Annotated in this window: 44 protein-coding genes (2 of these 44 cut by a window edge); 25 read left to right on the forward strand and 19 right to left on the reverse strand. The window is 71.6% G+C overall.

The annotated features are described in order from the left end of the window. On the reverse strand, positions 1-1,239 hold the 5' portion of the coding sequence (locus tag ABH941_RS16825) for an ABC transporter substrate-binding protein (protein WP_370130049.1). The gene continues 72 nt to the left of window position 1, outside the view; 1,239 of the gene's 1,311 nt are visible here — the first part of the coding sequence; its start codon is at positions 1,237-1,239; the stop codon falls past the left edge of the window. Positions 1,240-1,494: 255 nt separating this feature from the next. Between ABH941_RS16825 and ABH941_RS16830 the strand changes: the two genes are divergently transcribed. From ABH941_RS16830 to ABH941_RS16845, 4 genes are all read left to right on the forward strand, one after another. Beyond that, positions 1,495-2,322 carry a GntR family transcriptional regulator gene (locus ABH941_RS16830; protein ID WP_370130050.1) on the forward strand — a complete coding sequence of 276 codons (828 nt, stop codon included), beginning with the start codon at positions 1,495-1,497 and terminating at the stop codon, positions 2,320-2,322. Positions 2,323-2,403: 81 nt separating this feature from the next. Continuing rightward, the gene (locus ABH941_RS16835) at positions 2,404-3,510 is read left to right on the forward strand and encodes a glycosyl hydrolase family 18 protein (RefSeq protein WP_370130051.1); all 1,107 of its coding nucleotides are present in this window, start codon (positions 2,404-2,406) and stop codon (positions 3,508-3,510) included. A 40-nt stretch (positions 3,511-3,550) separates the two neighbouring features. Beyond that, positions 3,551-4,564 carry a glycosyl hydrolase family 18 protein gene (locus tag ABH941_RS16840; RefSeq protein WP_370130053.1) on the forward strand — a complete coding sequence of 338 codons (1,014 nt, stop codon included), beginning with the start codon at positions 3,551-3,553 and terminating at the stop codon, positions 4,562-4,564. Positions 4,565-4,702: 138 nt separating this feature from the next. Continuing rightward, positions 4,703-5,569 (forward strand): chitosanase, encoded by an 867-nt coding sequence (locus ABH941_RS16845; RefSeq protein ID WP_370130054.1) that lies wholly within the window; start codon positions 4,703-4,705, stop codon positions 5,567-5,569. On the opposite strand, the gene ABH941_RS16850 is transcribed toward ABH941_RS16845, so the two are convergent. Next, positions 5,559-6,266 carry a YidC/Oxa1 family membrane protein insertase gene (locus ABH941_RS16850; RefSeq protein ID WP_370130056.1) on the reverse strand — a complete coding sequence of 236 codons (708 nt, stop codon included), beginning with the start codon at positions 6,264-6,266 and terminating at the stop codon, positions 5,559-5,561. The genes ABH941_RS16845 and ABH941_RS16850 overlap by 11 nt on opposite strands. Positions 6,267-6,371: 105 nt before the next feature. Next, complete coding sequence (locus ABH941_RS16855) at positions 6,372-6,707, reverse strand: DUF6412 domain-containing protein (protein ID WP_370130057.1); 336 nt, start codon at positions 6,705-6,707, stop codon at positions 6,372-6,374. A 284-nt stretch (positions 6,708-6,991) separates the two neighbouring features. Between ABH941_RS16855 and ABH941_RS16860 the strand changes: the two genes are divergently transcribed. The 7 genes from ABH941_RS16860 to ABH941_RS16890 all read left to right on the forward strand — a co-directional run bounded on the left by ABH941_RS16860 (position 6,992) and on the right by ABH941_RS16890 (position 23,607). After that, positions 6,992-13,879 (forward strand): SDR family NAD(P)-dependent oxidoreductase, encoded by a 6,888-nt coding sequence (locus ABH941_RS16860; RefSeq protein ID WP_370130059.1) that lies wholly within the window; start codon positions 6,992-6,994, stop codon positions 13,877-13,879. Beyond that, complete coding sequence (locus ABH941_RS16865; RefSeq protein WP_370130060.1) at positions 13,876-18,501, forward strand: beta-ketoacyl synthase N-terminal-like domain-containing protein; 4,626 nt, start codon at positions 13,876-13,878, stop codon at positions 18,499-18,501. Before ABH941_RS16860 ends, ABH941_RS16865 begins: the two co-directional genes overlap by 4 nt. Positions 18,502-18,569: 68 nt before the next feature. After that, positions 18,570-18,824, forward strand: coding sequence for a phosphopantetheine-binding protein (locus ABH941_RS16870; protein WP_134005281.1), 255 nt, complete (start codon positions 18,570-18,572; stop codon positions 18,822-18,824). Positions 18,825-18,826: 2 nt separating this feature from the next. Further along, positions 18,827-19,657, forward strand: coding sequence for an alpha/beta fold hydrolase (locus ABH941_RS16875; RefSeq protein WP_370130061.1), 831 nt, complete (start codon positions 18,827-18,829; stop codon positions 19,655-19,657). Further along, entirely contained in the window at positions 19,654-20,859 is a 1,206-nt protein-coding gene (locus ABH941_RS16880) for a glycosyltransferase (protein ID WP_370130062.1), read from the forward strand. The genes ABH941_RS16875 and ABH941_RS16880 overlap by 4 nt, the downstream gene beginning before the upstream one ends. Beyond that, positions 20,856-21,962, forward strand: coding sequence for a class I SAM-dependent methyltransferase (locus ABH941_RS16885; RefSeq protein ID WP_370130064.1), 1,107 nt, complete (start codon positions 20,856-20,858; stop codon positions 21,960-21,962). Before ABH941_RS16880 ends, ABH941_RS16885 begins: the two co-directional genes overlap by 4 nt. 187 nt (positions 21,963-22,149) lie before the next feature. Next, positions 22,150-23,607, forward strand: coding sequence for a hypothetical protein (locus ABH941_RS16890; RefSeq protein WP_370130065.1), 1,458 nt, complete (start codon positions 22,150-22,152; stop codon positions 23,605-23,607). Positions 23,608-24,072: 465 nt separating this feature from the next. Here ABH941_RS16890 and ABH941_RS16895 read toward each other — a convergent pair whose 3' ends face one another. From ABH941_RS16895 to ABH941_RS16905, 3 genes are all read right to left on the reverse strand, one after another. Then, positions 24,073-25,938, reverse strand: a complete 1,866-nt coding sequence (locus ABH941_RS16895; RefSeq protein ID WP_370130066.1) for a hypothetical protein — start codon at positions 25,936-25,938, stop codon at positions 24,073-24,075. 371 nt (positions 25,939-26,309) lie between these two features. Continuing rightward, positions 26,310-28,517 carry a SpoIIE family protein phosphatase gene (locus ABH941_RS16900; RefSeq protein ID WP_370130068.1) on the reverse strand — a complete coding sequence of 736 codons (2,208 nt, stop codon included), beginning with the start codon at positions 28,515-28,517 and terminating at the stop codon, positions 26,310-26,312. 36 nt (positions 28,518-28,553) lie between these two features. Then, positions 28,554-29,861: an APC family permease gene (locus ABH941_RS16905; protein ID WP_370130070.1), complete on the reverse strand. Its 1,308-nt coding sequence runs from the start codon at positions 29,859-29,861 to the stop codon at positions 28,554-28,556. 105 nt (positions 29,862-29,966) lie between these two features. Between ABH941_RS16905 and ABH941_RS16910 the strand changes: the two genes are divergently transcribed. Beyond that, positions 29,967-30,461 carry an Lrp/AsnC family transcriptional regulator gene (locus ABH941_RS16910; protein ID WP_370130071.1) on the forward strand — a complete coding sequence of 165 codons (495 nt, stop codon included), beginning with the start codon at positions 29,967-29,969 and terminating at the stop codon, positions 30,459-30,461. Here the strand turns inward: ABH941_RS16910 and ABH941_RS16915 are convergent, their stop codons facing one another. Further along, positions 30,462-30,938 (reverse strand): hypothetical protein, encoded by a 477-nt coding sequence (locus ABH941_RS16915; protein ID WP_370130072.1) that lies wholly within the window; start codon positions 30,936-30,938, stop codon positions 30,462-30,464. A 144-nt stretch (positions 30,939-31,082) separates the two neighbouring features. Beyond that, positions 31,083-32,969, reverse strand: coding sequence for a putative Ig domain-containing protein (locus ABH941_RS16920; protein WP_370130073.1), 1,887 nt, complete (start codon positions 32,967-32,969; stop codon positions 31,083-31,085). 662 nt (positions 32,970-33,631) lie between these two features. Here ABH941_RS16920 and ABH941_RS16925 point away from each other — a divergent pair. Together ABH941_RS16925 and ABH941_RS16930 are read left to right on the forward strand one after the other, a co-directional pair. Next, a complete protein-coding gene (locus ABH941_RS16925) occupies positions 33,632-35,050 on the forward strand; it encodes a glycoside hydrolase family 76 protein (RefSeq protein WP_370130074.1) in 1,419 nt (472 codons plus the stop codon). Positions 35,051-35,203: 153 nt separating this feature from the next. After that, positions 35,204-37,324, forward strand: coding sequence for a ricin-type beta-trefoil lectin domain protein (locus ABH941_RS16930; RefSeq protein WP_370130075.1), 2,121 nt, complete (start codon positions 35,204-35,206; stop codon positions 37,322-37,324). Positions 37,325-37,346: 22 nt separating this feature from the next. Here ABH941_RS16930 and ABH941_RS16935 read toward each other — a convergent pair whose 3' ends face one another. From ABH941_RS16935 to ABH941_RS16965, 7 genes are all read right to left on the reverse strand, one after another. Next, positions 37,347-38,279, reverse strand: a complete 933-nt coding sequence (locus ABH941_RS16935; RefSeq protein WP_370130077.1) for an intradiol ring-cleavage dioxygenase — start codon at positions 38,277-38,279, stop codon at positions 37,347-37,349. Continuing rightward, positions 38,276-39,331 (reverse strand): maleylacetate reductase, encoded by a 1,056-nt coding sequence (locus ABH941_RS16940; RefSeq protein WP_370130078.1) that lies wholly within the window; start codon positions 39,329-39,331, stop codon positions 38,276-38,278. The genes ABH941_RS16935 and ABH941_RS16940 overlap by 4 nt, the downstream gene beginning before the upstream one ends. 3 nt (positions 39,332-39,334) lie before the next feature. Next, positions 39,335-41,140, reverse strand: a complete 1,806-nt coding sequence (locus ABH941_RS16945; RefSeq protein ID WP_370130079.1) for an FAD-dependent oxidoreductase — start codon at positions 41,138-41,140, stop codon at positions 39,335-39,337. Between the two features lie 124 nt (positions 41,141-41,264). Further along, the gene (locus ABH941_RS16950) at positions 41,265-42,245 is read right to left on the reverse strand and encodes an AraC family transcriptional regulator (RefSeq protein WP_370130080.1); all 981 of its coding nucleotides are present in this window, start codon (positions 42,243-42,245) and stop codon (positions 41,265-41,267) included. 48 nt (positions 42,246-42,293) lie between these two features. Next, complete coding sequence (locus tag ABH941_RS16955; protein ID WP_370130081.1) at positions 42,294-43,325, reverse strand: aldo/keto reductase; 1,032 nt, start codon at positions 43,323-43,325, stop codon at positions 42,294-42,296. Positions 43,326-43,447: 122 nt separating this feature from the next. Next, positions 43,448-44,314: an NAD-dependent epimerase/dehydratase family protein gene (locus ABH941_RS16960; protein WP_370130082.1), complete on the reverse strand. Its 867-nt coding sequence runs from the start codon at positions 44,312-44,314 to the stop codon at positions 43,448-43,450. Between the two features lie 65 nt (positions 44,315-44,379). Further along, positions 44,380-44,967, reverse strand: a complete 588-nt coding sequence (locus ABH941_RS16965) for a plasmid pRiA4b ORF-3 family protein (RefSeq protein ID WP_370130083.1) — start codon at positions 44,965-44,967, stop codon at positions 44,380-44,382. Positions 44,968-45,038: 71 nt separating this feature from the next. On the opposite strand from ABH941_RS16965, the gene ABH941_RS16970 reads away from it, so the two are divergent. Continuing rightward, a complete protein-coding gene (locus ABH941_RS16970; protein WP_370130084.1) occupies positions 45,039-45,479 on the forward strand; it encodes a DUF6299 family protein in 441 nt (146 codons plus the stop codon). Between the two features lie 110 nt (positions 45,480-45,589). Further along, positions 45,590-46,204: a glyoxalase gene (locus tag ABH941_RS16975; RefSeq protein WP_370130085.1), complete on the forward strand. Its 615-nt coding sequence runs from the start codon at positions 45,590-45,592 to the stop codon at positions 46,202-46,204. Between the two features lie 51 nt (positions 46,205-46,255). Here the strand turns inward: ABH941_RS16975 and ABH941_RS16980 are convergent, their stop codons facing one another. Further along, complete coding sequence (locus ABH941_RS16980; protein WP_370130087.1) at positions 46,256-46,897, reverse strand: TetR/AcrR family transcriptional regulator; 642 nt, start codon at positions 46,895-46,897, stop codon at positions 46,256-46,258. A gap of 53 nt (positions 46,898-46,950) precedes the next feature. Between ABH941_RS16980 and ABH941_RS16985 the strand changes: the two genes are divergently transcribed. Genes ABH941_RS16985 through ABH941_RS17000 form a run of 4 tightly spaced genes read left to right on the forward strand, consistent with a single transcriptional unit; the run spans position 46,951 to position 50,464 of the window. Beyond that, positions 46,951-47,628: a class II aldolase/adducin family protein gene (locus ABH941_RS16985; protein ID WP_370130088.1), complete on the forward strand. Its 678-nt coding sequence runs from the start codon at positions 46,951-46,953 to the stop codon at positions 47,626-47,628. Beyond that, a complete protein-coding gene (locus ABH941_RS16990) occupies positions 47,625-48,584 on the forward strand; it encodes a carbohydrate kinase family protein (protein ID WP_370130089.1) in 960 nt (319 codons plus the stop codon). The genes ABH941_RS16985 and ABH941_RS16990 overlap by 4 nt, the downstream gene beginning before the upstream one ends. Then, on the forward strand, positions 48,584-49,948 hold the full coding sequence (locus ABH941_RS16995; RefSeq protein WP_370130090.1) for a flavin monoamine oxidase family protein: 1,365 nt from the start codon (positions 48,584-48,586) through the stop codon (positions 49,946-49,948). Before ABH941_RS16990 ends, ABH941_RS16995 begins: the two co-directional genes overlap by 1 nt. A gap of 33 nt (positions 49,949-49,981) precedes the next feature. Further along, entirely contained in the window at positions 49,982-50,464 is a 483-nt protein-coding gene (locus ABH941_RS17000; protein WP_370130092.1) for an SRPBCC family protein, read from the forward strand. 34 nt (positions 50,465-50,498) lie between these two features. Here ABH941_RS17000 and ABH941_RS17005 read toward each other — a convergent pair whose 3' ends face one another. Beyond that, a complete protein-coding gene (locus ABH941_RS17005) occupies positions 50,499-51,518 on the reverse strand; it encodes an aldo/keto reductase (RefSeq protein ID WP_370130093.1) in 1,020 nt (339 codons plus the stop codon). 109 nt (positions 51,519-51,627) lie between these two features. Here ABH941_RS17005 and ABH941_RS17010 point away from each other — a divergent pair, with 109 nt between their 5' ends. Both ABH941_RS17010 and ABH941_RS17015 read left to right on the forward strand, forming a co-directional pair. Continuing rightward, complete coding sequence (locus ABH941_RS17010; RefSeq protein WP_370130094.1) at positions 51,628-52,218, forward strand: TetR/AcrR family transcriptional regulator; 591 nt, start codon at positions 51,628-51,630, stop codon at positions 52,216-52,218. A 203-nt stretch (positions 52,219-52,421) separates the two neighbouring features. After that, on the forward strand, positions 52,422-54,737 hold the full coding sequence (locus tag ABH941_RS17015; RefSeq protein ID WP_370130096.1) for an ATP-binding domain-containing protein: 2,316 nt from the start codon (positions 52,422-52,424) through the stop codon (positions 54,735-54,737). A gap of 13 nt (positions 54,738-54,750) precedes the next feature. Here ABH941_RS17015 and ABH941_RS17020 read toward each other — a convergent pair whose 3' ends face one another. Both ABH941_RS17020 and ABH941_RS17025 read right to left on the reverse strand, forming a co-directional pair. Next, entirely contained in the window at positions 54,751-55,062 is a 312-nt protein-coding gene (locus tag ABH941_RS17020) for a DUF3040 domain-containing protein (RefSeq protein WP_370130098.1), read from the reverse strand. Positions 55,063-55,186: 124 nt separating this feature from the next. Further along, complete coding sequence (locus tag ABH941_RS17025; protein ID WP_133995809.1) at positions 55,187-55,564, reverse strand: DUF427 domain-containing protein; 378 nt, start codon at positions 55,562-55,564, stop codon at positions 55,187-55,189. A gap of 90 nt (positions 55,565-55,654) precedes the next feature. Here ABH941_RS17025 and ABH941_RS17030 point away from each other — a divergent pair, with 90 nt between their 5' ends. The 3 genes from ABH941_RS17030 to ABH941_RS17040 all read left to right on the forward strand — a co-directional run. After that, positions 55,655-56,101, forward strand: a complete 447-nt coding sequence (locus ABH941_RS17030; RefSeq protein ID WP_370130100.1) for a PPOX class F420-dependent oxidoreductase — start codon at positions 55,655-55,657, stop codon at positions 56,099-56,101. A 211-nt stretch (positions 56,102-56,312) separates the two neighbouring features. Further along, positions 56,313-57,617, forward strand: a complete 1,305-nt coding sequence (locus tag ABH941_RS17035; RefSeq protein ID WP_370130101.1) for a lytic murein transglycosylase — start codon at positions 56,313-56,315, stop codon at positions 57,615-57,617. A gap of 48 nt (positions 57,618-57,665) precedes the next feature. Further along, a protein-coding gene (locus ABH941_RS17040) for a hypothetical protein (RefSeq protein WP_370130102.1) crosses the window boundary here: on the forward strand, positions 57,666-57,671 show its 5' end (the start). The gene runs 132 nt beyond the window's last position; only the first 6 of its 138 coding nucleotides appear in the window; the start codon lies at positions 57,666-57,668; its stop codon lies off the right edge, out of view.

Consider the following 57,671-nt stretch of genomic DNA (forward strand, 5'->3'; position numbering starts at 1 on the left):
CTGGCCGGTCTGCCACTTGTTGGCGAACAGGCCGTAGTTGGTCAGGTAGGCGCCGCCATCGGCGCTGGCCGGGGTGGTGGAGGTGAGCGGGTTCTTGAACACCTCCAGGAAGGTGGCGAACTCGGGGTCCTTGGACAGCGTCAGCGACGGGGAGTCGAGTGCCGCGAGCGTGGTGGGGACGTTGCCGATGGCATCGGCGAGCGTGGTCACCGCATCGGTGTCGGTGGTGAGGAACTTGACCAGCTTCCAGGCGGCGTCGGGGTGCTTGGCGCCGCGGGGGATGCCGATCACATTGCCGCCGACGTAGCCGGAGCCGTAGAGCTGTGGCTTGGTGTCGGCCGCGGGCATGGGGGCGGTCGCGTAGTCGACGGTCGACTTGTCGTTCTTGATGAAGGCGGTGCGCCACTCGCCGTCCACCATCATGGCGAGGTTGCCGGTCTCGAAGGAGTTCTGCGCCGAGAACTCGTCCGGCATGCCTGCCTTGAACTTGGCCAGTTTGGCCTGGCCGAACCAGTCGACCAGGTTCTTCTGCCAGGTCATCGCGGCCGCGAAGGCGGGGTCGGCGCCGACGTTGGAGGTGCCGTCCGCCTTGAGCCAGCTGCCGCCCCAGCTGGTGACCAGGTGCTCGGTGAGCATCTGGTAGGCCCCCAGGTAGGGCATGAACCCGGCGGTCCTGATGGACCCGTCGGCGTTGAAGGTGGTGAGCTTCCTGGCGTCCGCGGCCAGTTCGGTCATGGTCTTCGGCGGGGAGGTGATCCCGGCTGCCGCGAAGAGCTTCTTGTTGTAGTACAGCCCGAAGGTGTCGGCGAGCCACGGCATGGTGCAGCGCTTGCCGCCGAAGGCGGTGTACGACTGGACGGCTTTCGGGATCTGGCTCATGTCGACGTGGTCGGCCGCGATGTCCGCGGTGAGGTCCTCGAAGGCGCCGGTGGAGCACCAGCCGCCGACGTTGTTCGCGTTGAAGGAGGCGTCCACGTCCGGGGCGGTGCCGCCGCGGATGGCCTGGTTGACCTTGTCGTCGGTCTGCCCGGGGACGCTCTTGACGGTGATGTACGGGTACTTCTGATGGAACTTCGCCAGCACCGCGTCGACCGAGGCGATCTCGTGGGGGGACGAGAAGCCGTGCCAGAAGGTGATGGTGACCGGGGTGGTGTCGTTGGCGCCGGTGTCCGCCTTGGTCGGGCCGCCACCGGCACTGCAGGCCGTCGCGACCAGCACGCCTGCCGCGACAAGGGCCATGGCACAGGTGCCTCTAGTGCGTCGGGCGCTGCGGGCAGTCGGTCTGCCCTGGGTTCCGGACACATGGACCTCCGAAATGAATGCTGACCACTTATTGACCAGTTGGCACATCCTGAGCCATGCTCTGGGCAACGTCAAGAGCCTCCGGGGCGCTCGACCGGGACACAGCCCGGGGACACAGCCCGGGACACAGAGCGGGAGATCAGCGGTAATCTCCCCTGGTGTGGTCCAGATACGAGGGAGACTGGTAAGCGAATGGTCAGCAGCGAAAGCCACTGGCGGAAACGCGAGCGGATCCGGGAGCACCTGCTCGACCTGGTCGAGGTGACCCGGGTCGGCGCGCCGATCCCCGGGGAGCGGCAGTTGTGCGAGGAGCTGGAGGTGTCCCGTCCCACGCTGCGCTCGGTCGTCGACGACCTGGTACGGGACGGCCTGCTGGTCCGCGAGCACGGCCGCGGCGTGTTCGTGGCCAAGGCCAAGGTCGCCCAGCACCTCTCCCAGACCGCCGGGCACACCCTCGGCGTCGGCGGCGTGGACGGCGTCTGGACCAGCCGCACGGTGGACTTCCGCAGCGTCACCGCCGGGCCCAGGATCGGCCGGCGGCTCCAGGTCTCACCCGGCGAGCAGGTGCTGCGGATCACCCGCCTCCGGCTGGTGGACGGCGTCCCGATGTCGGTGGAGAAGCTGAACGTCCCGCAGTCGCTGGTGCCCGGGCTGACCGCGCACGACCTGGAGGTCGAATCCTTCTACCGGCTGCTGGGAAGCAGGTTCGGCATCCTGCTCACCGACGCCTCGCAGATCATCGAACCCACCGTGGTCGACGAGGCCGAGGCGGAACTGCTCGGCGTCCCGCTGCACGCCCCGGCGCTGCTCTTCGAGCGCGAGACCCGGGACGCGGACGGCAGGGTGGTGGAGTTCACCCACTCCGTCTACCGGGGTGACCGCTACCGCATCTTCACCCAGCTCTCCCTCGCCGCCCGGCCCGACAACGGCAAGGTCCTCGGCGGCTCCTGGTCCGCCGCCTCGACCGTGCCCGGAGCGGACACCCTCGTGGTGGACCCGTACTGGACCGACAAGGCATAAGCGGTCCCACCTCAGCAAGGCCCCGCGCGTCGGCCACCCTGGCCGACGCGGCGATCACGCACGCCTCCGAAGGGATGGATCATGCTCCGTCGCACCATCGTCATGGCCACCGCAGCCACCTGCGCGGTCGCCGCCGCCAGCGCCGCGGTCACCGTCGCCAACGCCGGAACCACCTCCGCGCACCGGACCGCAGCAACGTACCGGGGCTCCTCCACCACCTCCGGCGTCGCGCTGGAGACCTGGCTCTACGGCGGCTCCACCGGCGACAGCGAGTGCACCGCGGCGTCCGAGTACGCCGACAACCGGGTCCTGACCGGAGCCCTCAAGCCCGAGTACTGGAGCGTCACCAGCAAGGGCACGGTCACCCTGGAGACCGCCACCAGCGGCACCTGCAACGGCTACAGCGCCGCCAATGTCGCCGACCTCAAGGCCCACTCCGCGTACCAGTACCCGACCGTCTCCGGCATGACCACCGCCGACGTCCACGCCCTGGTGAGCAGCAGCAGCAAGCGCGGCGCCGCCGTCTCCCAGCTCACCTCGCTCGTCACCGGCGCCAACCTCAGCGGAGTGGACGTCGACCTGGAGGACTACTGGTCCTGGAGCACCGCCGACTTCACCAACTACAGGACCTTCCTCGGCCAGCTCGCCAACTCCCTGCACGCCAAGGGCAAGAAGCTGCTGGTCGACGCCCCCGCGATGACCGCGGACGCGTCCTTCTACGACTACGCGGCGGTCAGCGCGGTGGGCGTGGACGAGCTGGAGATCATGGCCTACGACGAGGAGTTCGACACCGCGTCCGGCGCCCGCTGCCTGCCGATCACCCCGTACGCCTGGCTCAAGCAGGTGACCACCTACGCCCAGAGTAAGGTGCCCGACCCCAACAAGCTGGTCATCGGGCTGCCCTCCTACGGCATCAGCGCGCCCGACCCCTGCGACCTCAACAACGTCACCGGCAACATCCAATACAGCGACATGAAGAAGAGCCCCGGCTTCTCGACCGACCCGGCCACCGTCGCCGCCCGCCGTGACGCCTCCTCCGGCGAGATCCGCTGGGTCTCCGGCGGCACCCTGTACGACTACGTCGACAGCACCGCGCTCAACGCCAAGCTCGCGGTCCTGAAGTCCCTGGGCGTCACCAAGGTCTCGGTCTGGTCCCTCGGCGGCGGCAACCCCTGGTTCACCGGCTGACCGCACTCGCTCTGTCCCCTTGTACGGAAAGGCAGATTCCATGAGAACCGACCCCAGGACCGCCGGCTGGGTCGCCGCCGCGATCTTCTCGGCCCTGCTCATCGGCGCCCAGATCGGCCAGACCGGAGCCGCCTCGGCGGCCACCGGACTGCCGGTGACCGGGTACCAGACCGAGGGCGACTCGACCGCACTCATCGACGCCAGTGCGAGCGCCCTCGGCCAGGTCGGCGTCGACGGTGTGAACGTCACCGCCGACGGCGCGAGCGTCACCGCGCCGAGCGCCGCCGCGACGGCCCAGCTGGCGCGGGCCCATGCCCTGGGCCTGCCTGCCGAGTTCCTCTTCGGCAATTTCAGCCAGAGTCTGGGCGACTTCGACGAGAACGCCGCCAACCTCCTCCTCACGAACCAGGCCAACATCGACAACGTGGTCGCCTCGCTGACCGCCGCGGTCACCGCGCAGGGCTGGGACGGAGTCACCGTCGACATCGAGTCCCTGCAGGCGCGGGACACGGCCGGCCTGACGAACTTCGTCACCGCGCTCAAGCAGGCCCTGCCGGCGGGCAAGACCCTCAGCATCGACGTCACCAACGGCACGAGCGCGGCCGACTTCGCCGCCAACGGCAACGACCTCGCCGCGCTCGGCCAGGCGGTGGACCGGCTCGTGGTCATGTCCTACGACGAGCACGGCACGGGATCCGGCCCCGGGCCGGTGGGCGAACTGTCCTGGCAGCAGCAGGGTTTGGACGTCATCCTCGGGCAGGTCCCGGCGGCCAAGGTGGACCTCGGCGTGGCCGGCTACGGCTACTCCTGGGCTCCCGGCGGAACCGGCGTCCAGGTCAGCGACCAGGGCGCCCGGGATCTCGTCACCGCAGCCGGCGTGACAGCCCAGTTCGACACCGCCGCCGGCGAATGGACCGCCACCCTGCCGGACGGCACCGTCCTGTGGTGGTCCGACGCCCAATCCCTGGGCCTGCGCCGCACATTGGCCGCGAATGCGGGGATCCACGGCCTGGCGGTCTGGGACCTGGCCCTGTCCGACACCGTTCAGCCGTAGGGCGGCACGGGATCGCGTCTGCGGCCGTCCGCAGACGCGATCCCTTCTTGTCCTGAACGCCTCATCATCCCCTCATGATCCGGTCGGCATCCTGGGGCCGCCGCAATCGTGCGGCAGGGACACCGGAGGACAACCCACATGACGCATCGACAGAGCGCAGTCAGGTCGCAGACCCGCAGGACCGCCATTCTGGTTCTGGCGGCGTTGCTCGCAGCGCTCCCCGCTTCAACCGCCCTCGCCTCCACGGCCGGTGCCGTACGAACACCGACCGCGCTGACCCGAGCAGCGATCCTGCTGGATGCGTCGACCGGCCTGGACGACCCGCAGAAGAAGGAGACAGCGATGGAGCTCGTCTCCAGCGCGGAGAACTCCTCGCTCGACTGGAAGGCGCAGTATCAGTACATCGAGGACATCGGTGACGGCCGCGGCTACACCGCGGGCATCATCGGGTTCTGCTCGGGCACCGGCGACATGCTCGAACTCGTCCAGGCCTACACCAACGCGGAGCCCGACAACGTCCTCGCCCCGTACCTTCCCGCGTTGCGCCAGGTCAACGGCAGCGCCTCGCACGACGGCCTGGACCCCGGCTTCACCACGGCCTGGGCCACTGCCGCCGCCGACCCGGTGTTCCAGCAGGCCCAGGACGCCGAGCGGGACCGCGTCTACTTCAACCCCGCGGTGCAGCAGGCCAAGCAGGACGGTCTGAGCACGCTGGGCCAGTTCATCTACTACGACGCGGCCGTGATGCACGGCCCGGACGGGCTCGCCTCGATCCGCAGTACGGCCATCGGCCAGGCGCAGCCGCCTGCGCAGGGCGGCAGTGAGACCGACTACCTCAATGCCTTCCTCGCCGCCCGGCGCGTCGAGATGAAGAAGGAGGCGGCCCACAGCGACACCAGCCGTATCGACACCGAACAGCAGGTCTTCCTCGACAACGGCAACTTCGACCTCAACACCCCCCTCAACTGGCAGGTCTACGGCCAGAGCTTCTCCATCAGCGGCTGACAGGCTCCTTGCCGCGCCGTTCCAGGTGGGCGTTCTCGGCCATGGTCCAGGCTGTGGTGGTCAGCAGGTAGAGGCCGGCCGCGAGGGGGACGATCACCGCGAAGACCACGGTGCCGAAGGAGAGGTACGGCAGGATCGCCGCACCCGGGGTCGCCGGGTCCATGGTGCGGCGGGCACGGCGCCAACCGAGGTAGCCGAGGGCGGCGAGCAGCGCGTAGAGCGTGAGGAAGACCGGGAGGTGACCGGGCCCGGCGCTCTGGAGGTGTGCTCCCAGCGGCACGCCGGCAAGGGTCCTGGTCAGCAGGGCGTTGGCGTGCCCGCCGAGGCTTCGCAGGGTGAACAGCCGGTACATCACGCTGAAGACCGGCCACTGCAGCAGCATCGGCAGGCAGCCGGCGAGCGGTGAGACGCCCTCCGTGCGGTAGAGCTCGGCCTGCGCCGCACGCAGGGCCTCCGGCTTGCCCTTGTGACGCCGGTTCAACTCCGCGAGCTGCGGGGCGAGTCGGGTGCGGGTCCGCTCGCCGCGCACCCGGGCGCGGGACAGGGGGTGCAGCGCCAGCCGCACCAGCAGGGTGAACACGACGATCGCGGCGGCGGTCGCGGACACCCCGAGGAGCGGGTGGACTGCGCTCGCGAGGCCGGTGACGAGGTGCTGGGCGATGCCCGTGGGGGCATCGAGGAACGCGAAGACGGACATGCTGGCTGAGCCCTCCGAAGGCCGGGAACGATGGGGTGCGGAGGGCAGCCGCGTACGGCGGGGCGCTGCGGTGAAAAGGGGGTAGCTGGGGTGCGGGCCCGACGGCTATGCGGCTGCCGGGGCCGTGCCCGGGGCCCGGGGGCGGCGTCGGCCGCGTGCGTCGGGGTCGCGTTGGGGCAGGTACGCCGTGCGCCAGGCGCGTCGGCGTACCGCGGTGCTGCGCACGGTGTGCGGGGTGGGGCCGACCGATCGGGCGTGACCGAGAACGGTGATCGCCAGGGCCGATGCGAGCAGCAGCCCGACGCCGGTGGCGAACGCCCCGGTCGCGAGCAGGTGCAGTCCGCCGCCGCTGTTGAGCGGAAGCAGCACTCCGGCAAAGGTGCCGGCGGCGAGGCCGAGCAGCCCGAGAAGCCGCAACGGGGAGGCTGTGGCGCGGTCCATGACTGTCTCCTCCCCCTCGCTCTCGATCGGACCCTCGAATCGGAGGGTAGCAGGTCGCGATCTTTGTGATAAACGCCACATAACCATGACCTTTTAGGCGGCATTGCGCCAGCGGTGGCACTGTCGTGCCCGTCGAAGGCGCAAGATTGCGAATGTATTGACATGGACACGCAATCCAGACTTAACCTACCGCCCGCTACCGATCGGTAGCGTCAGTGACGTTTCGTACACAGGAATCGCACGGTCACTCCCCCCACGTACCAGTGACGCACACCGGAGAGCGCATGCGGCCGACCTCACCGCTGGCGGACATCGTCATCGGAATCACCCCTTTCCATGAACCGGACGCCGGGCTCGCCGCCGCCGTCTGCCGTGCGGGCGCCTTGGGCGTGCTGGATCTCGGGACCGGTGACCGCCGGTCCCGTGAAGAACTCGCCAGACTGCGGGAGCAGGCTCCCGGCCCGTTCGGCGTCCGGGTGCGCTCCGGCTGCCGAATCACCCCCGGTGACCTCCGCGGCCTCGAAGGCGGCGCCCGGCTCACCGTGTTACTGGACGCGGACACCGCCGACTGGGATCTGGCGTCCCTGGTGACCGCGCACCGGGTGCTGGTCGAGGTGACCGATCTGGAGCAGGCGCGTGCGGCGGTCCGCGGCGGGGCCCAGGGGTTGATCGCTCGCGGGAGTGAGAGCGGTGGCCGGGTCGGCGAGTTGAGCACGTTCGTGCTGCTGCAGCAGTTGCTGGCGGAGCCGGAGATCCAGGTCCCGGTGTGGGCCTGCGGCGGGATCGGACTGCGCACCGCGGTCGCAGCTGTGGTCGGCGGGGCGGCCGGGGTGGTGCTGGACAGCCAGCTCGCGCTGCTGGCCGAGTCCGCGGCACCGGAGGAGGCCGCGGCTGCCGTACGCGGGATGGACGGCTCCGAAACCACGGTGATCGACGGCTACCGGGCACTGCGGCGAAGCGGCCCCGGATCGTCGTCCAGCAGCACCGCCCTGACCGTGGGTCAGGACGGCTTCCTGGCGGCCGGGTTCGCCACGCGCTTCGGGACAGCCGGCCGGGCGGTCCGCGCCGTGCGCGACGCCGTGCTGGACGGCTTGCGGGGTGCTGCGGCCCCCGGGAGCACGGCGGCTCTGCTCGGGCCCGGTGCACCGCTCAGCGAGGCGCTGGGCACCCGGCTGCCGGTGGCGCAGGGGCCGATGACCAGGGTCAGCGACCAGCCGGAATTCGCGGCCGCCGTGGCGGCCTCGGGCGCGCTGCCCTTTGTGGCACTGGCGCTGGCCGGGCCGGAGCAGACCCGCGAACTGCTCGCCCGGACCGGCACGGTCCTGGGCGAACGGTCTTGGGGTGTGGGCGTGTTGGGCTTCGCGGCGGAGGAGGTTCGGAGCGCCCAGCTGGCGGAGGTGCTGGCGGCGCGGCCCAGCCACGCGATCATCGCGGGCGGACGTCCGGCCCAGGCGCGAGTGCTGGAGGAGGCGGGGATCCGTACCTTCCTGCACGTGCCCTCCCCCGGTCTGCTGCAGCAGTTCCTGGAGGACGGCGCGCGCAGGTTTGTCTTCGAGGGCTCCGAGTGCGGCGGCCATGTCGGGCCCCGGCACAGCTTCCCCCTGTGGGAGGCCCAACTCGCCGTGCTGGAGGACTACCTGGACGCGGCGCCAGAGCCGCAGACGGTCGAGGTCCTGTTCGCGGGCGGCGTGCACGACGAGCGCTCGGCGGCGATGGTCGCAGCGCTGGCGGCGCCGCTCGCCGACCGCGGGGTGGCGGCAGGCGTGCTGATGGGCACGGCCTACCTGTTCACCGAGGAGGCGGTGGCCTGCGGGGCGGTACAGCCGGCGTTCCAGCGGCAGGTGCTGGCGGCGCGCGGGACGGAACTGCTGCAGACCGCGCCCGGCCATGCCACCCGGTGCGTGCCGAGCCCGTTCACCACGGAGTTCGCGCAGGTGCAGGAGCAACTGCGGGCCGACGGGACTCCGGACCGGGAGGCCTGGGAGCAGCTGGAGCGGCTGAACGTCGGCAGGCTCCGGATCGCCAGCAAGGGCGTCGACCGGCTGGCGGGTGCGCTCGCCCCGGTGGACGAGGCCGGGCAGCTGGAGCGGGGCATGTTCATGGCCGGGCAGGTCGCCGTGCTGCGCTCGGCGCCGACGACGCTCGCCGAGCTGCACACCGCCGTCGGCACTGGCGCCGCCGCGTTCCTGGCCGCCCGCGCCCGGGAACTGACGGAGCGTCTGGGCCTGTCCCCCACCGTAGCGGCGGAACCGGAGCCGGCGCCGCTGGACATCGCGGTGGTGGGGATGGCGTGCATGTTCCCGCAGGCGCCGGACCTGGCTGGCTTCTGGGCCAACGTGGTGGCCGGGGTGGACTCGGTGACCGAGGTCCCGGCCGAGCGGTGGGACCCGGAGCTGTATTACGCGCAGGACGGTGCTGCCGGCACCACCCCGTCCAAGTGGGGCGGATTCCTACCGCAGATCCCCTTCGACCCGCTGAGCTACGGCATCCCGCCGTCCGCGCTGGGAAGCATCGAGCCGGTGCAGTTGCTCGCCCTGGAGGCGGCGCGCCGGGCCCTGGTGGACGCCGGGTATGACGGCGGCGGCCCGGAGGGCGGCCGTGCCTTCGACCGTTCCCGGGCCGGCGTGGTGTTCGGCGCGGAGGCGGGCAGCGACCTCTCCAACGCCGGGGTGCTGGGCGCGGTGCTCCCGGCCTACCTGGGCAAGGTGCCGGAGGCGATAGCGGAGCAGCTGCCCAAGCTCACCGAGGACTCCTTCCCCGGCATGCTGGCCAATGTCATCTCGGGACGGATCGCCAACCGGCTGGACCTCGGCGGGTCCAACTTCACCGTGGACGCGGCCTGCGCCTCCTCGCTGGCGGCCCTGGACGTGGCCTGCAAGGACCTGGTCGCGGGCGGCAGCGACCTGGTGCTGTGCGGCGGAGCGGACCTGCACAACGGAATCAACGACTTCCTGCTCTTCGCCTCGGTGCACGCGCTGTCGCCGACCGGCCGCTCCCGCCCGTTCGACGCCTCGGCGGACGGCATCGCCCTGGGCGAGGGCGTGGGCTGCCTGGTCCTGAAGCGGCTCGCGGACGCGGAGCGCGACGGAGACCGGGTGTACGCGGTCGTCAAGGGCGTCGGCAGCGCCAGCGACGGCCGCTCGCTGGGCCTGACGGCGCCGAGGCCCGAGGGGCAGCGGTCGGCGCTGGAGCGCGCCTACCGCGGTGCCGGGATCGGCCCGGCCGAGGTCGGCCTGGTGGAGGCGCACGGCACCGGGACCGTGGTCGGCGACCGCACCGAACTGGCCACGCTGAGCGAGGTCTTCGCGGAGGCCGGTGCCGCGCCGGGGAGTTGCGCGCTGGGTTCGGTGAAGTCGCAGATCGGGCACACCAAGTGCGCGGCGGGAGTGGCCGGCCTGATCAAGGCGTCGCTGGCGCTGCACACCGGCGTCAAGCCGCCCACCCTGCACCTGGACCGGCCGAACCAGGCGTGGCAGCCGGACCGCAGCCCGTTCGTGTTCCACGGTGAGGCCCGGCCCTGGGTCGAACCTCCCGCCGAACGAGTGGCCGGTGTCAGCGCGTTCGGCTTCGGCGGCACCAACTTCCATGCGGTCCTGCGCGGTTACGACGGCCCGCCGCCAGTGCACGGCCTGCAGGAGTGGCCGGCCGAGCTGTTCACCTTCCGGGGGTCCGACCGGGAGCGGGCGCTGCGCGGCGCGGCCGAACTGCTGCGGCTGGCAGAGGCGGAGGGCGCACCGTGGCGCCTGCGCGACCTGGCACTGGCCGCCTCCCGGCGGGCCGAGTCGGCGCACGGACCCGTGCAGGTCGCGCTGGTGGCCTCGGACCCGGTGGAGCTGGCCGGGCTGCTGCGCCGGGCGCTGGCCGGGGAGCACGACCCCGCGGCCGGGCTCCACCTCGCCGAGGAGGCGGGTTCCGGGACCGGGGAGGTGGCCTTCCTCTTCCCCGGGCAGGGCAGCCAGCGCCCGGGGATGTTCGCGGAGCTGTTCGCCGCGTTCCCGCAGGCACAGCGCCATCTGATGCTGGGCCGGGAGCACACGGACGTGCTGTACCCACCACTGGCCTTCTCGCCGGAGGCGCGGGGTGAGCAGCGCGCGGCGGTGACCGACACCAGGGTGGCCCAGCCGGTGCTCGGCATGACCGGACTGGCGGCGTACGAACTGCTGGGCCTGGCGGGAGTGCGTCCCCAGCTGGCGGCGGGACACAGCTACGGCGAGCTGGTCGCGCTGTGCGCCGCCGGGGCGCTCGCGGCCGAGGACCTGCCCGCGCTCAGCGCCGAGCGGGCCAGGTCGATCCTGGACGCGGTCGGCGAAGGCGCCGATCCCGGGTCGATGGCGGCCGTCACGACCGGGGCCGAGGAGGTCGAACGGGTACTGCTGGCCGCCGGACTGGCGGGACGCGTCGTGGTGGCCAACCGCAACGCGCCGCGGCAGACGGTCGTCTCCGGCGCGACGGACGAGGTGGTCGCGGCCGTACAACTGCTCCGCGAGGCCGGACACGATGTGAAGCGGCTGCCCGTCGCCTGCGCCTTCCACAGCCCGCTGGTCGCCGGCGCGGGCGAGCGCTTCGCCGAGGCTCTGGCCGCCCGTACGGTGCGGGCGCCGGAGTTCCCGGTGTGGTCGAACCGGACGGCGGCCGCCTACCCGGCGGACCCCGCCGGGGTGCGGGCCGAGCTGGCGGCGCAGATCGGCGCACCGGTGCGCTTCGTGGAGCAGGTCGAGGCGATGTACCTGGCCGGCGCACGGGTGTTCGTCGAGGCCGGCCCGGGATCGGTGCTGACCCGGCTGGTGTCTGCGGTGCTCGGGGACCTCCCGCATCACGCGGTGTCGGTCGAGGGGAGACGCGGCGGACTGCCGGGCTTCCTGGACGCGCTGGCGGCGCTGGCCGTCGCGGGCGTGCCGGTGCACACCGGCCGGCTGTTCCGCGGCCGCGACGCGGTGGACGCGGGCCGGGCGCGGGCACCGCGCCGACCCGGCTGGACGGTGGACGGGCACCTGGTGCGCACCGCCGCCGGAGAACTGCTGCCCGGTGCGCTGGCACCGGCCCGACCTGTACCGGAGGCCCTGATGACGAACCAGGCACCGTATTCCGACGGCCGACAGTCCGGCACGGACGCGCTGGTCTCGGAGTTCCTGCGCAGCAGCCGCGAGATGGTCGCGGCCCAGCGGGACGTACTGATGACCTACCTCGGCGCCGCAGGCGTCACGGTCGCCGCCCCGGCGGCGCCTTTGGCGGTCGCGGCCCCGGCGCTGACGGCGGCGGTACCCGCGCCGCTGGTCGCAGAGCCGGTCACAGCACCGGCACCGCAATCCGCCATCGCGGCACCGGCTCCTGCCTCTGGCCCGGTCGACGTGCTGCGGGCCGTGGTGGAGGTGATCAGCGAACGCACCGGCTACCCCGCCGACATGATCGAACCCGACCTCGACCTCGAGGCCGACCTGAGCATCGACTCCATCAAGCGCACCGAGATCATCGGCCTGCTCGCCCGCCGGCTGGCGACCGAGGGCGCCGGCGCCGACCTCGCCGCCCTGGGCGACGACCAACTCGAGGAACTCTCCGGCGCCCGCACCGCCGCCGCCATCACCGGCTGGCTCACCGACCACCTCGGCGGCGCCCCTGCCGTGCAACAACCGGAAGCGGCAGCGCCCCAGGCCCCCGAACGGGTCTCCGTACAGGTGTCCGAGCAGCCGACCGTCGCCGGACACGAACCGCTGCGCTTGCTCTTCGCGACCGTACCGCTGGCACCGCCCACCGGGGCGCCGGAGTCGCTGGCCGGCAAGCGCTTCGCCCTGCTCGGCTCGGACGGCGACGGCGTCGCCGAGGCTCTGGCGGCGCGGCTCGCCGCACACGGCGCGCAGGCGCTCCCGCTCGACGCGGCGCACGAACTGTCCGCGGACGACGGCCCGGTGGACGGGGTGCTGCTGCTGGACCCGCTGTCCTCGCACGGGACGCCGGTACTGCCGGGCCGCGTGCCCGCACTCCAGGCTGCCCTGGCGCGCTCGCCCCGGTGGCTGCTCGCCGCGCGTAAGGCGTCCCCCTCGGGCGACGGTCGGGCGGACGGACTGCGCGGGCTGTTCCGCACCCTGGCCCGGGAGTACCCGGAGACCACGGCCCGCCTCGTCGAGTTCCCGGCGACCGACGAAGCCGACCCGGCGCGAGCCGCGGACGCGCTGCTGGGCGAGCTTCTGACGGACGATCACGAGCCGGTGGTGCTGCACGGCCCGTCCGGCCGCCAGGGCCTGCAGCTGGCGGAGTCGGGCCTCGGCGTGCTGGGCAGCACCGGCGCCGGCCCCGCCGGTGACGGCGTGGCGGAGGCCGCGGCGCTGGGCCTGGACCGGGACGCCGTGGTACTGCTGGTCGGCGGGGCGCGCGGGATCACCGCGCGGCTCGCGGCGACGCTCGCCTCGGCGACCCGGTGCCGTCTCGAACTGCTGGGCCGCACCGCGCTGCCGGACGGCCCCGAGGACCCGGCGACGGCCACCGCCCGCGACCGGTCCGCCCTGCGGGCCGTGCTCGCCCGCCAGGGCGTGCCGCTGGCGGAGGTCGACCGCACCGCCTCCCGGCTGCTGGCCGGGCGCGAGGTCGCGGCCACGCTCGACCAACTGTCCGGCCTGGGATCGCAGGCCCGCTACCAGGCCGTGGACGCCTCCGATCCGGCGGCGCTGCGGCAGGCGGTCAAGGAGGTGTACGCCGAGTACGGCCGGCTCGACGGCGTGGTCTACGCCGCGGGCGTGATCGAGGACAAGGTGCTCGCGGAGAAGGACCCGGAGTCCTTCCGACGCGTCTTCGCCACCAAGGCCGACGGCGCCAGGACGCTGCTCGACGCTCTGGCCGAACTGCCGGCCGGGCCGCGCTTCACGGTCCTCTTCGGCAGTATCGCCGCCGCTCTGGGCAACCGCGGACAGGCCGACTACGCGGCGGCCAACGACGCCCTGGAGGATCTGGGCGCCCGCTGGTCGGACGCCACCGGGCGGCGCGCGCTGACCGTGCACTGGGGTCCGTGGGCACCGGACGGCGCCCACGGCGGCATGGTCTCCGAGGAACTGGCCCGGGACTACGACCGACGGGGCGTCAGGCTGATCGACCCGGGCGCGGGCACGCTGGCGCTGCTGCGCGAGCTGGCCTGGGGCGAGGAGTCGACCCGGTCCGTGGTCTACACGGCCTCGGGCTGGTGACCGCAGCAGTGACAGCACCCGCAACACAGCAGAGCTCGGGCACCGGGCTGCCGCCGGTGGCCATCGTGGGCATGGCGGTGCTGCTGCCCGGCGCCCCGGATCTGGCGGCCTACTGGCGGAACCTGGTCGGCGGCGTCGACGCGATCACCGACGTCCCCGAGGGGCGCTGGGACGCGTCCTACTACGACCCCGGGTCCGCGGTCGGCCCGGCCGCGCCGGACCGGCTCTACTGCCGACGCGGCGGCTTCGTGGACGGGCTGGCCGAGGTGCAGCCGACCCGCTTCGGCATCATGCCGAGTTCGGTGTCCGGCACCGAACCCGACCAGCTGATCGCGCTCCAGGTCGCCTCCGCCGCCATCGCGGACGCGGGCGGCCCGGACCGACTGCCCGACCGGGACCGGATCGGGGTGGTGCTGGGCCGGGGCGGGTATCTGACGCCGGGTCTGGTCCGGCTCGACCAGCGGGTCCGCAGCGCGCACCAGTTGGTGCGGACCCTCGGTGAGCTGCTACCGGATCTGACGTCGGATCAACTCGGCCGAGTGCGGGAGGCGTTCACCGACCAGCTGGGACCGGACCGCCCGGAGTCGGCGATCGGCCTGGTGCCCAACCTCGCCGCGTCCCGCGTGGCGAACCGGCTCGACCTGCGCGGCCCGGCCTACACCGTGGACGCCGCCTGCGCGTCCTCGCTGGTCGCCGTGGACCAGGCGGTCGGCGAACTGGCGACCGGCCGTTGCGACGTGGTGCTGGCGGGCGGGGTGCACCACTGCCACGACGTCACCCTGTGGAGCGTGTTCGCGCAGTTGCGGGCGCTGTCCCCGAGCCAGCGGATCCGCCCGTTCCACCGCGGCGCCGACGGCATCCTGATCGGTGAGGGCACCGGCGTGGTCGTGCTCAAACGGCTCGCCGACGCCGAGCGCGACGGCGACCGGGTCTACGCGGTGATCCGCGGCACCGGCGTGGCCAGCGACGGCCGTACGGCGGGCTTGGCCAACCCCGACCCCGGCGGCCAGAGCCGCGCGGTGCGGGCGGCCTGGCGCGCGGCCGGGCTCGATCCGGCGGCACCGGGCGCGCTCGGCCTGCTGGAGGCCCACGGCACCGCGACCCCGGCCGGCGACGCCGCCGAACTGGCTACGCTGGCCGAGGTGTTCGGACCGGCGACGGCCGGGGCGGAGCGGGCGGTGCTCGGCTCGGTGAAGTCGATGATCGGCCACACCATGCCGGCCGCAGGCGTCGCCGGACTGGTCAAGGCAGCGCTGGCGGTGCACCACGGGGTGCTGCTGCCCACGCTGCACTGCGACGACCCGCATCCGGCCCTCGCGGCCACCCGTTTCCGCACCGTCGGCACCGCGCAGCCCTGGGAGACCGGCGTCGGCGCGGCGCCCCGCCGCGCCGCGGTGAACGCGTTCGGTTTTGGCGGCATCAACGCCCATGTGGTGCTGGAGCAGGCGCCGGGCAGCGGGCTCGCCACGGCCCTGCCGACCCAGCCCGCGCCCGCTGCCGCTGCCGCTGCCGTGACCGAACCCGAGCTGGTACTGCGGCTCGCGGCCGACACACCCGAGCAACTGGCGGCGCTGCTGGCGGCCGACGACTCGGCCGTCCTCGCCGCCGGCCTGCCGGAGCAGGGCGGTCCCGCGCCGCGCTGCCGGCTGGCGATCGTCGACCCGACGGCGAAGCGTCTGGAGCTGGCGCGGCGCGCGGTGTCCAGGGGGCGGGCCTGGCGCGGACGCAATGACGTGTGGTTCGCCCCGGAGCCGCTGCTCGGTGCGGGTACCTCCGGCGGTGGCCGGGTGGCGTTCCTCTTCCCGGGCCTGGAGGGCGAGTTCGTCCCGAGGGTGGACGATGTCGCCGACCACTTCGGCCTGGCCCGTCCGACCTCCGCCGACGGTGCGACCGCCGGCCGGGTGGGCGACATCGGCCGGCACGGCGTCGACGTGGTGGCCGTCGGCCGACTGCTGGACACCGCCCTGCGCCGGATGGGCGTGCGGCCGGACGCGGTGGCCGGACACAGCGTCGGCGAGTGGACCGCGATGATCGCGGGCGGGCTGTACTCCGGAGCCTCGGTGGACTCCTTCCTGGAGTCCTTCGATCCCGACTCGCTGCTGGTCCCCGGGCTCGCCTTCGCCGCGCTCGGCGTCTCCGCCGAGCGGGTGGTCGATGCGCTCGCCACGGTCAAGGGGATGTCGGACGTGGTGCTGTCGCACGACAACGCGCCGCAGCAGTCGATCGTCTGCGGACCCGAGGAACCCGTAGCGGAGCTGGTGCGCTGGTTCCGCACACGCGGCGTCCTGGGCCAGGTGCTGCCGTTCCGGTCCGGCTTCCACACTCCTATGCTCGGCCCGTACCTGGAGCCTATCCGGGAGGCCGCCGAGCGCTTCGAGCTGCACCGCCCCACCGTCCCCGTCTGGTCCGGCACCACCGCCTCGCCGTTCCCGCAGGCGGCCCCCGACGTGCGTGCGCTGTTCATCCGCCACCTGCTGGAACCGGTGCGGTTTCGTCCGCTGATCGAGGCCCTGTACGACGCAGGCTTCCGGGCGTTCGTCCAGGTCGGCACCGGGCAGCTGGGTTCGCTCGTCGGCGACACGCTGGCCGGTCGGGAACACCTGGTGGTCGCGGCCAACTCACCGCACCACGACGGCCTTTCCCAGCTCCGCCGGGTCGCCGCCGCGCTCTGGACGGACGGCGCCGAGCCGGACCGGGCCGCCCTGCTCCCGGCGAGCACGACCGTGCGGGAGCGCGCGCACCCGGCGGTAACGCTGGAACTCGGCGGGGCGCTCGTCTCGCTGGACCCGGCCGCCCTCACCGCACTCCGCGCCGACCTGACGCCCGTCCGCCGCAGCACCGGCGTCCAGGAGCCGGCCTCCCTGGCCGCACTTGCGGACCGCTTCCCCCTGGCAGCCGAACTCGACGCGCTGCTGCGCGACACCAGCCAGGTCGCGGCCGAACTCATCGGTGCGGCCCGGCAGTCCGCGGGCCGAAGCACACCGCTGCCACCGGCTCCGCCGCTCCCGCACCGGCCCACGCCCGACCGCACCGTCCCGCTGCAGGTGTCCACCGACGCCATGCCGTACCTGCTCGACCACTGCTTCTTCCGTCAGCGCCCGGGCTGGCCGGACACGGCCGACCGCTGGCCCGTCGTCCCGGCCACCACGATCGTGCAGCATCTGATGGACGCAGCCGAGCAGATCTCACCTGGCCAACTTGCCACTGGTGCAAGCGATCTGAAGTTCGGTCAGTGGGTTCCTGCCGCAGCCCCGACGGTGGTGGACATCACGCTGAAGGATGCGGGATCCGGCCGTCTCGCCGCGGACTTCGGCGGATTCGCGCGCGGAACCGTCGAGTTGGCGGACCGTCATGCCGCACCGCCCGCCGCGTGGCAGCCGGACCCCACCGGAGAACGCAGGCCCGAGCTCAGCGCCGCCGGTCTCTACGACGAGCGGTGGATGTTCCACGGACCCGCGTTCCAGGGCCTGACCGAGCTGACCGCGCTCGGGGAGGCCCATGTGCGCGGCGTGATCACCGCGCCGTCCGCACCCGGGGCGCTGCTGGACAACGTCGGCCAGCTGCTCGGCTACTGGATCATGGCCACCCGTACCGAGCGGACCGTCGTCTTCCCGGTCGGCATGCGGCAGTTGCGCTTCTACGGACCGGCACCCCGGCCGGGCACCGAGGTCCACTGCCACATCCGGATCACCCGGATCACCGACACCGTCCTCGAAGCCGACGTGCAACTGCTCGCCGGAGGCGCCGTCTGGGCGGAGGTGGTCGGCTGGCAGGACCGCCGGTTCGACAGCCATCCCGAGACCCGGCCCGTCGAGCGCTTCGTCGAGCGCAACACCCTCTCCGCCCCGCAGCCCGGCGGCTGGGTGCTGCTGCACGAGCGCTGGCCCGACCTCGCCTCCCGGGACCTGATCATGCGCAACCACCTGGGCTCGGACGAGCGGGCCCGCTACGAGCAGCAGCCGCCGCGCGGCCGCCGGGCCTGGCTGCTGGGCCGGATCGCGGTGAAGGACGCGGTGCGGCGTCTGCTCTGGGAGCAGGGCGAGGGCGATGTCTTCCCCGCCGAGATCGAGGTGCTCAACGAGCCGAGCGGCCGTCCCTGGGCCTCCGGGCTGCACGGCCGCTCGCTTCCGGACTTCGACGTGTCCCTCGCCCATAGCGCCGAGGCGGCGGTGGCCCTGGTCCGCCCCTACCGGCCCGGCGGGAGCCGGGTCGGCGGCCCGGGTGTGGGCATCGACATCGAGGAGGTCACCGAGCGCCCCACCGAGACCCTTCGGATCGCGCTCGGCCCCGCAGAGCTGGAACTGCTGGCGGCCTGCCGCAGCACCGACCAGGGATCCGAGGCCCTCTGGTTCACCCGGTTCTGGGCCGCGAAGGAGGCCGTCGCCAAGGCCGAGGGCGCCGGACTCCGGGGCCGGCCCCGCGACTTCACCGTGACCGCCGCCGACCCGTCCGAACTGCTGGTCGTGGTCGGCGGCCCGGCCGGGCCGCGCACCCACCGCGTGCACTGCACGCAGCTCGCCGCCCCGCCAGGTCTGCCGGTCCGCAACTACGTCGTCGCCTGGACCGCGGACGGCGACCCCGATGACCGTTCCGACCCCGACGAGAGGACAGCGCCGAAGTGACCATCAACGGACAGACCCTGGACCAGCACGGGCCCACCGAGCAGGAGGTCCTCTCCGAGATCACCGCCATGCTGGCCGCACTGCTCGACGAGTACGGCCTCGACGACGCCGAGGTCACCATGGAGTCCCGGTTCACCGGCGACCTCGAACTGGAGAGCATCGACCTGGTGACCCTGGCCGGACAGCTCCAGGAGCGCTGGGGCGACCGGATCAACTTCGCCGAGTTCATCGCAGGCATGGAACTCGACGAGATCATCGATCTGACCGTGGGCCGGCTGGTCGGCTATGTGGTGGACCGGCTGCGGACCGCCGGACGGAGCTGACCGTGGCCTTCCTCGACCTCGACGGTCTCACCGTCCATGTGCAGCGGCTCGGCCCGCAGGACGGCGGGCCGCCCGCAGCGACCGCCGTCCTGCTGCACGGACTGCTCACCGACAGCCTCGCCAGCTTCTACTTCACCCTGGCCCCCGCGCTCTCCGCCGCCGGCGTGGAGGTGCTGATGTACGACCAGCGCGGCCACGGCCGCAGCGGGCGCCCAGCAACCGGTTACCGCCTGGAACAGTTCGTCGACGACCTCGAAGCGCTGCTGGACCGGCTGGAGCTGACCGGTCCCGTCCACCTGCTGGGCAACTCCTTCGGCGGCACGGTGGCGTTCGGCCTCGCCGCCCGGCGCCCCGAGCAGGTCGTGAGCATCCTGGCCGTCGAGTCCGAACCGGCGTCACCGGCCTGGGCCGCCAAGCTGGACGTACTCCTGCGGCGGGCCGAGAGGGAGCTGCCGCAGGACGCGACGCTGGCCTGGGTCACCGAACAGCACGGCGCCCACACCGCCAGACTGGCCCGCTCGGCCAGCAGGCTGCTGTCCGGCACCACACTGGCTCGCGACATCCCCGCGAGCCTGCTGCCCGCCGAGGCGGAGCTGCGCGCGATCCGCTGCCCGGTGCTCGCGGTCTACGGCACCGAGTCGGATCTCGCCGAACAGTCGGACTGGCTGGACGAGTTGCTGCCCGGCTGCCGCAGCACCTTCGTCGCCGGCCAGGAGCACTCGGTCCTCATCGAAGCCCCGGACGTGGTCCGCGAGCTCGCCCTGTTCTGGCTGCAGGAGCACGGCGCGGAGCTGCGCGACCCCACCGCGCGGCTCGAAGGGAGGGTCGGATGACCCGGTTCCTCTTCGTGGTCCCGCCGCTCGTCGGGCATGTGAACCCGGCAGTGGGGGTCGCGGCCGAGCTCGCCGCCCGCGGCCACGTCACGGCCTGGGCAGGGCTGCCGGAACTGATCGGCGCTCTCGCCGGTCCGGACGCCGAGGTCTTCCCCTGCGCCGTCGTCCCCGGAACCGCACCGGGCGAGGCGCTGCAGCGACCGCCGGACCTGCGCGGGCCCGCCGCGCTGAAGTTCCTGTGGGAGGACTTCCTGGTCCCGCTCGCAGAGGCGATGGCCCCCGGCGTGGCGGCGGCAGTGGACCGTTTCCGCCCCGACGTCCTGGTGGTGGACCAGCAGGCGGTGGCCGGCGCGCTGATCGCCGAGCGCCGCGGCCTGCCCTGGGCCACCTCCGCGACGACCTCTGCCGAATTCACCGGTGCCCTGAACGGAATGCCGCTGGTGGACGCCTGGATCTCCGGCCTCCTCGCTGACCTGCGCAAACGCATCGGCGACCCCGAGGGGACGGGCGACCCGCGTTTCTCGCCGCAGCTGACCCTCGCCTTCACCACCCCGGAACTCACCGGCCCGGTCACCTCACCGAGCGGCCCGATCCGCTTCGTCGGTCCGTCGATCACGGCTCGTCCCGCAGCCGCCTCCTTCCCCTGGGAATGGCTGGACCCGGACCGCGCGACGGTGCTGGTCAGCCTCGGCACGGCCAACACCGACGCGGGCGCCGCGTTCCTGACGGCCTGCCAGGAAGCGCTGCGGGCCCGCGCCGACCGACTGCAGGCAGTGATCGTCGATCCGGGTGGTGTGCTGGGGAAGCCTGCGCCCGACCCCGACATCCTGGTCCTGCCCTCCGTCCCGCAGCTGCGACTGCTGCCCCGCACCACCGCCGTGATCTGCCATGCCGGGCACAACACCGTCTGCGAATCCCTGTGGCACGGCGTGCCGCTGGTCGTCGCCCCGATCCGCGACGACCAGCCCGTGGTGGCCGCACAGGTCGCGGCGGCCGGAGCCGGCGTCCGGGTGCGCTTCGGCCGCACCGGCGCGGCCCGGCTCGGCCAGGCGGTGGACGCGGTGCTCGACGATCCCGCCCACCGCAGCGCGGCGCAGCGCATCGGCGCCTCCTTCCGGTGGGCCGGCGGCGCGGCCTCGGCAGCCGCCCACCTCGAACAGCTCGACCCCGCTGCCCAGCGAACGGACGGCAGAACCCCATGACAACCGCCTCCACCGACCCGTCCACTGCCAGGGCGGCAGACCTGAAGCAGCAGGTCGCCGCGCTCCGGCCCGCCTATCAGGCGGATCTGGCGAAGGGCACCGAACGGTTCTTCGAACCGCGCCGCGACGACTGCCCATGGTGCGGCTCCGGCCGGTTGCGGGTACGGCTGCGCACCACCGACCTTCTGCAGCACAAGCCGGGAAGCTTCGTCCTGGACAGCTGCCAGGACTGCGGGCACATCTTCCAGAATCCCCGTCTCAGCGGTCCCGGCCTGGAGTTCTACTACCGGGACTTCTACGACGGCCTGGGCGAGCAGCGGCTCGGCGGAGTCTTCGGCAACCGCGTCCGCGCCTACCGCAGCCGCGCCCGGTCCGTGGCCCCGTACACCGCCGCTCCGGGCAGCTGGCTGGACGTCGGCACGGGGCACGGCCACTTCTGCGAGACCGCCCGCGAGGTCTTCCCGGACACCGTCTTCGACGGTCTGGACCTCAGCGAGGGCGTGGAGCTGGCACAGCGGCACGGCCGGCTGAACCGCGGCTTCCGTGGCCCTTTCCCGGAGCTGGCACCCCAACTGGCCGGAACCTACGACGTGGTGAGCATGTTCCACTACCTGGAACACAGCACCGACCCGCGGGCCGAGCTGGCCGCCGCCCGCAGGGCGCTGCGCCCCGGCGGCCTGCTGCTGATCGAGGTCCCCGACCCGGAGTGCCGCTACGCCCGTCTGCTCGGCCGCTGGTGGCTGCCGTGGCTGCAGCCGCAGCACCTCAATCTGGCGCCGGCGGCCAACCTGCGACACCGCCTCGGCGAGCTGGGCTTCACCGTCCTGCTGGAGCAGCACGGTGCGGCGCACGACCCGGTGGACCTGCTGGCCGCCTGCTGGCTGTGGCTGGACGCCAAGGCGCCTCGTGAGGACACACCGTGGCTGCCGGGGCCCCCGCCCGGACGGCTGCGGCGCGCCCTGCGCGGAGCCGTCTTCCTGGCCGGGGTGCCGCTGCTGCTGCTCGCGGCGCTGCTCGACCGCCTGGTCCGGCTCCTCCCCCACCGCGCGCGCCTCTCCAACGCGTACCGGCTGGTGGCCCGAGCCGCGTCCGACGGGCGCTGATCCCGGCTCTCCGCCGCGGATTCGAGCGATCAATCGTCCATCGAGGTAAATGCGCTGATTTTTATTTTCCTGACCCGGAAGGGGCTCCATTACCGCTGTCTTACGCAAAGCTCCCCAGACGTACTCCAGGGCTTCCGGCAGGGCAGTCTGTATCTCGCCCAAGCGAAAGGGAGCAGAAATGCCCGGCATGCGAATCAAAGTCAGGGATCGTGCGGCGCGGCGCAAGCGCCGACTCGTGATCGGAATCCCGCTGGCGCTGGCAGTCGCCGCGGCTGGCGGGCTGGCCTTCGCGGATGTCACGCCGAAGTCGACCCCGGTCAACGGGACCGCGTCGACTTCGTTCAACGGGGTGGCCATGGCCCCCGCATCCGCGGGTGTCACCGCACCCAACATGATGAGCAACAGCACCCTCACGGCGAACATCTCCGTCACCACGGTCAAACTCGCCTCTGCCTTCAGCTACCTGTCGCCGTCCAGCAACGGCATACCGACCTGGACGCGGACCGTCACTGCGGTCGCGCCCAACGGCACCCTGCAGGTGGCCTGGCAGGCGTCCAACTCGGTCCACATCACGCCCGTCAACCGCTGGATGCAGCGGCGCGGGCCGGACGTGGTGATCAACGGAGCCCACGAGATCGGCGGCCTGATCGCCTTCAACAACGGCTTCACCCTGCTGACCCGCGTCTCCGATCACAACAGGTACGGCGAGACCGCCGCAGCGTTGATCCGGGTCGCCAACAACCACGTGGTCTTCTTCGTCAGGCTGACCGGTTCCTCCAGCCATGACACCTCCCCGGTGCTCAACAGCCAACTCACCTGGAACGGCAGCCAGTACACGGCGTACTTCTCCGTACACAGCACGTCCGACTCCGGGCAGTGGGGCGACAAGTTCGTCCCGGTCAGCAGCTCCGGTCGGATGATGTCCGGCGGCTGGGAGTGGGGCTGCCGCGGCAACGTCGGACGCTCCCTCTCCTCGGGCTCCAACTCCTACGGGACCTGCTGGGACGACGGCACCTCCGGCTCCTCGAAGAGCAGCAGCCTCGACCAGATGGCGACCTCCAACGGCCAGGTGGTGGCCCTCTCCGCGCGCGGCCCCGTGACGTGGAAGAAGAGCAACCTCACCTGGAGCGTGAACCCGACCTGGAAGACCAACCAGGTCGTCATCGTCTTCCTCAGCGGCAGCCACTGGAAGCACGCCAACTCGGTCTATCTGACCAGCGATCAGACCACCCAGAACCTCAACGTGCACATCGCGCCCTACGGCAGCGGCGCGATGCTGGTCACCTGGGACTCGTACCGCCACGGGCAGTGGACGGGCACGCACTTCCGTCTGATCGACTCCTGGGGCCGGTTCCTGACGGCGGATCTGGTCCTGACGATCCACGTCTCCGGCAACATCGTGGTGCTCAGCAACGGCGACCTGGCCTGGGCGTTCGTCCAGCAGAGCCCGGCCTGGTACCACGGCGACGGCAACTGGCCGACCACCACGCGCCTGTTCCTGGCGCGGCTGCGGGTCAGCTTCTCGAGCTCCACCAGCTCGCCGTCGTCCTCGCCGACCATGATGTCCCCCTCACCGACGCCCTCACTGATGACCAGTGCGGCGCCGAGCTACTCCTCCAGCACCAACGCCGGCTCCCACTGGTAGCAGGCACAGACAGGACACCGGGTCCCCCGAGCAGACGCTCGGGGGACCCGGTGTCTTTGTCGTGGGCCGGCATCAATAGTTCGTCTCCATATGGATGGAATGTCGCCGGACGCTCTGTTCCATCATGCCTCGTTCGCCAAAATACGCACCGCACTGACAATCCATGCTTTGATCGCCGGGACACGAGGCTGATCCGAAGGTTAGCCATGGCCTCGAAGCCATGTACACGTACTGGCATTCACTGCTGGGTCCGTTCGCGCCGCGCAGCACAGCTCTGGCCCGGTGGCATCAAAGGAGAGCGCTGACGTCGTCAACAACGCACCCCGCTCCACCCTGCCCCGCGACCCCTCACTGCGCTGGAGGCGCCCGACTCCATCGGGACAGGAAGGAGAGGCCATACACACGAAGGTGCCGCAGGCTCCGTGAGCCTGCGGCACCTTCAGTGCGGTGGTGGTGCGGGTTGAATCACATGTGGTGGTGATGGTGCCTGCCGCGACCGCTGACCGTGGCAGTCGGCATGGCGGATGCCGGCGCGCTGGTCGCGCCTGCGCCGGTACCGGCTGCCGGAGCCGAAGCGGCCGCGGGGATGCAGGTGCTGGTCGCCGTACCCGCCGCCGGTGCGGTGGTGGCGGCAGCTGCCGCCGGTGTGGTGGCGGCGCCCGCCGCAGCGGCCGATGTCGCCGTACCGACTGCCGCAGGCGTGCTGGCACCGCCTGCCGCAGCAGCCGATGTCGCTGCGCCGACTCCCGCTGCCGGCGTCGTTGCCATACCCGCCGCAGCCGAAGTGGCCGCGCCAACTCCGCCTGCTGCCGGCGTGGTTGCCGCACCCGCCATACCTGCCGCAGCAGCAGAAGTGGCGGCGCCGGCTCCGGCCGCTGTGGTGGCAGCAGCCGCCGTGGTAGCGGGAGCAGCCGCCGTCGTGGCAGCGGCAGCCGCCGTGGTGGCAGCCGGGGTCGCGGTGCAGGTGGCGGCGGCGACCGGGGTCTGGCCGAGCGGGGTGAAGGTCGCCGCGGTGACGACGCCGTTGCCGTCCATGGTCAACGTGATCGGGTTGGCCACGTTGAGCAGGCCGCCACAGCCCAGGTTGGTGAAGCTCTGATTCGCCCGCATGGCCAGGAAGGTGAAGAGGTTGGTGGCCATCGCCGCGTCCACCGAGGGGGCGTTCTGGAAGATCGCCATGTCCTTGAAGACTCGCTGGATGCCGTTCGGGGAGCCGAAGAAGTTCTGGCAGTACGTGGTGCCGCTGCCGGCGTCGGCGCCGAGCGCTGCCTGGTCCACGCCCTGACGGTAGAGGTTGGTCTTGTTCGGGTCCTGGTTGGCGTTGTTGAGCGTCATCGGGTCGGTCAGCGGCACCAGGGCGATCGGCGCCTGCTGGTTGGCCGCGGCCGAGAGCTCGTCCAGCGGAAGTGCCGCGGACGCCATGCCGTCGCTCGACTGGTCGGGGCGCGTCCACGGGGTGCAGCCCAGGGCCGGGTCGATGAACTGGGTGAGCAGCAGGTTGTCGCTGCCGTTCGCCAGGTCGACGAGGTTCTGGTTCTGCAGGGCGGCCTTGCTGGCGGCGTTGTTCTGCGCGATCGTGCCATTGCCGGTCGCCACGTAGTGGGTCACCACGTTGTCGCTCTGGTCCTGGTCGACCACGGAGAAGTCACGCGTGGTGGGGCAGGGCTGGCCGTCCTTGGCCGTTCCGGCGGCCGGGACCTGCAGCATGTTCGCCTGGATCTCCTGATTGGCCGTCTGGAAGAACGTCGGCGCGTTGCAGTAGGAGAACTGGCCGAATATGGAGCCCTGGGCGCCGTTGATGCAGTTGCCCTGCTGGAGGGCGTTGGCCCCGTTGGCCGACTGCAGGGTGAGGTTGGTGCCGTTGAAGCCGAACCAGATGCCCACGGTGGATCCGGCCGGCACCTGTGGGGTGACCGTGGCAGCCGCGGGCTGGGTGCCCTGGTCGATGACCAAGGGGTCGTACAGCGTCAACTGGCCGTTGTTGGTGAGGATCGCCGCCTCGACGAAGGCGGACTGGCCGGCGTTGGCCTCGTTGCACGGGCCGCCGGCCGCGTTCGTCGCGACCAGCTGATAGGGCGTGGCAAGCCCCTGTGCCGTCAACGGATTGGCCGGAACGACCAGCGAACAGTTCGGGTTGGGCGCCGCCGCGGCGTTGTTCGCCGCGAGCGCCGTCGCCAACCCGCCGGCCACCACGGTGAGCACCACCGACAGGACGGCCCACATCGTCCGCCTCTTGCGCTGTTTGCTGCGCTGGTCGCCCGAGCGGCGCGTCCGCTGGGACGGCATGCGCATGGGCTGCGGGCGCCTGCGTAGTGATCGGTTGCTTGTCATCGAACCACTCCTATCCGACTGCCGTGTCCTGCTGCGTTCGCGGTCCGCACTCGGGGACGGCAGCTCCTCTCCGCACGGGGGGCGGTAGTTCCGGTGGCCGATAGTTGCAGAACCGTAGCCAGGCGCTCTAGCGCCAGGGATATCTGGGCATATACGGACAAGAGCCCACCCTGGGACCACCCTCCACTACCGCCCCAGGCGGCTCGGCTGCGGTCTGTACAGCACGTAAACCCCTGGTGGGACAGGTCCTTGAGGGTTTTTCCGGAACACCGACGGCAACCCGCCGACACCTGCTCCGACCGGCGGTGAGGGACTCCTTACGAGGCCGTTACAGGTCTGTACCGCAGGATCCGCAGACCCCTGAAACAACGTCAGGAAGGGGCCGGCTCGGTCCCGTCTGTCACGTTCGTGAGCGCACTCGCCGGCAGGGGCTGCTCCGCCCAGATGGTCTTGCCGCGCGCGGTCTGGCGGGTGCCCCAGCTCCGGGTGAGCTGGGCGACCAGCAGCAGGCCGCGGCCGCCCTCGTCGAAGGTGCGGGCGCGGCGCAGGTGCGGGGCCGTGTTGCTGCCGTCGGAGACCTCGCAGATCAGCGTGCGGTCACGGACCAGTCGCAGCTGCACCGGTTCCTGGCCGTAGCGGATGGCGTTGGTGACCAGCTCGCTGACGACCAGTTCGGTGACGAACGCCGCCTCCTCCAGGCCCCACCCGGCGAGCGTCCTGCCTGCCCAGCTGCGCGCCTCGGCGACGCAGGCCGGATCCTGGGCGATGTCCAGCGTCGCGACCTGATCGGCGCCGAGGAGCCTGGTGCGCGCGAGCAGCAAGGCCGCGTCGTCCGAGGGGTGCGCGCCGAGCAGGGTGGTGAAGATGGAGTCGCAGGCGGCGTCCAGCGAACGGGACGGAGCGCTCAGCGCGCGGCGCATCACCTCCAGGCCGGCGTCGAGCTCGCGCTCGCGGGTCTCGACCAGTCCGTCCGTGTAGAGGGCCAGCAGGCTGCCCTCGGGCAGTTCCAGCTCGGCGGCCTCGAAGGGCAGGCCGCCGACGCCCAGGGGCGGCCCGGGCGAGAGCCGGACCACTTCGGGCGTGCCGCCGGGCACCAGCAGCACCGGCGGCGGGTGCCCGGCGCTGGCCACCGTGCAGCGTCCGGAGACGGGGTCGTAGACGGCGTACAGGCAGGTGGCGCCGGTCACCGCGATGCCGCTCTCCTCCGGCTGGCCGCTGCCGGCCTCCGCCCGGACGGCGTCCTCCTCGGCGCCCAGATGCGAGACCAGGTCGTCCAGATGGACCAGCAGCTCGTCAGGGGGCAGGTCGACGTCGGCCAGCGTGCGTACGGCGGTGCGCAGCCGTCCCATGGTGGCGGAGGCGTTGATCCCGTGTCCGACGACGTCACCGACCACCAGGGCCACCCTGGTGCCGGACAGCGGGATCACGTCGAACCAGTCGCCGCCGACCCCGGCACTTGCGTCGGCGGGCAGGTAGCGGGAGGTGATCTCCACCGCGGCCTGCTCCGGAAGCCCCGCCGGGAGCAGGTTCCGCTGCAGGGCCAGCGCCGTCGCGTGCTCGCGGGTGTAGCGGCGGGCGTTGTCCACGCACAGGGCGGCACGGCTGGCCAGCTCCTCGGCGAGGAGCAGCTCGTCCCGGTCGAAGGGATCCTGGGACCCGCGGCGGACGAACACGACCACGCCGAGCGTGAGCCCGCGGGCGCGCAGCGGCACGGCCAGGTACCAGCGCAGCTTGAACCGCTGCACCATCGCGGCTCTGACCTCGTCCTCGGCGAGCCAGCGCTCGTGGTCCGGATCCCCGGGCCCGCCGAGGACGGCGAGGCCGGTGGCCAGCGCCCGCGCCGCCGGGGAGAACGGCGGGTAGGTGTCGATCCCGCCCAGCTCGACGACGGTCTCCGGCACCCCCACGTTGATCGACTCGTGCGCGATCCGGCGCAGCGCCACCGAGCCGTCGACCGACCTGAGGACCGGCTCCGCGCCCTTGAGCACGTCCTCCAGAAGATCCACCGTGGCCAGGTCCGCGAACCGGGGCACGGCCAAACGGGCGAGTTCGGCACCGGTCAGCGCCACATCCAGGGAGGTGCCGAGGGAGGTTCCCGCCTCGTTGAGCAGCGACAGGCGCTGCCGTGCCCAGTGCTGCTCGCTGCTGTCGAAGGCCGCGATGGCGACGGCGCACACGGTTCCGGATGGGTCGCGCACCGGCCACATCCAGCTGGTCCTGGAGTACTCCCGACTGGTGGTGGGGAGCTTGATGAGGCTCTCGTAGCTGACCGGCGCACCCGTGTCGAGCACCTGGCGCAACTGCCGGACATACCCCTCGGCGGCCTCGTTCTCGGGCAGCGTCTCGCGGAACGGACGGCCCCTGAGCTCCGTCTCCACCGCGCCCATGATCCGACCGGACGCCTGGTTGAGGCGCCAGTAGCGCACCTCGGTGTCAAAGATCGTCATGGTGACCGGCGACTGGGCGAAGGCCCACTCCACGACCAGCCGGTCGGCGGCGTCCCCGGCCCCCGCCTGAAGCGAACCGGCATCGGGCCCCTCGGCGTCCATCCCGGTCCACCAGCTCCTGTCGACTCGCACGGCCCCCTGCCAGCGTGATCCACCGGCCCCCCGTTATCAACCCGGGATTCCGCCGGATGCAGCCCCGGTGCCGGCCCCAGTCCGTACCCTTGACGGCGCCTGGACGGGAGGCAGCGAGAACTGCGGCGGCAATGGCTCGCGGCGGGAGACACGGGTCGATGCGCCGAGGCCGACGACGACGGCCGCGCCGAGCAGGGCCCAGCCGGCGAAGGCCAGCACGACCGCGACCGCGGCGCACGACACCGCTGCGGCCAGCCGGGTACGGCCGGCCGTGAGCCGGATGGCCGCGGCCGTGCACCCCAGGTAGACGGTGAGGAACAGCGTGGTCGGCAGGGCCACCAGTTGCGCCGTGCTGACCAGGCCGCTCGCCGAGGCGCCGAGCAGCAGCGCGCCGCTGCCGAAGACACCGAGTTGCAGGCCGCGTGAGGGCCGCCCGGTGGGTGCCGGGCCGCGGCGGGCGCGCAGTTCGGCCGCCAGGGCCGCGGCGCCCGAGAGGTAGGCGTTGGTGGCGGCGAGGGTCAGCGCCACGGCCGCGGCCGCGGCGATCACCGGTCCCGCCGGGCCGACCGCGACGCGCAGCAGATCGGCCAGCGGGACGGCGCCGCCGGCCCGGCCGCCGAGCACCGAGATCGTCGCGAACGCCAGCGCGAGGTAGACGACCGCGGTCACGGTGAAGGCGGCCAGGATGATGCGCGGAAGCTGCCGCGAGGGGTTGCGCAGCCGGGTGACCAGCGGGGCGATGGCCTCCCAGCCGACGAAGGACAGCATCAGCACCGAGGCCGCACTGCCCAGCGCGGACCAGCCGTGCGGCGCGAACGGCGTCCAGTTCGCCGTGCGCGCGGCCGGCGCGGAGCCGATGACCGCGACTGCGATCATGACCACCAGGAGGGCCACCAGCACCAGTTGGGCGGTGGTCGTGGCCCGGGCCCCGCCGAGGGTCAGCGCGATCACGACGGCCAGCAGCACGGCGGCCGCGCCCCCGCTCAACGCCCGCCCGCCGCCGAACGGGGCCGCGACATAGCTGCCGCCGATCAGGCAGACCACCGGCGCCCCGCAGACCACCCCCACCAGGAAGCACCAGCCGACCGCCCGTCCGGCCCGGGGTCCGAGCCCGGCTTCGGCGTACGCGGCCACGCCGCCGCTCTTCGGCAGCAGCGTGCCCAGGGCCGTGAACACCCGCGCGAGCAGGGCCGAGAGCGCCAGCAGCCCGATCCAGGCGAGGATCGACGCGGGTCCGGCGAGGTCGGCGGCGAGGCCGGGCAGCAGCAGGACGCTGGGTCCCAGCAGGGCGCCGATGTAGAGGGCGGTGCCACGAACGGTGGACAGATGCGGTGTCTGCGACATGCGAGAAGCATGCTCCGAAAGGCGCGGCACGCGATGGCAAATATCTGCGCCCAGAGCTACTCGGGCGGTGGAATATTCTGCCGTTCAGACCATAGAGTGAATTTCATGCCAGAAGATCGCTTGGACAAGACCGATATCGCCATCCTTGATCGCTTGCAGCGGGACGGCAGGATCGCCAATGTGGACCTCGCCGAGGCCGTCTCCCTGTCCCCCTCCTCCTGCCTTCGCCGCACCAAGGCGCTGGAGGGGGACGGGATCATCGGCGGCTACCGCGCCGAACTCGACCGCACCCGGGCCGGGCTGGGCCTGACCGTGTTCATCGCTCTCAAGGTCGCCCAGCACTCGCGGGAGACGTCCCGTCAGATCGAGAGCGCCCTCGTCGCCATCCCCGCCGTCGTCGCCTGCCATGTCGTCTCCGGCGAGGCGGACTTCCTCGTCGAGGCGGCGGTGTCGGACCTCGCCGCGTACGAGCGACTGCTGCTGGACGACATCCTGGCCATCGAACCGGTCACCGACGCGCGCAGCACCTTCGCCATCCGCACCGTGCTCAGTCGCGGACCGCTCCCGCTCGACCACCTGGCCCGCACGACCAGGCACTGATCACCGGGCGGAGACCTGGACGGTGACGGTGAAGGTGCGTTGGGCCGGAGGGCACGCCATGGCTTCTCCGCAACTGGTGCGCGAGGCGGTCACGGTGGCCGTTCCGCTGCGCAGGGCGGTGAAGCCGGCGCTGAGGGTGCCACAGCCCGAGCCGGGGTGGCAGCCGGAGGCCGTCGGCGTGACCGCGGGGACGGCGGGGCCGAGCGGCCGGAGTACCGCGACGGCGGAGCTGGTCGGGGGCTTCCAGTAGGTGCTGTGCAGGGTGATCTGCAGGGTCGAGCCCACCGGCAGCGTGACGGTGCCGCCGGAGGCGTGTTCGTCCAGGGTGACCTGGCGCGGGCCCGAGCTGCTCGGCGAGGCGGACGCGGGCGGCTGAGGCGTCTGCGCCAGGGTGGAGGCGCAGCCTGCCAGGCCCAGCGCCATAAGGAGGATGGCGGCCAGGGTGCCACGGTGTGCTGGGACGGGCCTGGAGGTCATGGTGGCCCTTTCGGTCGGTGCGGGGCGGGGCAGTTCGGGTATCCGGGGATGGGACGGCCGTGTCCCGGGAGGGGTTCCCTCCCGGGACACGGTCACCGGTGTTCAGTGGGCGCCGCGTGGGGCGCCCGGGTCAGGAGACGGCGATCAGGAGACGGTGACGTTGTCGTAGTAGGTGTACGTGGGGTCACCCGGGTAGTTGTCGTCCTTGCTGGTCAGGGTGAGGGTGTAGGAGTGGCCCGCGGTGATCGTGGCGGACTTGGTGATCCAGCCGGAGGAGGACACGCAGGTCTTGGCCAGCACCGTGGTGGTGGTCCCGGAGGTGTTGTCCTTCAGCGTGGCGGTGGCCCAGTCGTAGGTCACGGTGTCCGGGCAGGTCACGTTGTAGTCGAAGGACAGCTTGGTGCTGCCGGTGGGCGCGGTGAAGGTCTGCGCCACCGAGGAGGTGTTGGACGGGCTGGTGGAGCCGACCATCGCGCCGTAGCTGCCGCTGTGGGCGGCCGACGTGATGACAGTGGTGGTCCCGGTCGAGGTCCAGCCGGACAGGCTGCCGGTCTCGAAGCCGCCGTTGGTCACGCCGCCGCCACCGCTGGAGCTGGTGACCGCCCAGCTGAACGAGGTGCTGCCGGTGGCCGACGTGCCGTCCTTGGCGGTCACGGTGACCGAGGAGCTGCCGGTGGCGGTGGGGGTACCGGAGATCAGGCCGGTGGAGGAGCTGATGGACAGTCCGGCCGGCAGACCGGTGGCCGAGTAGGTGAGGGTCTGGCCGCTGCCGGAGTCGCTGGCGTTGATCTGCAGCGAGACCGCGGTGTTGACGGTGGTGCTCTGGCTGCCCGGGTTGGTGACGGTCACCGTGTTGCCGGTGCTGCCGCCGCCGACGATCGGGTGCGTGATGGCGCAGGCGTTGGTGTCGTTGGACCAGCTGGCCTGCTCGGCGAAGGTACCGGTGCCCATGGTCACGTTGGCGGCGCCGCCCGTGGTGCCCGGCGACAGCCAGGCGCACTCGTCGGAGTTCTCCTGGCCGTTGTAGGAGCTGCCGGTGTTGTTGGTCCAGCCCCCGGCCGGGTTCTGGTCCGACATCATCTCGTGCCACTCATGGCCCAGCGTCATGGTCCACCCGTCCAGGGTGCCGGGCGAGTTGATGAAGCCCACCCCGCAGCCGGAGCCGGAGTCCATGTTGTAGGGCTGGTTGCTGAAGGCGATGTCGCCGTAGCTGGAGGAGACCGCGCCGCCGGTCAGCGTGGAGTCGCCGTTGTAGTCGTGCCAGGCGCAGTACTGGCCCTGGTAGCTGTCGGGGTTGGTCCCGTGCGGTGAGAGGATCACGTAGTAGGCGTCGCGGTTGGCGGCGGCGGTGGTGTTGCCGAAGTGCGCGGCCGCGTTCACCGCCTCGACGCCGAGCTGGTGGCCGCTGGCGGCGCTGGGCGAGGCGCCGGCGTTGTCGTACCACACCCCGGCCAGCACACCCCCGGACTGGTAGGGCACGAAGGTGGCGTTGCTGGGGCAACTGGTGGCGCCGGTGGACACGTTGGGCCCGTCGCACCACTGGGTCAGGTCCGCGGACCACAGTTCGCTGCCGGTGCCGATGCCCTTGAACATCTCCTGGGCCACCGGGGCGGCCCCGTCGGCGTCGCCGGAGAACGTCGAATCCCCGGCGGAGTTGGTGCTCTTGGTACCCCACTGGGTCCCGTAGAAGACCAGGTACACCTTGGAGTGGCCGCTCTGGACGCCGATGCCGTCGATGCCGCCGCCGTAGGACAGGGTCTCGGGGCCGGTGGCCACGTTGGGAGAGATCTGAGCGGCCGCCCAGTCCTTCATCTTGGTGTTCTGCTGCCGGGTGGGCACCACGCCGTGGCGGTAGGAGTGCTGGTAGGCGGGGCTGTAGGGGTTGGCGACCGAGTGGGTCTGCGGGTGCGCGCCGAGCGCGGCACCGGCCTGCGGTGCGGCGGCGGCCAAGCCGACGGCGGCCAGCGCCAGACCGAGCAGCCCGGTCAGGACCGGTCGGCGTGGGCGCAGCGGGGTGTGGGGTGTCCCCATGGCTGAGGGTTCCTCTCATGCTGATGGCGTGTACGCCGGTGGGCGACACGGGATCGCGTGCATGGAACAGGGGTTGAGCATTCGGTGCCGGCCGCTCCCCCAGTGCCTGGTCCACGACAGCTCCGCGGTGTCCCGCACCGTCCCGGGGCAGGCGCAGTCCCCCCTGTACGGGGTGAGGGGTGTCGCCCCGTAGAGACTTCGCCTACGAATGGAACGGACGGCGTACCGGCGGAGCTGTCGTGGAGTCAGGGATCAGGCAGTCCCGGGGGATCTCCCATGTGACACCACCTCAAGTGGTGTATGGGCTGCCGGGCAGAAGCAAAGCAGAATTGACGAACGGGGGTCAATACCCGGTCAGGCAGGCAATTCCAGGGTGAAATGCTAAGAACTCCCTAAGATTGCAGATGAGAACCACTGCAAACCTTCGAAATCTCCCGCGCGGCCACAGTAAAAACATTGGCTTCCCACAGTGCAACCCTCGGCGGCGGCCGGCTTCCCCGCCTTTCAGAATGGTCCAGACCATTGACGCGTATGCATCACTATGGTGAAGTGTGTCCCCAAAGGGCACCCAAACCCCCAGAACCTCGCACGCGCGACCCCACCTCTCCGGAGCTGACATGCGGTCAACTTGGTGCAGAACGGCCATAATCTGGCTCGGCGTGATGGCAGCCCTGATCCTGTCGGTGTCCGGCTCCGGGAGTACCGCGGTCGCAGCCGCGGCCGGGACGACCATCTGCAACAAGTACTGCGACGGCCGCGACCCCGCCCTCTCCCCACAGGACCGGCAGCCGGTGACGGCCACGATCTACGGCCGGACCGTCGTGCTGCACGTCGACGACACCGACGCGATGGGCTGGGCCTCGATCGCCACCGCCAGCCCGAACGACGAGGTGTGGCTGGACCGGTCCTTCGACGGCGGCCGGACCTGGAGCTCGGGCAGCAAGCTGGGAGACACCACCGTGCCGTCCGGGCAAGGGGGTTGGCGCACCCTGATGTACAACGTCGACGACTGGAACAATCTCGGCGTCGGCGCACTCCGGGCCTGCGGCAAGGCGGGTGACCGCACCGAGATCGCCTGCACGCCCTGGGCCCGCACCACCTGGAACGCCTACAGCCGCCCGACCGCGGCGGTGACCGCGCTGATGGAGTCGTACAACCTCGGCACCGGCCTGTTCGACACCACCGGCTGGTGGAACTCGGCCAATGCGCTGACCGCTGTCATCGACAACATCCGGGTGACCGGGATGGCCAGCTACACGTACGCCATCGCCACCACCTACAACCTGCAACTGTCGGCCCAGAGCGGCAACTTCACCGACGACTACAACGACGACACCGGCTGGTGGGGGCTGGCCTGGGTCGACGCGTACGACCTGACCGGCGACAGCAGGTACCTGAACACCGCCCGCGCCGACGCGGACCGGATGGCGCAGTACTGGGACTCGGTGTGCGGCGGCGGAGTGTGGTGGAGCACCGCCAGGACCTATAAGAACGCCATCGCCAACTCCCTCTACCTGGAGCTGAACGCCGCGCTGCACAACCGCATCGCGGGTGACTCGGTCTACCTCGGCCGGGCGCGCGCGGAGTGGTCGTGGTTCTCCGGCACCGGCATGATCAACGGCTCCAACCTGGTGAACGACGGCCTCACCACCTCGACCTGCGCCAACAACGGGCAGGCCGTCTGGTCCTACAACCAGGGTGTGCTGCTCGGCGGTCTGGCCGAGCTGTACCGGGCCGCCACCGACCCGGCCCTGCTCACCCGGGGCCGACAGCTCGCGGACGCGATGACCACAACCACGTCGCTGAACTCCGGCGGGATCCTGCGCGACCCGTGCGAGGGCGGCGACTGCGGCGCCGACGGCCCCTCCTTCAAGGGCGCCGCCGTCCGCGGGCTCAGCGCCTTCAACGCCCAACTGTCCGACCGCCCCTACACCGCCTACCTCCAACGGCAGGCCGCGTCCGCCTACGCCAACGACCGCAACGCACTCGACGCGTACGGGCTGCACTGGGCCGGGCCGCTGGACACGACGGACGCCGCCCGCCAGCAGAGCGCCGTCGACCTGATGAACGCGGCACCCTGACACACCCTGAAGCGGATCGGTCCGGTGGCGATGTGAGCGCCGTCGGACGGATCCGGCCTGTCAACACCCCCTGCACTGCCCACTCCCGACCCGAAGGACCCCCACATGTCCCTCACGTCCCGTGGCAGATCAGCGCCCCGCAACCTGCTTGCGGTGCTCACAACGCTGGCCCTGCTGCTCGCCGCGCTGCTCGCCCTCCCCCTCACCGCGCCCCAGCCCGTGCACGCCGAGAGCAACGGGATCGGCCAGAAGCCCGCACTGGGCTGGAGCAGTTGGAGCTACCTCAGGAAGAACCCCACCGCCTCCGCCATCGAGGCACAGGCCGCGGCGCTCAGGAACAGCGGGCTGAGCTCGGTCGGCTACAGCTACGTGAACGTCGACGACTTCTGGTACCAGTGCCCGGGCAGCCAGGGCCCCAACGTAGACGGCTACGGGCGCTGGGTGACCGACGCGTCGAAGTTCCCGGCCTCCGGCTCCACCAACGGCATCCAGGCGGTGGCGGCCTATGTGCACTCGCTGGGGCTGAAGTTCGGCCTCTATGTGACGCCGGGCATCTCCCACCAGGCCGTCACGCTCAACACGCCGATCCTCGGCACGAGTTACCACGCCGATGACATCGCCACCAGCAGCAGCGAGAAGAACTACAACTGCGCCGGCATGGTCGGCATCGACTACACCAAGCCGGGTGCGCAGGCCTTCGTCAACTCCTGGGCCGACCAGTTCGCGGGCTGGGGCGTCGACTACCTCAAGATCGACGGAGTGGGCCCCTCCTACGTCTCCGACGTCCAGGCGTGGTCCACGGCCCTGCAGCAGACCGGCCGCCAGATCCACCTGGAACTCTCCAACCAGCTCAGCATCTCCGACGCCGCCACCTGGCAGCAGTACTCCAACGGCTGGCGCACCGGTGACGACGTCGAGTGCTACTGCGGCAGCGGCAGCTTCCCGCTCACCGACTACGGCAACGTCAAGCTCAGGTTCGACCAGGCCGCCACCTGGCAGCCGTTCGGCAACACCGGTGGCTGGAACGACTACGACTCGATCGAGCTGGGCAACGGCAGCAACGACGGCCTCACCGCGCCCGAGCGGCAGACCCAGCTCAGCCTCTGGTCACTGGCCGCCTCGCCCTTGCTCCTCGGCAGCGATCTCACCAGTCTCGACTCGACCGACCTCGGCTACCTGAAGAACACCGACGTGCTCGCGGTCGACCAGGACGGCGTGGACGCCACCCGGATCAGCAGCGACGGCGTCACCCAGGTCTTCGCCAAACGGGAGAGCAGCGGCGCGTACGTCATCGGCCTGTTCAACACCAACACCTCCGTCGCCAAGAACGTCGGCGTCTCACTGCTGAAACTCGGCCTCTACGGCAGCGCGAACCTCACCGACCTGTGGACCGGCGCCTCGCTGGGGACGGCGAGCGGCAGCTACACCGCGACCGCCGTGCCGCCCGGCGGAGTGACGCTGATCCGGGCCGTCCCGGCGTCCGGCACCGGCGGCACCGCCGAACTGGTCGGCGCCGGCTCCGGCAAGTGCCTCGACGTGTACGACAACGGGACCGATCCCGGCGCAAGGACCGAACTGTGGAGCTGCGGCGGCGGCGCCAACCAGCTCTGGACGCCCACCTCGACCGGCGAACTCCGGGTGAACGGCGCCACCGAGTGCCTGGACGTGACGGGTTCCGCGACCGCCGCCGGCACCGCCGTCGAGCTGTTTCCCTGCAACGGCGGAGCCAACCAGAAGTGGTCGGTGCGGTCCGACGGCACGGTCGTCGGCACCCAGTCCGGGCTGTGCCTGGACTCCGCCTCGGGCGGCACGGCCAACGGCACCGGCATCGTCATCCAGGGCTGCGACGGCCAGCCCTCCCAGCAGTGGTCCGGTCTGAGCGTCAGCACGACCACCGGCTACGAGGCCGAGTCCTCGGCCACCACCCTCAGCGGCGGCGCCGCGGCGCAGAGCTGCACCTACTGCTCGGGCGGCCGGAGCGTCGGCTTCGTGGGCGAGGGCGGCACACTCGCCTTCACCTCGGTCCAGTCCACGACCTCCGGCAACCACCAGGCAGTCATCGCCTACGCCAACGGCGACTCCACTGCCCGGCAGGCGTATGTGTCGGTCAACGGCGGGACGGCGCAACTGGTGACCTTCCCGCCCACCGGCGGCTTCATCGACCCCGGCTGGACGACGGTCACCCTGCCGCTGTCGGCCGGCAGCAACACCGTCACCTTCTCCAACCCCGGCGCCTACGCCCCGGACTTCGACCAGATCGACGTCATCGGGTAGGCGGACACCCGCTGGCCCCGGATCAGACCTGGTCCGGGGCCAGGACGATGTCGAAGCGGACCCTCGCCCAGCCGGCGTCCCCGAGGTCGCGGCCGTCCGGGGTGGGGGTGCCGGGGGTCTGCTCGTGGAAGTCCTTGACGAGCGACTCCTTGACGCCGAAGACGCTGTCGCTGTCCAGCCGCTCGTCGCCGCGCACGAAGATGTGCGTCACCAGGGTCCGCAGCCCCTCCGCGCTCACCATGAAGTGCAGGTGCGAGGCGCGCATCGGTGAACGCCCGGTCGCCGCCAGCATCCTGCCGACCGGGCCGTCGTGCGGAATGGGGTAGGGCGTGGGGGTGATCGCCCAGAACCGGAACGAACCGTCCTCGGCGCTGAAGAGGTGTGCCCGTCCCGCCGTGCGGTCGTCGTCGTACTGCAGGTCGTAGAAGCCGTCCTGGTCGGCCTCCCAGACCTCGATCCGCGCGCCCGGCACGGGTTTGCCGCCGGTGTCGACGACCGTCCCCTCGACCCAGCACGGCTGACCGTTCGCGCCGCCGGCGATGTCGCCGCCGAGCTCGACCAGCGGGGCGTCGTCCACGAAGAACGGGCCGAAGACGGTCGCCTCGGTGGCGTCGGCGTACGCCTCGTTGTTGATCGCGATCGTCTGCATCGAGGCGCCCAACGTGTCCGACAGCAGGATGAACTCCTGCCGCCGCTCGTCGGTGATGTGCCCGGCCGCAGTCAGGAACTCGATGCCCTGCTGCCACTCGTCCTCGCTCAGCCGCACCTCGCGCAGAAACGCGTGCAGATGCCTGACCGCCGCCTGCATCAGCTGCCTGAGCCGGGGGTCGGCGGTGCCGTCGAAGGAGGCGAGCACGCGCGCGGTCAGCTCCGCCTCGCGCGCCTGCTGCTCGGCGGAGACCGGCTCGGCGGAGACCGGCTCGGCGGAGACCGGCTCGGGGGTGTCGGCGCTCATCGGGGGTCTGCTCCTTCCCACGCCGCGTGCAGCAGGCGCGCGAGGTTGTGGGAGTCGACGGGGGTGGGGTTGTCGGCGGGCACGGCCGGCAGGATCGCCTCGACCGCGTCGGGGATGTCGGCCTCGCTCAGCCCGTAGTCGCGCAGGGCTGTCGGGGCGTCAAGTTCGGTACGGAGCTGCCGCAGACCCTCGACTGCCGTCCGGGCGTCGAAGGCCACGGCGATACGGCGCTCGGCCTCGGGTGCGTTCGGCACGTTGAACGCCAGGACGTACGGCAGGACGACGGCATGCGTCTGGGCGTGCGGCAGGTCGAACCTGCCGCCCAGCACATGGCAGATCTTGTGGTGCAGCCCGGAGCCGGCCGACGCGAAGGCCACCGCCGCCAGGTAGGCGCCGTAGAGCGCGTACTCGCGCCCCTCCAGCCCCCGCGGGGCCGCGACCACCTGCGGCAGGCCGATGCGCAGTGCGCGGATGCCCTCAGCGGCGAGCGCCCGGTCGATCGGGTCGGCGCGCGGCGCCCACATCGAGTCGACGCAGTGCGCCAGCGCGTTGAGCCCCGAGGCGACGCTCATCGCGACCGGCAGGCCGAGCATGAGGCTCGCGTCGTAGACGATCGCGCGCGGCAGCACCCGGGCGTCGACCCCGGTGGTCTTCTTCGCGCCCTCGGTCAGCCCCCAGACGTTGGTGGCCTCCGACCCGGCGTAGGTCGTCGGCACCGCCACGATCGGGACGCCCGCAGTGAGCGCGACCGCCTTCGCCAGCCCGGTGGTGGACCCGCCGCCGACGCACACGATCGCGTCGACGTCATGGGCGGCGGCCACGGACCTGGCCCGCTCGGCCACCTCAACGGGTACGTGCATGACCACCTCGTCGTGGCGCACGGCCACCGGCAGTCCGGCCGTGACGGACTCGGCCAGTTCGCGCTCGCCCTTGCCGGCGATGACCATCACCCGCCGGGCGTCCAGGCGTTCGGTCTCCGCGGCGACCGCCTGCGCTGCCTCGCCCGACCCGAACAGCACCCGCTGGGCCAGTCCCTCGTGCTCGAAGCGCATCTCTCAGACCCCGTTCCGGCCCAGCACGGACGCGAGCGCGTCGTGCAGTGCCCGCACCGGGTCGGCCGGCAACGAGCCGCTCCGCCAGGCGATGTGCTTGTCGGGTCGGACCAGCAGGGCTCCCGCCTCCTCCACCTCGCGCACCTTGGCCCAGTCGTAGTAGAGGTCGGTGACCTCACGGCCCGGGCCGATGACGACCGTCGCCAACGGTACGCCGAGTTCCTGTGCCACCTTGTCGGCCGCCGCCGCCCAGGCCTCGCCTGCGATGCCGGTGATCAGCGTGAAGCGGTCGTACGGCGCCAGGTCCATCATCGCGAACCTGCGCCGGTTGTCGCCCACCCACGCATGCGGCAGGTGCGAGCCCGGCACGGTCGACGCCTGGTAGTAGAGATCCGGGTCCCGGGTCGGCACGGGCGGCGGGGAGCCGTCGGAGACGATCGCGGACGACCGGTAGAACTGGCCGAGCTCGACACCGTGGGCGTTGAACTCGTAGTTCTTCAGCTCCATCGCCGCGACCAGCGCGGCGCGCTTGGCGGCGCCCTCGGGGGTGTTGGCCTTGCGCTCCTCGATCTGCTCGATCTGCTCGATCATCTCGGCCTCGTTCTTCGCCTCGGTGACGCCCAGCGCCACGAAGATGTCGACGAACTCACGGCTGGACTTGTTGGCCCGCTTGACGATCCGTTCGGCGACCGGCGCGCGCTCGGCCGAGTAGGTGTCCAGCAGCGAGGGCGCGGCCTGACCGCGGAGCACCGCGGCCAGCTTCCAGGCCAGGTTGTACGAGTCCTGCACCGAGGTGTTGGAGCCCAGGCCGTTGCTCGGCGGGTGCCGGTGGATGGCGTCACCGGCGCAGAACACCCGGCCCTGCTGCAGGTGCGTCGCGTACATCTCGTTGTTGCCCCACAGCGAGGTCCCGGTGATCTCGACCTCCAGCTCCGGCATGCCGAGCAGGTTGCGGACGATCTGCTTCGCGGCGGCCTCGTCGACGGTCGGCGGCTCGTCGTCGATGTCGTAGCCCCACACGATGAGCCACTCGTTCCACGGCCGCACCATCCGCACCAGCCCGGCCCCGATGCCGCCCACGTTCGAGCCCGGCTGGACCACCCAGTAGAGCACCGAGGGACGGTGACCCACGTACGGCGCGATGTCGGCCTTGAAGGTGATGTTCATGGAGCCGGCGATGTCCATCCGCCCCTGGTAGGGCAGGCCGATGTCGGCGGCCACCTTCGAGCGGGCGCCGTCGGCGCCGATGAGGTACCGGGCGCGGATCGTGTACTCGCTGCCGGTGAGCCGGTCCAGCACCCGCACGTCCACGCCGTCGGCGTCCTGGGTGTGCGACAGGTACTCGGTGGAGAACCGCGCCTGGGTCCCGCGCACCGTCGCGTTCCTGACCAGGATCGGTTCCAGGTAGGTCTGCGGGATGTCCACCGTCAGGCACGGCGAGGCGAGCTGGTAGTCGGCCTCCCGGGCCGGGCTGGTGCCCCAGGTGCGGATCCGGCCGATCTCCTCACCGGCGATCGAGGTGCAGAAGACCGTGTCGCCCACCAGCGCGTGGTCGGTGGCGTCCGCGAGCACCTGGTCCTCGATGCCCATGTCCCGGAAGATCTCCATCGCGCGCTGGTTGGTGATGTGCGCGCGGGGGGTGTTCGCCGTCCACCGGTACTTGGTGATCATGATGTTCGGGATCCCGAGCTCCGCCAGGAACAGCGCCGCGGCGGAACCGGCCGGGCCGGACCCCACGACCAGCACGTCGGTCTCGACCACCCCCACCGGAACCTCGGTCTCGGTCTGGCCGTCGTCGAACACGGGCATCGCTGCTCCGCCTTCCGCCGTGACCGGCCGCTCTGCCGGTCTGTGACTGACACTGTCGTGCCGCCACGGTGGAATGCCGAAGCCGGAACTCCGTAGTCGGCGAATAGCGACAGGACTGGCCTTTCTAGTCAGTCTGCACGGCTCGCGCCGCCGCCGCCCGGCGCCGCACATCGCCGGCCCGCTCGCCGAAGCGGGCGCCGAAAGCGCGCGAGAAGTGGTCCGCCGAGACAAAGCCGCAGGCGTGCGCGACCTCGGCGATCGTCATCGACACGGCCTTGGGCCCGCGCAGCATGGCGCGCGCGGTCGCCAGCCGCCGCTCCAGGACGTACTTGGGCAGCGTGGTGCCCTCCTCGGCGAAGACCCGGGACAGCTGCCGCGTGCTGATGCCGATGCCCGCGGCCACCTGCGCCGCGCAGAGCCCCGGGTCGGCCAGGCGGCTCCCGATGAAGGCGCGCGCGGCGGCCAGATGGGCCGGCGACAGCCGGTCGCGGCCGCCGGTGGCCAGCTCCGCCACCAGTTCGAGCACCGTGCGCTCGTCGGCGGCCACCGGATCGACGGTCCGCGCCGCGCGCCCGACCTGGCGGGCGAGCGCGGCGGCATACGCGCTCCCGCCCTCGCCGAAGTCGACGACGATCGGATCGGACAGCCGCGCGACACCCGTCACCCCGGCGAACACCTCACGGGGAACCTTGACGACCAGCTCCTCCAGCCCGCGCGAGAAGCCGCGCACAAACGGCCGATCGGCGTCGCAGATCAGCAGTTGGCCCGGACGCACCACCCGGACGCCGTCCCGGTGGTAGAAGAACGCCTCGCCCGCCAGGCTGAAGTAGAGGGCGATCGCCTCGGCCGGCCGCCGCCGGATCACCTCGACGTCCCGCTCCACCACGTGGGAGGTCCCGCGCACCCGGGCCAGCTGGACCCGGTCGAGCTGGACGTTGAGCTCGGTGGCCTCGAACGCGGTCGCGTCGATCGTCCGGCAGCGCAGACCGATCAGCGCCTCGGCGTTGTGGCCCTCCCACAACTCGATACGCCGCTGGTCGGGCAGCCCGACCGTGCTGAACTCGACCGGCCCCGGACCGGGCGCCTCGGCGGTGAGGTGCGTCATAGCCACACCGTACCGTCGCTTCGTTCGGTGCGGGATTCCCCCGGCCCGTCAGTCGGCCGGGTCCAGGGAGCGCGAGCGCTGCTGGACACCGGGTACGCCGTACGGGTAGTCGGACACGACCGGCGAGCTGGCCTCGTCCAGCTGCGCCGTCTCCTTCTCCGACAGGTGCAGGTCGGCGGCGGCGAGGTTGTCGTCGAGCTGTTCGAGCGTGCGCGCGCCGAGGATCACCGAGGTGACGGCGGGCCGGTCCGCGACCCAGGCCAGGGCCACCTGCGACAGCGACACTCCGCGTCCCTCGGCGACCTGCCGCAGCGTTTCGATGACCTGCCAGGTGCGCTCCTGCGCATTGCGCGGGGCATAGGCCTCCATGCCGCGCCGCGGGTCCTCACCCAGTCGGGTCGCACCGGTCGGGCTCTGGTCGCGCCGGTACTTCCCGGTCAGCCAGCCGCCGGCCAGCGGCGACCACGGCAGGATCCCGATGTTCTCGTTGCGGCAGACGTCCACCAGCTCGAACTCGATGTCCCGGGTGAGCAGGTTGTACTGGGGCTGCAGCGTCACGATCGGCGCGCGCCGGTGGAACCGCGCCAGCAACGACGCCTTCTGCAGCTGCCAGCCGAGGAAGTTGCTGACGCCCGCGTACCGGATCTTGCCGGCCCGCACCGCGTCGTCGAAGAAGCCGAGCGTCTCCTCGATCGGGGTCAGCGGATCCCAGGCGTGCGCCTGGTAGAGGTCGACGGACTCGACCCCGAGCCGCCGCAGGCTGGCGTCCAGGGCCCGGGACAGGTGAGTGCGCGTCAGGCCGGCGTCGTTGGGCCGCTCCCCCATCGGGAAGCGTCCCTTCGTCGCGATCACCACCTGGTCCCGCGTCCCCGGCCGGGCCGCCAGCCAGCGGCCGATGATCTCCTCCGACACCCCGCGGGAGTACACGTCGGCGGTGTCGATGAAGTTCCCTCCGCGTTCGACGAACCGGTCGAGCTGGGCGTGGGACGCCTCCTCGCTGCTCTCCTTGCCGAACGTCATCGTGCCCAGACACTGCGCGGACACCACCGTGCCGGTGCTGCCCAACGTGCGGTACTCCATCGGTCCACCTCTCGTGTCAGGATCCGATGTCGAGTCTGCCGGTCGAGAATTAAGCTGTCCAACAGCGGAATCTGATGACTTTGAGCAGCAGAAGTGATGAACCGCGCACCACCGGCGCCGTCCTACCGGGCGCCGACCTCGTCGCGCCAGCTGTGCGCCGGGCGGTAGCCCAGCACCCTCCGGGCCTTGTCGATGGAGAGCAGCGTCTCGTGCGGGCCGACCTCGCGCCGCCGCGGGACGTCCGGGTAGACGGCCTTGAGCAGTTCGTCGTTGGGCCGCGACATCACCGTGTCGGGGCTGGCGATGATGAAGACGTCGGCCCCGGCGGCCTGGTGGTCCAGGGCCAGGCGCACGGCCTGGGCCCCGTCGCGGGCGTCGATGTAGCCCCACAGGTTCCAGCTGCGCAGGGCCGGATCGGCGTCGTAGGAGGGGAAGTCGGCGTAGTCCACGACGTCCATCACATTGGAGAAGCGCAGTCCGATCATCTTCAGTTCCGGGTCCCAGCGGCAGAACTGAGCGGCCATCTGCTCCTCCAGGTGCTTGCCCAGGGAGTAGGTGCTCTCCGGGCTCGGCGGGTACCCCTCGTCGGCCGGAACGTACGGCGGCGGGGTGTCGAAGGGCAGGCCGAGTACGGTCTCGCTGGAGGCCCAGACGATATTGCGGATCCCGGCGACCCGCGCGGCGGCGAACACGTTGTACGAGGCCGGGACGTTGTTGGCGAAGGTCGCCGCGTTGGGACGCAGCCCGGGTGCGGGAATGGCGGCGAGGTGCACGACGGCGTCCACCCGCGCGTAGCGGTCGTCCACCGCGGTGAGAGCCCCCACGACCTGTCCGAAGTCGGTGAGATCGACCTTGACGAACGGACAGATCTGTTCAGCCGGCGCAGCCGTGTCGACATTGACGACCTGTCGGCCGTGGGCGGTCAGGTCCGCGATCACGGCGCGCCCGAGCTTCCCACTGCCCCCGGTGACGACGACCCGTCCACTCATGCGCTGCTCCTTCATCCGTTCCACCTGTTCCATCCGGTCAGTGCCGCTCCGATTGTCGCGCGTCGTCAGCTCTGGACCAGGACGGTCGCCAGGTCGGACAGTGCCGCATTGGTCCCGGCCAGGTCGAAGGCGGCCGGGTCGAACTCGGTGGCGGTGTCGAAGCCGAGCCATTCCAGGCGTTCGTCGTGGTCCTCGTGCTGGGGGTCGCCGAGGATCGCGATGAGTTCCTGGTATCCCCCGATGCCGCCGCAGTCCTCGGGCGGGCCGGCCCAGCGGCCGGTGAGACAGCGGGGGTAGGCGGTTCCCGGCTCGGCCGCGGCGATGGACTCGACCAGCAGGTCGTGTTCCCAGTTGTCGCCGAAGTCGTAGGTGTAGCGGAGTCGCGCGCCGACCCGCGGGGCCACCTGGTCGAGGCGCTGGGCGGCGGCGCTGCGGATGTCGAGGTCGCGGTCCGCGACGCCGTAACGGCCCTGCGGGGTCTCGAAGTCCCACAGGTGGTAGTCCTGCCAGCCGAACGCCCGCTGGATCACCTGGTGCAGTTGCGCCAGCGTGCCGCGCGAGGGCACCTCCAGACGGCGCCAGATCGGCGGGCTGGAGTCCCGCAGCGTGACCTTGACGGTGTGAACGGAGTTCGCGTGCCTGGTGTTCGACATGCCCGCCATCCTTCGTCGAGTCCACGATCGGCTCCCGTAACTGGATCCGACCGCACCGCGTTGAGTAGATCATGATGAAGAAAACGCTGGCCACAGCGACACTCGCGGCGGCTCTTGTGAGCGGCGCCCTCCACATTTCGGCGGCTGCCGCCGACCCCTCGGCAGGTACGGTATCCGCGAATCCGACCGGGACGGTCTCCAGGGACGGGACCCTCACCCTCTCGGGTACGTACCGCTGCTCGGCCGGGGCCGGCCGAGGGCCGGTCTTCGTCTCCAGCAGCGTGCAGAAGGAGTCCGTGCAGCACAGCGTCGGCGGCACCGCGGCAGTCTGCGACGGCCTGGAGCACACCTGGGTGAATCAGGAGAAGCCCGGAGACGGAACAGCGTTGAAGCCGGGACCGGCCAACGTCTCGGCAACCCTGATGCGCCTGGACAGCAGCAGCGGACTGCCCCTTCCCGCCATCCTCGCGACCGACCGGCACCAGATCGACCTGCAGCCCGCGAACGGCTGAACCAGCGGGACGGCCCGGGGAGCCGATCGGCTCCCCGGGTACGCGGCTGCGGCGCAACCGGTCAGGAATGGAGAAGCACCCGCTCCAGGGCCGCGACTAGCGTGAATCCCATGAACTCCATCGAATCAGTCACCCTCGACGTGGCCGACCCCAAGGCCGCCGACCACTTCTACAACGAGGCATTCGGTCTGGGCTCCCGGGTACTCCTGCGGGCCTCCGAGGCACCGACGACCGGCTTCCGCGGGTTCACGATGTCGCTCATCGTGTCCCAGCCGTCCACCGTCAACACCCTCATCGGCGCCGCCCTCGACGCCGGCGCCACACCGCTGAAGGCTCCCGCGAAGTCCCTCTGGGGCTACGGCGGCGTCGTGCAGGCGCCGGACGGCACCATCTGGAAGGTCGCGACCTCGTCGAAGAAGGACAAGGGCCCGGCCACCCGGGAGATCGACGAGATCGCACTCCTGCTGGGAGTCGAGGACATGGCCGCGAGCAAGCGGTTCTACGTCGACCGCGGCCTCACCGTGGCCAAGAGCTTCGGCAGCAAGTACGTCGAGTTCGCCACGCCCTCCAGCCCCGTCAAGCTGGCGCTGTACGGGCGCAAGGCCCTGGCCAAGGACGCCGGCGTCGCGGCGGACGGCAGCGGATCGCACCGGGTCGCGATCGGCGTCGACTCCGAGCCGTTCACCGACCCGGACGGGTTCGCCTGGGAGGTGGCCCAGAAGTGAACCCGAGGCACCAGGGGCGCCGGTCACCCGACCGGCACCCCACGGCCCGACCTACCTGGTGAACCCGTCGAGCTGAGCGTGGAGCATGGACTTGAGCGCGTCGAGCAGCTCGTCCGCGTCGGCGGGGTCACCCCGGAACGCCTCCTGGATCACGGCGTCGGCGGCGAGGAACGCGACGTAGCAGGCCGTCGCGGCGGCCGGGCTGTCGGGCAGCAGTAGCCGTGCGACGAGGAACCGGTGCACACCGGCCGCCATGTCGCGTTTGTGGCGGCGGTCGGCCTCACTGGTCCACTCGGTGAGATGGCGGCCGAACCACAGGGCCCGGAATCCGGGCTCGGAGCGGTAGTGGTGGGCGAAGGCGTCCACCAGGACGGCCACCGGGTCGGACGGGTCCTCGGGCCGCGCCGTGGCCACGAACGAGTCCATCAGCGCCTCCAGCCGACCGAGGTGCTGGTCGGCCAGGGCCTCGACGATGGCGTCCCGGTCCGGCAGGTACTGGTAGAGCGCGCCGACCGAGACACCGGCCTCGGCGGCGACCCGGGTGATGGTCAGGGCGTTGATGCCCTCCTCGGCGAGCAACCGGTCGGCCGCCACCAGTGCCCGGGCCACCTTGTCCTTGGCCCGTGCCTGGCGCGGGGTCCGACGCAGCCGCGGTGCGGTGGTGTCGGCCTCGATCGGTTCCAGCTCGACCATGTGCCCCTCAAATCAAACGTGACTTTGGTTCAGGTTTAGGATAGCTTCTCGCCATGGTAGAGGCGAATCACCTCCTGGAGCAGCGGCGTGCCGTCGCCGCGACCTGCCGTGAACTGGCCGCGCGCGGGTTGCTGATCGGCACCGCCGGGAATGTCAGCGTGCGAACGGGCGACCAGGTCGCGGTGACCGCGACCGGTCTCGTGCTCGGCGAGGCCACCCCTGATCACGTGACCGTGGTCGGACCGGACGGCCGTCCGGTCGCCGGGGGCCTGGAACCCACCTCCGAGCTCGAACTGCACCTGGGGATCTACCGGCGGTACGGGGCGGGCGCGGTGGTGCACACGCACGCTCCGCTGGCCACGTCGCTGTCCCTGGTCCTCGACGAACTGCCGTGCGTGCACTACCAGCAGCTCCTGCTCGGCGGATCGGTACGGGTCGCACCGTTCGCCGTGTTCGGCACCGGGGAGCTGGCAGAGCACGTGCTCACCGCCCTGGACGGCAGGCAGGCCGCGCTGATGGCCCATCACGGCGCCGTCGTCCACGGCCCGACACTGGCCGCGGCGGTGGAGAACGCGCTGCTGCTGGAGTGGGTCTGCGGCATCTACCTGCGTGCCGCCGGGATCGGCACACCACGGGCCCTGGACGAGGGCCAGCAGGCAGCAGTCGTCGCTGCGGCTCTGCGGCGCGGCTACGGGACCACCCACCCGATGGAGAAGGAGAGCTCCCCATGACCCAGACGATCATCTCGCTCGGCGCGCACATATTCGACGTCCAGGTACTCCCGGTGGAGGCCATCCCCCCGGGACAGGACGCGGTGCTGGTCGATCAGATCCGGTTCAGTCCGGCCGGAACGGCCGCCGGGACGGCGATCACCCTGGCCAAGCTCGGCGCCGCGGTCCGCACCGCCGGCGCCGTGGGCACCGACCCGATCGGCGACCTGCTGCTGTCCCTGCTCGCCAGGTACGGGGTCGACACCTCCCTGGTGCTCCGACGCCCAGAGGTCCAGACCTCCGCCTCCGTGCTGCCGATCCGCCCGGACGGCAGCAGGCCGGCCTTCCATGTGCTCGGCGCCAACCTCGCCTACGGCCCCGACGACGCCCCGACCGCCGAGATCGCGCGCTCCACCCACCTGCACCTGGGTGCGCCCGAACTCATGGGCGGCGACGGCGCCGCCCAGATCCTCGCCCCCGCGCGAGCGGCCGGCGTGACCACCTCGGCCGACCTGCTCGCCCCCGGCGATCCCGGCCTGTTCGAGTGGATCGCCCCCGCACTGCCGCACCTGGACTACCTGCTCCCCAATGAGGAGCAGGTAGTCGGACTCACCGGCGCCGCCACCCTTGAGGAGGGCGTCCGCGTCCTGCTCGACCGGGGCGCCGGCTGCGTCGCGGTCACCCGGGGCGCGCACGGAGCACTGGTGATGACCGCGGACACGACGACGGCCGTACCGGCGTTCGCCGTGGACGTGGTCGACACCACCGGCTGCGGCGACGCCTTCTCAGCGGGATTCCTGCGCGGCATCGGCCTGGGCCGACCGCTGCGGGAGGCGGCCGTACTCGGCTGCGCTGCGGCGGCGCTGGTCGCCCAGGGGCTCGGCAGCGACCACGGCGCGTTCGACCTCGCCGTAGCGGACGGCTTCGCCGCTTCTGCACCCGCCCTGGACATCCTGGACACCACGGAGGTCAACTGATGCGCCACACCGACGTCGTGGTCGTCGGAGCCGGCCTGGCCGGTCTCACCGCCGCACGCGAACTGGTGGCCGAGGGCCATGACGTGGTCGTCCTGGAGGCGCGCGACCGGGTCGGCGGGCGGACCCTCAACCACGACCTGGGCCGCGGCAGGGTGGTGGAGGCCGGCGGCCAGTTCGTCGGGCCGACCCAGGATCACATCCTCGCGCTGGCCAAGCAGGTCGGCGTCGACACCTACCCCGCCGCCGTCGAGGGATCGGCCGTCTACGTCCACGGAGGCCGGGCCCAGCGCTACGGCGGCGACATCCCACCGGACCTGCTGTCGCTGCCCGACCTCGGCATCGCCCAGCTGAGGATCAACCAGCTCGCCAAAAAGGTTCCCCTGGACGCGCCCTGGCAGGCCGCCAGGGCCCGGCAGTGGGACAGCATGACCTTCGAGAGCTGGATCAGGAGCACCACGGTCGGCACCGGAGCACTGGACCTGGTCAACGCGTTCCTCGGATCGGCCTACGGCGGCGCCGCTTCGGAGGCCTCGCTGCTGTTCAGCCTCTGGTACATCGCCGGCTTCGGCAACGAGACCACTCCGGGCACCCTGGAGCGCGGCATCGGCGTCAGCGGCGGCGCGCAGGAGTCCCGGTTCCTGGGCGGGTCCCAGCTCATCTCCCAGCGCATCGCCGAGCAGCTGGACGGGCGCGTTGTGCTCAACGCGCCGGTTCGCGCGATCGAGCAGGACGGCGACGCCGTGACCGTGGCCACCGACGACGAGACCTGGCACGCCAAGCAGGTCGTCGTGGCCGTCCCCCCGCTGCTGGCGGCCCGGATCAGCTGGCGCCCGCTGCTGCCGCCGCAGCAGGACGCGCTGTTCACCCGCATGGCCTTCGGCTCACTGATGAAGTGCGAGGCCGTCTACCCCGAACCGTTCTGGCGCGCCGACGGGCTGAACGGCCAGGGCGTGTTCCGGCAGGCCTCGCCGATCTGCAGCATGTTCGACAACACGCCGCCCGAGGGCGGCCCTGGCGTCCTGATGGGGTTCCTCGGCGGTCCGCAGTGGCGCGCCTGGGCGCACCGGCCGCCCCGGGAGCGGCGCGGCGCGGTGCTGCGCGCATTCGCCACGGTGGTCGGCAAGGACGCGCTGCAGCCCCTCGACTATTTCGAGCAGGACTGGACCCAGGAGGAGTGGACCCGCGGCGGCCCCACCTCGGTGCTCGCCCCCGGCACCCTCACCGGCCTGGGCTCATGGCGGGACCGGCCGTTCGGCCGCGTGCACTGGGCCGGCGCCGAACACTCCGACCACTGGAACGGCTACATGGACGGCGCCGTGCGTTCCGGTGAGGCCGCCGCGCACGCCGTCCTCGCCCACGGTTGAACCCACGCCTGAACGGTTGAAAGGAACACCCCGATGGCAGTCGAGTACCAGGTCTCCGAGAACGCGGTCATCCCCGCACCGGTGTCGCGGGTGTGGGAGGTGATCTCCGCGACCGACCGGTACGCCGAGTGGGTCCCCACCGTCCTGGAGGTGACCGACCATCACGGCGCCGCCGAGGTGGGGCGCACCTACAGCGAGCGCAACAAGTCGCTCGGTCCGCTCACCACCCGCTCCACCTGGACCGTCCGCGAGGTCCGCCCGGGCAGGCGCAGGGTCGACACCGGAACGGGCTTCGCCCCGCTGCAGGACGTGACCAATGTCTTCGCGTTCGAACCCGTCGTCCTCGCCGACGGCGGCGAGGGCACCGCGATGACATACCTCGTCCGCTACCGCATCGGCCTCGGTCCGATCGGCGCGCTCGTGCACCGCGTCGTCTCGCCCGGTCTCCGGGCCGACATGCGCACCTCCATGGTCAACCTCTCCGATCTCATCCTCGCCGAGGGCCCCGGCCAGTGAATGCCGGGCGCCAGGTCACGCGCCGCACGAGCGGTCAGCGGCGCCGCAGTGACGGGTCGAGCAGCGCGGGCGGGGTGTCGAACTTCTCGTGCGCGGCGAGGTCGGTACCGGGGGCGACGATCGCATCGATCGCGTCGAGCACGTCGGCGGAGAGCACGGTGTCGGCGGCGGCGAGCTGCGTCTGCAGATGGTCCAGCGTGCGGGGGCCGATGATCGCGCTGGTGACAGCCGGGTGCGCGGTCACAAATCCGAGCGCGAGCTGAATCATCTTCAGACCGGCCTCGTCCGCCACCTTGGCCAACTGCTCGACCGCGTCGAGCCTGGCCCGGTTGGACGGGATGCTGAGGTCGAAGCGCTGCGGCATCAGCGCGGAACGGTTGGTGGCGACCTCCCGGCCCTCGCGGATCGCACCCGAGAGCCAGCCCGAGGCCAGCGGGCTCCACGCCAGCACGCCGAGCCCGTACTCCTCGGTCACCGGCAGGACGTGGCTCTCGATGCCGCGCTGCAGGATCGAGTAGCTGGGCTGTTCGGTGACGTACCGGCTCAGGTGGTGCTCCCGAGCGGCCCACTGGCCCTGCACGATGCGGTAGGCGGGGAAGGTCGAGGAGCCGAAGTAGCGGATCTTTCCGGCCCGCTGCAGGTCCGTCAGGGCGGACAGCGTCTCCTCGTCGCTGGTGGTCGGGTCCCACCGGTGGATCTGGTAGAGGTCGACGTGGTCGACGCCGAGGCGGCGCAGGCTGTTGTCCAGTTCGGTGACCAGCCAGCGGCGCGAGCTGCCCCGGTGGTTGCGCTCCTCGCCCATCGGCATGGTCGCCTTGGTGGCCAGCACGATGTCGTCGCGGCGGCCGGTGACGGCCTTGCCGACCATCTCCTCCGACTCGCCACTGCCGTACATGTCGGCGGTGTCGATGAGGTTGATCCCGCCCTGGAGGGCGGCGTCGACGATGGCGGTGGCCTCGTCCTGGGTGGTGCGTCCGATCCGGCCGAAGTTCATCGCGCCGAGCGCGAGCGAGCTGACCTGGACACCGGTACGGCCCAACGTGCGGTACTGCATGAGCGCGTCTCCTGAACTCTGCGATAATCGCGTAAACGGAACCTTGCTCCGTTAACGATACGGAACACTGTTCCGTATCGCAAGCCCAGCAGTGGAGAGGACAAGCACGGTGAATCACGGCGACGAGGAGACCGGGCAGGCGGCCCGGCCCAAGCGGGCGGACGCCCAACGCAACAAGCAGACCCTGCTCGACGCGGCCGCGGCGATCTTCCTGACCTCGGGCGTGGAAGCACCGGTACGGGACATCGCAGCCAAGGCCGGCGTCGGAACGGGCACCATCTACCGCCACTTCCCGACCCGGGCGGATCTCATCATCGCCGTCTACCGGCACCAGGTCGAAGCCTGCGCCGAGGCCGGCCCGGCCCTGCTGGTCAGCAGCGCGACCCCCTACGCCGCGCTGGGGCAATGGATCGACCTCTTCGTCGACTTCCTGGTCACCAAGCACGGACTGGCCGGCGCACTGCGCTCCGACGAAGCCGGTTTCGAGGCGCTGCACGCCTACTTCCTCGACCGGCTCGTACCCGTCTGCACCCAACTGCTCGAAGCCGCAGCCGCCGACGGCGAGATCCGCTCCGACCAGGACGCCCTCGAACTCATGCACGGCGTCGGCAACCTCTGCATCGGCGCGGACACCAATCCCCGCTACGACGCCCGTCGACTGGTCGGACTCCTCGTCGCAGGACTGCGTCTGCCGCAGTAGCCGAGCCGGAGGGGAAGGGGAAGGAGGAAACCCACTCCTCGCCACTACTAACCTATAGCGTACGAGGGGGCTTGCGGCAAGGCCCCGGTCATGCCGCAGAATCGTCGGCCTGGGCCGTGATCTGCGGAAATGTGCCGCGTGCAGCACGCGGGGGATCGTCGAGCCAGGTCTTTGTGCTGCGAACAGACTCTATGGAGCTAGCCTTGGTCCCTTCGTCATCCTCCTCGTCCTCGCCCGACTGGCGGACCAGAGAGCTGCGAGCGGAGAACGAGTACGTCGGCAGGCTGTACAACCGCCTCGACGCCCAGCGCGAGCTCGCGGCGCAGCGGCTGCGCGAGATCCATCTCCGGGAAAGGGGCGGAACCTTCCAGTCGCGCCTGGAGCGCGACGCGCTGGAGGTCCACCACACCCGTCGGATCTCGGAGCTGCACGCCGCCGAGTACGGGCTCTGCTTCGGCCGGATCGAGAGCGCCGACGGCGAGCGGCAGTACATCGGCCGGATCGCTCTGGCGGACGAGAACCACGAGCCGCTCCTCACCGACTGGCGCGCGTCGGCCGCGGAGCCGTTCTACCGGGCGACACCCGCCGCGCCCGGCGGTGTGGCCGGGCGACGGCACCTGCGCAGCAAGGGCCGGACCGTCGTCGACTTCGACGACGACGCCTTCGGCATGCGCGCCCTGGAGGGCCGGGACAGTTCCGAGCTCAGCGGGGAGACCGCCCTGCTCGCTTCGCTGACGGCGGCCCGGACCGGGCGGATGGGCGACATCGTCTCCACCATCCAGGCCGAGCAGGACCGGGTCATCCGCTCCGAGCTCGGCGGCGTGCTGGTCGTGCAGGGCGGTCCGGGGACCGGCAAGACCGTGGTCGCCCTGCACCGCGCCGCGTACCTGCTCTACACCCACCGCGACCGGCTGGCCAAGCGCGGCGTGCTGGTCATCGGGCCGAACCGGACGTTCCTGCGCTACATCGACCAGGTGCTGCCCGCGCTCGGCGAGAGCGAAGTCGTGCTGAGCAGCATCGGCACGCTCTACCCGGGTGTGACCGGGACCGACACGGAGACGGCGGCCGCGGCCGCCGTCAAGGGCGACGCACGGATGGCGCGGGTGCTCGCCGCCGCACTTGACGGCCTCCGGTGGCTGCCCGAGGAACCACTGACCATCACCGTGGGCAGAAGGTCGGCCCACCAGGACGAACTCCAGATCGACCGGGCCCTCTGCGAGCGGGCCCACGCCGCCGCGCACCGCTCCCACGAACCCCACAACGTGGCCCACTTCGACCTGGTCGAGCGGCTCTCCTCCGAGCTGGCCCTGCGGATCGCCAAGAGCCGGGCTGCCGAGGACCAGGGCGCGGCCATGGATCTGGACGCCGTGGCCGACCTCGCCGACACGCTCGTCGACGAGCCCGATTTCCGGGCCCTGGCCGAGAGGCTGTGGCCGCTGCTGAGCCCGGAGCAGTTGCTCACCTCCCTGTTCGGCTCCCCGGACCTGCTGGCGCAGGCCATGCCGGACTTCTCCGGGGCCGAACGCGCCGCGCTGTTGCGCGAACACCCGGGCCCGGACCTGGAGGCCACCGCCTGGACGACCGCAGACGTCCCCCTGCTCGACGAGGCCGCCGAACTGCTCGGCCCGCTTCCCGGCAGCAAGGCGTCCCGCCGGGCCGATGCCGCCACCGAGGCCCGGGAGCTGGAATTCGCGAGCATCGTGCTCGACGACTTCGGCGTGGGGCTGGCCGAGATGGACGCGGAGATGCTGGCGCGCCAGTACCGCGGCGAGGAGGCGCTCATTCCCCTGGCCGAGCGCGCGGCCGAGGACCGGACCTGGGGCTTCGGGCACGTGATCGTGGACGAGGCGCAGGAACTCTCCCCCATGGACTGGCGGTTGCTGACCCGCCGCTGCCCCGGCCGTTCCATGACGATCGTCGGCGACCTGGCGCAGACCGGGGCGCCGGCCGGGCTGAGCTCCTGGGGTGAGGCGCTCGACGAGTACACGGCGGGACGCTGGCGCACGGTGGAGCTCACCGTCAACTACCGGACCCCGGCCGAGATCATGCGGGTCACCGAGGGCGTCCTGCGGGCGGTCGACCCGGCGCTCACCGGCCCCACCGCGGTGCGCAGCGGCGGTATCCGCCCGTGGAGCCTCCGCATCCCCGAGGAGGACCGAGGACCGGCGCTGCGCGCCGCCGTCGAGAAGGAGATCGCGGCCCTGGACGGCCGCCGGATGGCGATCGTCCACGCTCCCGGGTGGCCGGCCGAACTGATCGGTGCACTCACCGAGTTGGACGGCGTCACCGCAACTGACGACCCATCGGCACTGGACTCCCCCGTCGTCCTGCTGACGGCCGCCCAGGCCAAGGGACTTGAGTTCGACGTGGTTCTCGTCGTGGAGCCCGCGGAGATCCTCGCGGCGCACACCCGCGGCGTGAACGACCTCTATGTCGCGCTCACCCGCGCGACGAAGAGCCTCGGGGTCATCCACAGCCAGGAGCTGCCGGACATGCTGGAGGGCCTGGACCCCCGCTGACCTTCGGGCGGACTCAGGACCCGGGCGGGGATCTGCGCAGATGCAGGAACACGCTCCGGGCCAGGAAAAGGGCCGTCACCGCCCACAGCGCCACGCAGACCGGCGCCAGGGCGGCGAGGCCGGTCCGGGCCGCGGCCAGGCTCAGCGCGGTCGCGGCGACGCAGGCCGCCGCGAGCACCACGTCGACCAGGACCGCCCGGTACCAGAGCCCGCGCAGTCCGAGACCGCCGGCCCGCAGGCGCCGGTCCAGGCCGTGGTCGACCGCCAGGTTGCGTTCGATATCCGCCAGGATCCGCCGCTCCCGTTCGGTAAGGGTCTCGTCCATGACCGGCCACCTCCGGCCTGCCGCGCCTCGCCGCACTTTTCTGCTTGTATCCAGTGTCCGCGCTGCGGCCTCGTCCGGCACGGCGGGCCGCGCCAGAGGTAAGGGGTCAGCAGCCCTGCGTTCGTTACGGCAGCTCGGAGATGCTGTCGACCCGGTCCGGGTAGAAGGCGACGTGGTCCTTGATCTCGGCGACGGCCGGGTACGGGGACTCGTAGACCCACACGGCGTCCACCGAGCGCTCGCCGCCGACGGGGATGCTGTAGTAGCCGGCCTCGCCCTTGAAGGGGCAGTAGCTGGCGGTGTCACTGGGCTCCAGCAGCGCGAGATCCACGTCGGCGCGCGGGATGTACTGCACCGCGGGGTACTTCCCCTCGCGCAGGGTCAGCGCGTTGCGGGTGTCGGCGACCGTACGGCCGGCCACCGTGACGACGACCCGGGCCGGGTTGGCCACGACGGTGATCGGATGGCTGGGGCTGGGCTGCAGAACGGGACGGTCGGTCATGGCGGAGGCTTCTCTCTCGGCAGGGGATCCTGTTGATCCCCAACGCTCCCACGGTGGAATCACTTCCCTCCGACGCCGGTTGTTCGAAGCATGACCGAAACCGACCAGACCCAGGACGCCCTGCTCCAACTCCTCGCCCACACCAACGGCGGGGTGTTGGTTACCCTCAAGCGTGACGGAAGGCCGCAGCTTTCCAACGTCACGCACCACTACGACCCCGCGCGTCGCCTCATCCGCGTCTCCATCACCGACGACCGCGCCAAGACCCGCAACCTCCGCCGCGACCCCCGCGCCAGCTACCACGTCACCAGCTCCGACCGCTGGTCCTGGACCGTCGTCGAGGGGACCGCCGAACTGACGCCGGTCGCCGAGGCTCCGGACGACGCCACCGTCGAGGAACTGATCGACCTGTACCGCACCGTGAGCGGCAAGGAGCACCCGGACTGGGACGACTACCGCCGCGCGATGGTCGAGGACCGCCGCCTCGTGCTGAAGCTCCGGGTGGAGCGCGCCTACGGCCAACCCCGGCCAGCCTGAACGGCGCTGCCCGCGAGCCGTTTGAACGTGGTCGGTCGTCCAGGGAGGAGTTGAGTGAATATCACCCCTGGGTCGGGCATCTGGCCGGCCGAGCCGCTAAAGTCCTTGGCTGTACCGGACCAAGGGACGGGCTTCGCGGAAGGGGGTGTGGGGAAACAGTTTCTGACCCAGCGTCACTCCACCTTTCGCGAAGTTGAGGCTTGTCTTCCCCATGCATCCCGAGCTGCCTTCCCACCCGCGCCCGCCACGCCGAGTCTCCCAGCGCCAGCGCCCGGCGGCAGGGCCGGATCCGCGAAGGCGGGCCGCACCGGTCGGCGTCGGCGCGCTGCTGGCCCTGGTGTTCCTGGGCGGTTCCCAGGCTCTCGGGGCCGTGGTGCCCGTATCGCCGAGCCCGCAGCAGGCACCGCCGTTGACGGCCACCGGCGACAGCGCTCCACTGGACCTCGCGCCGCCCCCGGCCGTCTCGGCGACGGCGCAGTTCACCGTGCCCACCCCGGTCGGCACCGCCACCACTGCGGCAGGATCGTCCGCCTCCCCGGTCCGGGCGACGGGGGCCGGTTCGGTCGGAATCCCCGCGGTCGTACTGGCGGCTTACCGTCGTGCCGAGGCGAGTGTCGCCGTCACCACCCCTGGCTGCCACCTCAGCTGGACGCTGCTCGCGGCGATCGGACAGGTCGAGTCCGGGCAGGCCGAGGGCGGTGACGTGAGCGCGAACGGGACCACCCTGCACCCGATCCTCGGACCCCTCCTGGACGGCAGCAGCGGTACCGCAGCGATCCGCGACGCGGGCGGGAACTGGGCCAGAGCGCAGGGGCCGATGCAGTTCCTCCCCTCCACCTGGGCCACGTGGGGTGCGGACGGCAACGGCGACGGCGTCGCCGACCCGAACAACGTCTTCGACGCCGCACTGGCGGCGGGACACTACCTGTGCGCCGGTTCACGCGACCTGAACCAGTCGGGCGATCTTCGCGGGGCGATCCTCAGCTACAACCATTCCGACACCTATGCGAACACCGTGCTGGCCTGGATGAGCTACTACCAGCACAGCGTTGTCACCGGCGTCGCACCGGTCACGCCGTCCGCCACACCCACATCGCCGACCGCGACGGCCACCGCAACGACCGCACCGCCCGCGTCGGCCACCGCTTCGGCCACGCCGTCCGCGACCCCCTCGCGCACCACGTCCACGCCGCGTCCCAGCGCTTCGGCCAGTAGCGGCCGGCCGTCGGCTTCGCCGACTCCGGACCCCAGCGCGAGCACCAGCGGGACTCCGGCGCCGACCGGGACGCCCACACCGTCGGCCACAGCCAGTTCCCCGGCCGGGTGCCCCACCACCGCCACGCCGACAGCCGGGACTCCAACGCCCACGCCAACGCCGACCCCTTCCACTTCGGCGCCGACCACCCCGCCCGCCACAGCGTGCCCCTCGTCCACCCCCACCTCTACGGCGAGCCCCAGCACAGCCGTCCCGACGAACTCCACCGCCGCAGCCTCCAGCACTCCGGCGGTGCAGTAGACCGATCGGGGCCATTCGGGCCAGTGCCCGCTTGGCACCGACGCGCAGGTGCAG

It is taken from the genome of Streptacidiphilus sp. EB103A (assembly GCF_041261405.1).
Taxonomy (GTDB): Bacteria; Actinomycetota; Actinomycetes; order Streptomycetales; family Streptomycetaceae; genus Streptacidiphilus.

Excerpts from the sequence above, each read along its gene's own strand:
- ABH941_RS16830 (WP_370130050.1), top strand. The coding sequence starts at position 1,495 with ATGGTCAGCAGCGAAAGCCACTGGCGGAAACGCGAGCGGATCCGGGAG.
- ABH941_RS16835 (WP_370130051.1), top strand. The coding sequence starts at position 2,404 with ATGCTCCGTCGCACCATCGTCATGGCCACCGCAGCCACCTGCGCGGTC.
- ABH941_RS16840 (WP_370130053.1), top strand. The coding sequence starts at position 3,551 with ATGAGAACCGACCCCAGGACCGCCGGCTGGGTCGCCGCCGCGATCTTC.
- ABH941_RS16845 (WP_370130054.1), top strand. The coding sequence starts at position 4,703 with ATGACGCATCGACAGAGCGCAGTCAGGTCGCAGACCCGCAGGACCGCC.
- ABH941_RS16850 (WP_370130056.1), bottom strand. The coding sequence starts at position 6,266 with ATGTCCGTCTTCGCGTTCCTCGATGCCCCCACGGGCATCGCCCAGCAC.
- ABH941_RS16855 (WP_370130057.1), bottom strand. The coding sequence starts at position 6,707 with ATGGACCGCGCCACAGCCTCCCCGTTGCGGCTTCTCGGGCTGCTCGGC.
- ABH941_RS16860 (WP_370130059.1), top strand. The coding sequence starts at position 6,992 with ATGCGGCCGACCTCACCGCTGGCGGACATCGTCATCGGAATCACCCCT.
- ABH941_RS16870 (WP_134005281.1), top strand. The coding sequence starts at position 18,570 with ATGCTGGCCGCACTGCTCGACGAGTACGGCCTCGACGACGCCGAGGTC.
- ABH941_RS16880 (WP_370130062.1), top strand. The coding sequence starts at position 19,654 with ATGACCCGGTTCCTCTTCGTGGTCCCGCCGCTCGTCGGGCATGTGAAC.
- ABH941_RS16885 (WP_370130064.1), top strand. The coding sequence starts at position 20,856 with ATGACAACCGCCTCCACCGACCCGTCCACTGCCAGGGCGGCAGACCTG.
- ABH941_RS16890 (WP_370130065.1), top strand. The coding sequence starts at position 22,150 with ATGCGAATCAAAGTCAGGGATCGTGCGGCGCGGCGCAAGCGCCGACTC.
- ABH941_RS16895 (WP_370130066.1), bottom strand. The coding sequence starts at position 25,938 with ATGACAAGCAACCGATCACTACGCAGGCGCCCGCAGCCCATGCGCATG.
- ABH941_RS16905 (WP_370130070.1), bottom strand. The coding sequence starts at position 29,861 with ATGTCGCAGACACCGCATCTGTCCACCGTTCGTGGCACCGCCCTCTAC.
- ABH941_RS16910 (WP_370130071.1), top strand. The coding sequence starts at position 29,967 with ATGCCAGAAGATCGCTTGGACAAGACCGATATCGCCATCCTTGATCGC.
- ABH941_RS16915 (WP_370130072.1), bottom strand. The coding sequence starts at position 30,938 with ATGACCTCCAGGCCCGTCCCAGCACACCGTGGCACCCTGGCCGCCATC.
- ABH941_RS16920 (WP_370130073.1), bottom strand. The coding sequence starts at position 32,969 with ATGGGGACACCCCACACCCCGCTGCGCCCACGCCGACCGGTCCTGACC.
- ABH941_RS16925 (WP_370130074.1), top strand. The coding sequence starts at position 33,632 with ATGGCAGCCCTGATCCTGTCGGTGTCCGGCTCCGGGAGTACCGCGGTC.
- ABH941_RS16935 (WP_370130077.1), bottom strand. The coding sequence starts at position 38,279 with ATGAGCGCCGACACCCCCGAGCCGGTCTCCGCCGAGCCGGTCTCCGCC.
- ABH941_RS16940 (WP_370130078.1), bottom strand. The coding sequence starts at position 39,331 with ATGCGCTTCGAGCACGAGGGACTGGCCCAGCGGGTGCTGTTCGGGTCG.
- ABH941_RS16945 (WP_370130079.1), bottom strand. The coding sequence starts at position 41,140 with ATGCCCGTGTTCGACGACGGCCAGACCGAGACCGAGGTTCCGGTGGGG.
- ABH941_RS16950 (WP_370130080.1), bottom strand. The coding sequence starts at position 42,245 with ATGACGCACCTCACCGCCGAGGCGCCCGGTCCGGGGCCGGTCGAGTTC.
- ABH941_RS16955 (WP_370130081.1), bottom strand. The coding sequence starts at position 43,325 with ATGGAGTACCGCACGTTGGGCAGCACCGGCACGGTGGTGTCCGCGCAG.
- ABH941_RS16960 (WP_370130082.1), bottom strand. The coding sequence starts at position 44,314 with ATGAGTGGACGGGTCGTCGTCACCGGGGGCAGTGGGAAGCTCGGGCGC.
- ABH941_RS16965 (WP_370130083.1), bottom strand. The coding sequence starts at position 44,967 with ATGTCGAACACCAGGCACGCGAACTCCGTTCACACCGTCAAGGTCACG.
- ABH941_RS16970 (WP_370130084.1), top strand. The coding sequence starts at position 45,039 with ATGATGAAGAAAACGCTGGCCACAGCGACACTCGCGGCGGCTCTTGTG.
- ABH941_RS16975 (WP_370130085.1), top strand. The coding sequence starts at position 45,590 with ATGAACTCCATCGAATCAGTCACCCTCGACGTGGCCGACCCCAAGGCC.
- ABH941_RS16980 (WP_370130087.1), bottom strand. The coding sequence starts at position 46,897 with ATGGTCGAGCTGGAACCGATCGAGGCCGACACCACCGCACCGCGGCTG.
- ABH941_RS16985 (WP_370130088.1), top strand. The coding sequence starts at position 46,951 with ATGGTAGAGGCGAATCACCTCCTGGAGCAGCGGCGTGCCGTCGCCGCG.
- ABH941_RS16990 (WP_370130089.1), top strand. The coding sequence starts at position 47,625 with ATGACCCAGACGATCATCTCGCTCGGCGCGCACATATTCGACGTCCAG.
- ABH941_RS16995 (WP_370130090.1), top strand. The coding sequence starts at position 48,584 with ATGCGCCACACCGACGTCGTGGTCGTCGGAGCCGGCCTGGCCGGTCTC.
- ABH941_RS17000 (WP_370130092.1), top strand. The coding sequence starts at position 49,982 with ATGGCAGTCGAGTACCAGGTCTCCGAGAACGCGGTCATCCCCGCACCG.
- ABH941_RS17005 (WP_370130093.1), bottom strand. The coding sequence starts at position 51,518 with ATGCAGTACCGCACGTTGGGCCGTACCGGTGTCCAGGTCAGCTCGCTC.
- ABH941_RS17020 (WP_370130098.1), bottom strand. The coding sequence starts at position 55,062 with ATGGACGAGACCCTTACCGAACGGGAGCGGCGGATCCTGGCGGATATC.
- ABH941_RS17025 (WP_133995809.1), bottom strand. The coding sequence starts at position 55,564 with ATGACCGACCGTCCCGTTCTGCAGCCCAGCCCCAGCCATCCGATCACC.
- ABH941_RS17030 (WP_370130100.1), top strand. The coding sequence starts at position 55,655 with ATGACCGAAACCGACCAGACCCAGGACGCCCTGCTCCAACTCCTCGCC.
- ABH941_RS17035 (WP_370130101.1), top strand. The coding sequence starts at position 56,313 with ATGCATCCCGAGCTGCCTTCCCACCCGCGCCCGCCACGCCGAGTCTCC.